Source organism: Desulfopila sp. IMCC35006 (assembly GCF_005116645.1).
Lineage (GTDB): Bacteria > Desulfobacterota > Desulfobulbia > Desulfobulbales > Desulfocapsaceae > Desulforhopalus_A.
On the sequence record NZ_SWCM01000004.1, the window covers coordinates 230686 to 288356 of the forward strand.

Annotated in this window: 52 protein-coding genes and 1 riboswitch (2 of these 53 only partly in view); of the genes, 27 read left to right on the forward strand and 25 right to left on the reverse strand. The window is 51.0% G+C overall.

Going from position 1 to position 57671, the window contains the following annotated elements:
• The 4 genes from FCL47_RS09355 to lon all read right to left on the reverse strand — a co-directional run.
• Nucleotides 1-256, reverse strand: the 5' end (the start) of a protein-coding gene (locus FCL47_RS09355; protein ID WP_136813236.1) for an amino acid ABC transporter substrate-binding protein. 1568 nt of this gene lie to the left of the window's left edge; only the first 256 of its 1824 coding nucleotides appear in the window; the start codon lies at nucleotides 254-256; its stop codon lies off the left edge, out of view.
• A gap of 18 nt (nucleotides 257-274) precedes the next feature.
• The gene (locus tag FCL47_RS09360) at nucleotides 275-1921 is read right to left on the reverse strand and encodes an NAD+ synthase (protein ID WP_136813237.1); all 1647 of its coding nucleotides are present in this window, start codon (nucleotides 1919-1921) and stop codon (nucleotides 275-277) included.
• A gap of 140 nt (nucleotides 1922-2061) precedes the next feature.
• On the reverse strand, nucleotides 2062-3123 hold the full coding sequence (gene mltG / locus FCL47_RS09365; RefSeq protein WP_240744185.1) for an endolytic transglycosylase MltG: 1062 nt from the start codon (nucleotides 3121-3123) through the stop codon (nucleotides 2062-2064).
• The gene (gene lon / locus FCL47_RS09370) at nucleotides 3110-5545 is read right to left on the reverse strand and encodes an endopeptidase La (RefSeq protein WP_136813238.1); all 2436 of its coding nucleotides are present in this window, start codon (nucleotides 5543-5545) and stop codon (nucleotides 3110-3112) included. The genes mltG and lon overlap by 14 nt, the downstream gene beginning before the upstream one ends.
• 295 nt (nucleotides 5546-5840) lie before the next feature.
• Between lon and FCL47_RS09375 the strand changes: the two genes are divergently transcribed.
• Complete coding sequence (locus tag FCL47_RS09375; protein WP_136813239.1) at nucleotides 5841-6641, forward strand: hypothetical protein; 801 nt, start codon at nucleotides 5841-5843, stop codon at nucleotides 6639-6641.
• A gap of 35 nt (nucleotides 6642-6676) precedes the next feature.
• Here the strand turns inward: FCL47_RS09375 and cobI are convergent, their stop codons facing one another.
• Nucleotides 6677-7408, reverse strand: a complete 732-nt coding sequence (gene cobI / locus FCL47_RS09380; RefSeq protein ID WP_240744186.1) for a precorrin-2 C(20)-methyltransferase — start codon at nucleotides 7406-7408, stop codon at nucleotides 6677-6679.
• A 235-nt stretch (nucleotides 7409-7643) separates the two neighbouring features.
• Nucleotides 7644-7828: riboswitch (cobalamin riboswitch) on the reverse strand.
• Nucleotides 7829-8046: 218 nt separating this feature from the next.
• Between cobI and FCL47_RS09385 the strand changes: the two genes are divergently transcribed.
• The 10 genes from FCL47_RS09385 (at nucleotide 8047) to cobJ (ending at nucleotide 17847) form a co-directional block, all read left to right on the forward strand.
• On the forward strand, nucleotides 8047-9003 hold the full coding sequence (locus tag FCL47_RS09385) for a hypothetical protein (protein WP_136813240.1): 957 nt from the start codon (nucleotides 8047-8049) through the stop codon (nucleotides 9001-9003).
• Between the two features lie 164 nt (nucleotides 9004-9167).
• On the forward strand, nucleotides 9168-10208 hold the full coding sequence (locus FCL47_RS09390) for an iron ABC transporter permease (RefSeq protein WP_136813241.1): 1041 nt from the start codon (nucleotides 9168-9170) through the stop codon (nucleotides 10206-10208).
• The gene (locus FCL47_RS09395; protein ID WP_136813242.1) at nucleotides 10201-10995 is read left to right on the forward strand and encodes an ABC transporter ATP-binding protein; all 795 of its coding nucleotides are present in this window, start codon (nucleotides 10201-10203) and stop codon (nucleotides 10993-10995) included. Before FCL47_RS09390 ends, FCL47_RS09395 begins: the two co-directional genes overlap by 8 nt.
• A 68-nt stretch (nucleotides 10996-11063) precedes the next feature.
• Nucleotides 11064-12419 carry a cobyrinate a,c-diamide synthase gene (locus FCL47_RS09400; protein ID WP_136813243.1) on the forward strand — a complete coding sequence of 452 codons (1356 nt, stop codon included), beginning with the start codon at nucleotides 11064-11066 and terminating at the stop codon, nucleotides 12417-12419.
• Nucleotides 12382-13056 (forward strand): precorrin-8X methylmutase, encoded by a 675-nt coding sequence (locus FCL47_RS09405; protein ID WP_240744187.1) that lies wholly within the window; start codon nucleotides 12382-12384, stop codon nucleotides 13054-13056. The genes FCL47_RS09400 and FCL47_RS09405 overlap by 38 nt, the downstream gene beginning before the upstream one ends.
• Entirely contained in the window at nucleotides 13053-14141 is a 1089-nt protein-coding gene (gene cbiD, locus FCL47_RS09410) for a cobalt-precorrin-5B (C(1))-methyltransferase CbiD (RefSeq protein WP_136813244.1), read from the forward strand. The genes FCL47_RS09405 and cbiD overlap by 4 nt, the downstream gene beginning before the upstream one ends.
• A complete protein-coding gene (gene cbiE / locus FCL47_RS09415; protein WP_136813245.1) occupies nucleotides 14134-15345 on the forward strand; it encodes a precorrin-6y C5,15-methyltransferase (decarboxylating) subunit CbiE in 1212 nt (403 codons plus the stop codon). The genes cbiD and cbiE overlap by 8 nt, the downstream gene beginning before the upstream one ends.
• Nucleotides 15342-16148 carry a precorrin-4 C(11)-methyltransferase gene (gene cobM, locus FCL47_RS09420; RefSeq protein WP_240744188.1) on the forward strand — a complete coding sequence of 269 codons (807 nt, stop codon included), beginning with the start codon at nucleotides 15342-15344 and terminating at the stop codon, nucleotides 16146-16148. The genes cbiE and cobM overlap by 4 nt, the downstream gene beginning before the upstream one ends.
• Complete coding sequence (locus FCL47_RS09425) at nucleotides 16145-17155, forward strand: cobalt-precorrin 5A hydrolase (RefSeq protein WP_136813246.1); 1011 nt, start codon at nucleotides 16145-16147, stop codon at nucleotides 17153-17155. The genes cobM and FCL47_RS09425 overlap by 4 nt, the downstream gene beginning before the upstream one ends.
• On the forward strand, nucleotides 17077-17847 hold the full coding sequence (cobJ, locus tag FCL47_RS09430; RefSeq protein WP_136813247.1) for a precorrin-3B C(17)-methyltransferase: 771 nt from the start codon (nucleotides 17077-17079) through the stop codon (nucleotides 17845-17847). Before FCL47_RS09425 ends, cobJ begins: the two co-directional genes overlap by 79 nt.
• A gap of 14 nt (nucleotides 17848-17861) precedes the next feature.
• Here the strand turns inward: cobJ and FCL47_RS09435 are convergent, their stop codons facing one another.
• Nucleotides 17862-18068, reverse strand: coding sequence for a hypothetical protein (locus FCL47_RS09435; protein WP_136813248.1), 207 nt, complete (start codon nucleotides 18066-18068; stop codon nucleotides 17862-17864).
• A gap of 41 nt (nucleotides 18069-18109) precedes the next feature.
• Here FCL47_RS09435 and FCL47_RS09440 point away from each other — a divergent pair, with 41 nt between their 5' ends.
• The gene (locus FCL47_RS09440; RefSeq protein ID WP_136813249.1) at nucleotides 18110-18748 is read left to right on the forward strand and encodes a PEP-CTERM sorting domain-containing protein; all 639 of its coding nucleotides are present in this window, start codon (nucleotides 18110-18112) and stop codon (nucleotides 18746-18748) included.
• A gap of 127 nt (nucleotides 18749-18875) precedes the next feature.
• Here the strand turns inward: FCL47_RS09440 and FCL47_RS09445 are convergent, their stop codons facing one another.
• On the reverse strand, nucleotides 18876-20159 hold the full coding sequence (locus tag FCL47_RS09445; protein ID WP_136813250.1) for a citrate synthase: 1284 nt from the start codon (nucleotides 20157-20159) through the stop codon (nucleotides 18876-18878).
• Nucleotides 20160-20486: 327 nt separating this feature from the next.
• Between FCL47_RS09445 and FCL47_RS09450 the strand changes: the two genes are divergently transcribed.
• Nucleotides 20487-21260: a sugar phosphate isomerase/epimerase gene (locus tag FCL47_RS09450; RefSeq protein ID WP_136813251.1), complete on the forward strand. Its 774-nt coding sequence runs from the start codon at nucleotides 20487-20489 to the stop codon at nucleotides 21258-21260.
• Between the two features lie 64 nt (nucleotides 21261-21324).
• Here FCL47_RS09450 and FCL47_RS09455 read toward each other — a convergent pair whose 3' ends face one another.
• The 6 genes from FCL47_RS09455 to hisD form a co-directional block, all read right to left on the reverse strand.
• A complete protein-coding gene (locus FCL47_RS09455; RefSeq protein ID WP_136813252.1) occupies nucleotides 21325-22089 on the reverse strand; it encodes a VacJ family lipoprotein in 765 nt (254 codons plus the stop codon).
• 188 nt (nucleotides 22090-22277) lie between these two features.
• Nucleotides 22278-24914 (reverse strand): sigma 54-interacting transcriptional regulator, encoded by a 2637-nt coding sequence (locus tag FCL47_RS09460; protein ID WP_136813253.1) that lies wholly within the window; start codon nucleotides 24912-24914, stop codon nucleotides 22278-22280.
• A gap of 23 nt (nucleotides 24915-24937) precedes the next feature.
• Nucleotides 24938-25855 carry a ribose-phosphate diphosphokinase gene (prs, locus tag FCL47_RS09465; RefSeq protein WP_136813254.1) on the reverse strand — a complete coding sequence of 306 codons (918 nt, stop codon included), beginning with the start codon at nucleotides 25853-25855 and terminating at the stop codon, nucleotides 24938-24940.
• Between the two features lie 31 nt (nucleotides 25856-25886).
• Nucleotides 25887-26966: a 3-isopropylmalate dehydrogenase gene (gene leuB / locus FCL47_RS09470; protein WP_136813255.1), complete on the reverse strand. Its 1080-nt coding sequence runs from the start codon at nucleotides 26964-26966 to the stop codon at nucleotides 25887-25889.
• 103 nt (nucleotides 26967-27069) lie between these two features.
• A complete protein-coding gene (gene rsmG / locus FCL47_RS09475) occupies nucleotides 27070-27750 on the reverse strand; it encodes a 16S rRNA (guanine(527)-N(7))-methyltransferase RsmG (protein ID WP_136813256.1) in 681 nt (226 codons plus the stop codon).
• Nucleotides 27750-29057 (reverse strand): histidinol dehydrogenase, encoded by a 1308-nt coding sequence (hisD, locus tag FCL47_RS09480; protein ID WP_136813257.1) that lies wholly within the window; start codon nucleotides 29055-29057, stop codon nucleotides 27750-27752. The genes rsmG and hisD overlap by 1 nt, the downstream gene beginning before the upstream one ends.
• A 409-nt stretch (nucleotides 29058-29466) precedes the next feature.
• Between hisD and FCL47_RS09485 the strand changes: the two genes are divergently transcribed.
• The 8 genes from FCL47_RS09485 (at nucleotide 29467) to FCL47_RS09520 (ending at nucleotide 37487) form a co-directional block, all read left to right on the forward strand.
• On the forward strand, nucleotides 29467-30543 hold the full coding sequence (locus FCL47_RS09485; RefSeq protein WP_136813258.1) for a radical SAM/SPASM domain-containing protein: 1077 nt from the start codon (nucleotides 29467-29469) through the stop codon (nucleotides 30541-30543).
• A gap of 169 nt (nucleotides 30544-30712) precedes the next feature.
• A complete protein-coding gene (gene hemE, locus FCL47_RS09490) occupies nucleotides 30713-31732 on the forward strand; it encodes a uroporphyrinogen decarboxylase (RefSeq protein ID WP_136813259.1) in 1020 nt (339 codons plus the stop codon).
• Between the two features lie 54 nt (nucleotides 31733-31786).
• Nucleotides 31787-32386, forward strand: a complete 600-nt coding sequence (locus tag FCL47_RS09495; RefSeq protein ID WP_240744189.1) for an HDIG domain-containing metalloprotein — start codon at nucleotides 31787-31789, stop codon at nucleotides 32384-32386.
• 259 nt (nucleotides 32387-32645) lie between these two features.
• Entirely contained in the window at nucleotides 32646-33665 is a 1020-nt protein-coding gene (locus FCL47_RS09500) for an amino acid ABC transporter substrate-binding protein (protein ID WP_136813260.1), read from the forward strand.
• 69 nt (nucleotides 33666-33734) lie between these two features.
• The gene (locus FCL47_RS09505) at nucleotides 33735-34907 is read left to right on the forward strand and encodes an amino acid ABC transporter permease (protein ID WP_136813261.1); all 1173 of its coding nucleotides are present in this window, start codon (nucleotides 33735-33737) and stop codon (nucleotides 34905-34907) included.
• 8 nt (nucleotides 34908-34915) lie between these two features.
• Nucleotides 34916-36010 carry an amino acid ABC transporter permease gene (locus tag FCL47_RS09510; protein WP_136813262.1) on the forward strand — a complete coding sequence of 365 codons (1095 nt, stop codon included), beginning with the start codon at nucleotides 34916-34918 and terminating at the stop codon, nucleotides 36008-36010.
• A 45-nt stretch (nucleotides 36011-36055) separates the two neighbouring features.
• Complete coding sequence (locus tag FCL47_RS09515) at nucleotides 36056-36823, forward strand: amino acid ABC transporter ATP-binding protein (RefSeq protein WP_136813263.1); 768 nt, start codon at nucleotides 36056-36058, stop codon at nucleotides 36821-36823.
• Between the two features lie 40 nt (nucleotides 36824-36863).
• The gene (locus tag FCL47_RS09520) at nucleotides 36864-37487 is read left to right on the forward strand and encodes a LysE family translocator (protein ID WP_136813264.1); all 624 of its coding nucleotides are present in this window, start codon (nucleotides 36864-36866) and stop codon (nucleotides 37485-37487) included.
• 1 nt (nucleotide 37488) lies between these two features.
• Here FCL47_RS09520 and FCL47_RS09525 read toward each other — a convergent pair whose 3' ends face one another.
• The 6 genes from FCL47_RS09525 to FCL47_RS09550 form a co-directional block, all read right to left on the reverse strand.
• The gene (locus tag FCL47_RS09525) at nucleotides 37489-39339 is read right to left on the reverse strand and encodes an SLC13 family permease (protein WP_205747267.1); all 1851 of its coding nucleotides are present in this window, start codon (nucleotides 39337-39339) and stop codon (nucleotides 37489-37491) included.
• Between the two features lie 187 nt (nucleotides 39340-39526).
• The gene (locus tag FCL47_RS09530; RefSeq protein WP_136813265.1) at nucleotides 39527-40252 is read right to left on the reverse strand and encodes an ABC transporter ATP-binding protein; all 726 of its coding nucleotides are present in this window, start codon (nucleotides 40250-40252) and stop codon (nucleotides 39527-39529) included.
• Complete coding sequence (locus FCL47_RS09535) at nucleotides 40242-41018, reverse strand: ABC transporter ATP-binding protein (protein ID WP_136813266.1); 777 nt, start codon at nucleotides 41016-41018, stop codon at nucleotides 40242-40244. The genes FCL47_RS09530 and FCL47_RS09535 overlap by 11 nt, the downstream gene beginning before the upstream one ends.
• Before the next feature lie 5 nt (nucleotides 41019-41023).
• Nucleotides 41024-41971, reverse strand: a complete 948-nt coding sequence (locus FCL47_RS09540) for a branched-chain amino acid ABC transporter permease (RefSeq protein WP_136813267.1) — start codon at nucleotides 41969-41971, stop codon at nucleotides 41024-41026.
• A complete protein-coding gene (locus FCL47_RS09545) occupies nucleotides 41968-42864 on the reverse strand; it encodes a branched-chain amino acid ABC transporter permease (protein WP_136813268.1) in 897 nt (298 codons plus the stop codon). The genes FCL47_RS09540 and FCL47_RS09545 overlap by 4 nt, the downstream gene beginning before the upstream one ends.
• Before the next feature lie 70 nt (nucleotides 42865-42934).
• On the reverse strand, nucleotides 42935-44059 hold the full coding sequence (locus tag FCL47_RS09550) for a branched-chain amino acid ABC transporter substrate-binding protein (RefSeq protein ID WP_136813269.1): 1125 nt from the start codon (nucleotides 44057-44059) through the stop codon (nucleotides 42935-42937).
• Between the two features lie 382 nt (nucleotides 44060-44441).
• On the opposite strand from FCL47_RS09550, the gene FCL47_RS09555 reads away from it, so the two are divergent.
• A complete protein-coding gene (locus FCL47_RS09555; protein WP_136813270.1) occupies nucleotides 44442-45041 on the forward strand; it encodes a DUF3786 domain-containing protein in 600 nt (199 codons plus the stop codon).
• A gap of 115 nt (nucleotides 45042-45156) precedes the next feature.
• On the opposite strand, the gene FCL47_RS09560 is transcribed toward FCL47_RS09555, so the two are convergent.
• Nucleotides 45157-45531 (reverse strand): hypothetical protein, encoded by a 375-nt coding sequence (locus FCL47_RS09560; RefSeq protein WP_136813271.1) that lies wholly within the window; start codon nucleotides 45529-45531, stop codon nucleotides 45157-45159.
• 548 nt (nucleotides 45532-46079) lie between these two features.
• Nucleotides 46080-46424: a PilZ domain-containing protein gene (locus FCL47_RS09565; RefSeq protein WP_136813272.1), complete on the reverse strand. Its 345-nt coding sequence runs from the start codon at nucleotides 46422-46424 to the stop codon at nucleotides 46080-46082.
• Between the two features lie 645 nt (nucleotides 46425-47069).
• Between FCL47_RS09565 and FCL47_RS09570 the strand changes: the two genes are divergently transcribed.
• On the forward strand, nucleotides 47070-47402 hold the full coding sequence (locus FCL47_RS09570) for a hypothetical protein (protein WP_205747268.1): 333 nt from the start codon (nucleotides 47070-47072) through the stop codon (nucleotides 47400-47402).
• A gap of 33 nt (nucleotides 47403-47435) precedes the next feature.
• Here the strand turns inward: FCL47_RS09570 and FCL47_RS09575 are convergent, their stop codons facing one another.
• Nucleotides 47436-48242, reverse strand: coding sequence for an NRDE family protein (locus FCL47_RS09575; protein WP_136813273.1), 807 nt, complete (start codon nucleotides 48240-48242; stop codon nucleotides 47436-47438).
• Complete coding sequence (locus tag FCL47_RS09580; RefSeq protein WP_136813274.1) at nucleotides 48224-48442, reverse strand: hypothetical protein; 219 nt, start codon at nucleotides 48440-48442, stop codon at nucleotides 48224-48226. The genes FCL47_RS09575 and FCL47_RS09580 overlap by 19 nt, the downstream gene beginning before the upstream one ends.
• Before the next feature lie 404 nt (nucleotides 48443-48846).
• On the opposite strand from FCL47_RS09580, the gene FCL47_RS09585 reads away from it, so the two are divergent.
• From FCL47_RS09585 to FCL47_RS09595, 3 genes are all read left to right on the forward strand, one after another.
• Nucleotides 48847-49365 carry a CoA pyrophosphatase gene (locus FCL47_RS09585; protein WP_136813275.1) on the forward strand — a complete coding sequence of 173 codons (519 nt, stop codon included), beginning with the start codon at nucleotides 48847-48849 and terminating at the stop codon, nucleotides 49363-49365.
• Nucleotides 49366-49467: 102 nt separating this feature from the next.
• Nucleotides 49468-49845 carry a DUF2237 family protein gene (locus tag FCL47_RS09590; RefSeq protein WP_136813276.1) on the forward strand — a complete coding sequence of 126 codons (378 nt, stop codon included), beginning with the start codon at nucleotides 49468-49470 and terminating at the stop codon, nucleotides 49843-49845.
• Between the two features lie 41 nt (nucleotides 49846-49886).
• Nucleotides 49887-50579, forward strand: a complete 693-nt coding sequence (locus tag FCL47_RS09595; RefSeq protein ID WP_205747269.1) for an arginine N-succinyltransferase — start codon at nucleotides 49887-49889, stop codon at nucleotides 50577-50579.
• 26 nt (nucleotides 50580-50605) lie between these two features.
• On the opposite strand, the gene FCL47_RS09600 is transcribed toward FCL47_RS09595, so the two are convergent.
• Nucleotides 50606-52453 (reverse strand): lipopolysaccharide assembly protein LapB, encoded by a 1848-nt coding sequence (locus FCL47_RS09600; RefSeq protein ID WP_136813277.1) that lies wholly within the window; start codon nucleotides 52451-52453, stop codon nucleotides 50606-50608.
• Nucleotides 52454-52570: 117 nt separating this feature from the next.
• On the reverse strand, nucleotides 52571-55894 hold the full coding sequence (locus FCL47_RS09605) for a transglycosylase domain-containing protein (RefSeq protein ID WP_136813278.1): 3324 nt from the start codon (nucleotides 55892-55894) through the stop codon (nucleotides 52571-52573).
• A gap of 429 nt (nucleotides 55895-56323) precedes the next feature.
• Between FCL47_RS09605 and FCL47_RS09610 the strand changes: the two genes are divergently transcribed.
• Nucleotides 56324-57671 carry the 5' portion of a LysM peptidoglycan-binding domain-containing protein gene (locus tag FCL47_RS09610; RefSeq protein WP_167496438.1) on the forward strand. The gene runs 185 nt beyond the window's last position, so only the first 1348 of its 1533 coding nucleotides appear in the window; the start codon lies at nucleotides 56324-56326; the stop codon falls past the right edge of the window.

Genomic DNA, 57671 nt, shown 5'->3' on the forward strand with positions numbered 1-57671 from the left:
TTTCTTTGGTTACCGCCAGAGGATTGCCGAGATGGCAGGGAGAACAGCCGATAACTGAGACATCGTGAGCCGGGTCGAGTTTTTCGTCCTTATGACAGCTAAGACACATGTCGACACTGCCGGAGGTGGTCACATAAAGTTTCTCAGGACGATCAATCAGTTGCTCACGGACAATGAGCCAGATCACCGCACAGAGAAATCCCCCAAGAACAAGATACTTGAGAATGGATTGTAAGGAGTAGCGGCTATCTTTCAATTTGCAAAGCCATTAAAGTTATTCCTGAAAGTTTTGCACATTGGGATATCTGCGCCCAAAACCAAATGCCTTGGTGGTCACCTTCAGCCCCATCGGAGCCTGTTTTCGTTTGTATTCATTGACCCGAACCCGTCGCAGGATGTCGCGGACTGTCTGTTCATCAAAACCAAGAGCGATAATTTCACGAGCACCTTTTCCCTCTTCGAGATGCAGCTCGAGAATCTGATCAAGAATTTCGTAGGGCGGCAGATCATCCTGATCGGTTTGGTCCGGTTTAAGTTCCGCAGTCGGTGCTTTGGAAATGATTCGGGCCGGAATGATTTCTCTTGCCCTGTTGATGTACGCCGCCAGTTCATAGACCAGCTGCTTCGGTACATCGGAGATCACCGCCAATCCACCGCTCATATCGCCATACAGGGTGCAATAGCCCACGGCCATCTCGCTCTTGTTGCCGGTTGTCAAAAGTAAATGACCAAATTTATTCGACAATGCCATCAGAAGATTACCCCGTATACGGGCCTGCAGATTCTGCTCGGTTATATCTTCATCCAGTCCTGCAAAAAATGAATTGAGGCTGCGCCGAAAACCGTCGAAGAGTCCGGATATCGGCAGGACCTCGAACCGACAGCCCAGGTTTTCGGCCAGTTTTTTGGCGTCATCAAGCGAATCCTGGGAACTGTAAGGAGAAGGTAACGCAACACCAAGCACATTTTCCGCACCCAGGGCGTCAACTGCAATGGCTGCGGTGAGTGCCGAATCTATCCCCCCGGACAAGCCAAGCACCACGGAGGAGAAATGGCATTTCTGCACATAATCACGCACCCCCATGACCAGCCCCGCATACACCGCCGCATGCTCGGAGAGCTGCGGTACGCCATGCATATCACCCTGCCAGGTCCGGCTGTCGATGACAATCATATCTTCGGCAAAGCCGAGGGCCTGGGCGACCACCGTACCTTTCTTATCCATGACCAGACTACGTCCGTCAAAAAGCAGTGAATCCTGTCCGCCAACCTGGTTACAGTAAAGAAAAGGGGTACCGGAGCGACGACAGATCTTTTGAAAGATCTGTTTTCGGATGCGTTCTTTATTACGCTGAAAAGGAGAGGCGGAGATATTGATGATTGCATGAACCTTATCCCGATTCTTTGCCGCAAGAGACAGAATCTCACTTACAGGGTCAGTGTCATACTCCTTCACCTCTTCACTCCAGACGTCCTCGCAAACGGTGACCCCGAACTGCAGATTTTTGAGTGTATACAATTCTGACGGCGGACCCGGTTCAAAATAGCGGGTCTCATCAAAGACATCATAGGACGGCAGCAGCTGTTTGTGTGCCCGAAAGACAATCCTGCCCTGTCGGGCAACCACAGCGGAATTATAAAGCTTTTTCCCTTGTTGCCCCTCCCGCTGTTCAAAACAGCCAAACATGACATCAAGGTCGGGCAGTTCACCCAGTAAGCCTGATACCGCCTCCTCATGGGCGACGAGAAATGATGTTCTTTCAAGAAGATCCTGCGGAGGATAGCCGGACACTGCGAGTTCAGGAAATATCACCAGTTCACAGCCACAAGCCTTGGCTTTTTCCGACCAGAATTTGATTTTCCCGCAATTTTTTGTAAAATCACCGATAACCGGATTAATCTGCACCAGGGCAATTTTCACCGTTTTCTCCCGTCTAATCCCCACTAGGGGATACGTACCTTGGAAATTCATTCCTGAAAACACGCAGCGAATTTCCACGGTAATAAAGTCTATCTTGTCAACCCAACCATTGTTGCCCCGACTACGCCCAGCTTCCTTATCTACTTACCTTTTTTATCCGAATTTTTCCTCTGATATTTTTCTACGGCACGATTATGCTCAATCAGTGATTTTGAAAAGTGGTGGGTGCCGTCATTTTTCGAGACAAAATAGAGCGTATCGGTGGGGGTCGGATGTAAAACGGCCAGCAGTGCATCCTTGCCCGGACTGCAGATCGGACCAACCGGGAGGCCGGGGAGCGTGTAGGTATTATAGGGGGTTTCGGTGAGCAGGTCGCTCTTGGATATGGGAGCTGAAAATTTCTTTGTGCCGTAAATGACGGTGGGATCGGACTGCAGGCGCATGCCACTTTGCAGCCGGTTCTGAAATACCGCAGCAATCAATGGTCTTTCTTCTGGTGTTCCGGTTTCTTTTTCAACAATTGAGGCGAGGATAACGGTTTTCTCCAGATCGACCGGCCCGGGAACTCCAGCAGTCACTTCACTCCAGACCTCGTTGAACCGTTTGACCATGATGGGAATAATCTTCTCCGCACCCGTAATATCTCTGGTGAAGAGGTAGGTATCCGGATAAAGATAGCCTTCAAGGCTGTCAAGGTGAGGAAATCCTAATTTTGCCAGAAAAGCCTTATCGTTCACAAGGTTGAGGAAACTTTTCGGATTACACCAGCCATAATCGCCAAAAATCTGGGCAATTTCAGCCGCGCGAAGTCCTTCCGGAATCGTGATAGGATATTCGATCGATCTGGCGGATGCCAGTTCCCGCAACACCTCCAGGGGCTTTATTCCGGTGCGCAGCCTGAACTCACCGGCTTGGAGTCTGCTGCTATACCCGGACAATTTTGCCAGCAGAAGAAACCTGACATCGGGGTTGATGATGCCTTCCCGGGCAAGAATTTCACTTATTCCACGAACAGAGGTGCCCCGTGGAATGGAGACGATTGCCGTTTCATTCGGGCTTTCCGGACCGGGGGATAAAACATAGCTCGTATACCAGCCGCCACTCAGTATCAAGGCCAGAAAAACCAGGAGGATACCCCAGGGGCCACCTCTTTTTTTCGGGCGATCAGGTGTTGAGCTATGTTCCAGATCAGGCGACGTCACTGCTCCCGCTCAGCTTAGCGGTGGCCTTTGCGGTCTTCACTGCAGAAACTTTTGGAAACGCAATCTTGACCACCTCATCCATGTCCTTGACCGGGAAAAACTCCATCTTGTTTCTTATATCTATTGGTATTTCCTGAAGATCTTTCTCATTCTGCGCGGGGATAATCACCGTGGTAATATCGGCACGTAGCGCTGCGAGGGCCTTTTCTTTCAAGCCGCCAATGGGCAGTACGCGACCACGCAGGGTCACTTCACCGGTCATTGCCAGATTGCTGATAACGGTTCGACCAGTAATCGCCGAGTACAGAGCTGTCGCCATGGTGATACCGGCTGACGGGCCGTCTTTGGGGATAGCACCTGCCGGAACATGAATGTGCAGATCTATCTTGTCAAAATAGTCTTCGGCAACCTTGAGTTCTTCTGACCGGCTTCGGCAATAGGTCAAGGCCGCCTGGGCGGACTCTTTCATGACATCGCCCAACTGGCCAGTCATAAGCAGTTTCCCTTTGCCCGGCATGATGTTCACCTCGATCTGCAGGATTTCGCCGCCAACCTCGGTCCAGGCAAGGCCGGTCACCAGACCGGGCTGTTCCAGTTTTTCCAGCTCCGACTCGGGTATGTTTTTCGGCGGGCCCAGGTATCGATCAAGATTGCGGTTCGAAACCGTGTACGGCCCTTTGCCGCCTTCAGCCACCTTCCGGGCGATTTTCCGGCATACCTTGCCTATTTCCCGCTCAAGATTACGCAGCCCCGCCTCATAGGTGTAATGGGTGACAATATATTGCAGGGTTTCATCATCTATTCTTACCTGCCGTGCCTTGAGACCATTTTGTTTAATCTGTCGGGGCAGAAGGTAGCGTCTGGCAATAACAACTTTTTCTTCCTGGGTGTAGCCGGACAGACGAATGACCTCCATCCTGTCGAGCAGCGGTCCGGGGATGGTATCGCTCATATTGGCGGTGGTGATAAACATCACCTTCGACAGATCGATGGGCAGATTCATGTAATGATCGGAAAATTCGAAATTCTGTTCCGGATCGAGCACTTCGAGAAGAGCTGAGGAAGGATCGCCACGATAATCGGAGCCCAGTTTATCAATTTCGTCCATCATGAAAACCGGATTATTGGTCGCGACTGTTTTCAGCCCCTGGACAATGCGTCCCGGCATGGCGCCGATATAGGTTCGACGATGCCCGCGGATCTCCGCTTCATCGCGCATCCCGCCGAGGGAAATGCGGTGGAATTTTCGCCCCATGGCCCGGGCGACCGATTTCCCGAGAGAGGTCTTGCCAACCCCGGGAGGGCCGACAAAACAGAGAATGGGTCCTTTGGTCGTCTGGTTCAATTTCCGTACTGCCAGATATTCCAGAATACGCTCCTTCACCTTGTCAAGGCCGTGGTGATCCTCATCCAGGATGATTTTAGCCTGGACCAGATCGAGCATGTCCTTGGTACTCTTTTTCCAAGGGATATCAAGAATCCAGTCGATGTAGGTGCGAATAATCGTTGCCTCAGAGGAATCCGGATGCATCATATCCATCCGGCTCAACTGCTTTTTCGCCTCCTTACGGATACTCTTGGGCATTTTGGTTTTCTTGATTTTCCGTTCGAGCTCATCGATTTCCTGCGACCGCTCGTCGGTGTCGCCCAATTCCTTTTGCAGCGCGTGCATCTGCTCACGCAGAAAATATTCACGCTGCGACTTGCTCATTTCCTCTTTGGCATCGTTTTGAATCTTGGCCTGCACGGTCGAGACTTCGAGCTCTTTGGTCAGCAGCTGGCTCACCAGTCGCAGCCGTTCAACGGGATCACTTTCCTCGAGGATTTTCTGCGATTCGGAAATTTTCAGGCGCAGATTTGAGCCGACCAGGTCGGCAAGCCGGCCCGGATCTTCGATGTTGTTGATGATCATCATGAGATCGGCTGAAAGAATGCCGCGCAGCGACATTATCTTCTCGGTCTGCTCCCGGACCGCCCGCATCAAGGCCTCTACCTCAACAGTAACCTCTTCCGCTTCAACGTCTTCGATAACTTCCACCGATACCTGGTAGGAAGGTTCGGTCCGCACAAATTCTTTTATCCTCGCCTTGGACATGGCCTGAACAAGCACCTTGAGACGCCCATCGGGCAGCTTCAGCGTCCGCATGACCACACAGACCATGCCAACCTCATAAAGATCTTCAACCTTCGGATTGTCCTTGGTGGCATCTTTCTGAGTGACAAGCATCAGCAATTTATTTGTCCCAAGAGCCTCATTAACGGCTTCGACGGACCCCGGACGACCGACAAAAAGAGGGATAATCATATAGTTGAAGACAACGACATCCCGTACCGCCATCATGGGCAATACTTCAGGGATTTCCATCTCTTCATTGTTTGAAAAATCGTCCATTCCGATGCTCAATGAATCATTAAATTCCACTCATTCCTCCTGCATAACGCTAAACGAGAACTCTAAATTGAGATCATCGCCATATATACCGATCATCTTAAAATACAATATTTGTGCCTTTTTTCAACAAGATAGCTGCCAGAAAAAAACGCTGCCACAGAAGCCTCGGAAATACTAAACATCCGGTTTAATTAAGTCAAGAACAGCTTTCACCCCCTAATCGCCACATTGCCCGGTTTTTCCTTGATCTCTCACACTATTTTACTCATAGTGATAAATACAAGTCCGGATACTTCGATCCATCCATAATCACTGAGACAAGACAATGCTTACAATCAAATCTTTTTTTGATACAGCCGATTTCCCCGATCAGCGACTTTTTGCACCGGAAGCTCACCTCTGGCAGCCGCTGCATGATCTGAAGAACTATATGGACACCTACACATATCCGAAATATGACAATGTGTACATCAGAAACGGTATCCCGCTCACCGAGCATATTGTCATTCATAAAGGCCAGACCCTGGATTTCAATGACCTGGAAATCACCTACGGCGCCACGACTAAAGGGGAATTACAGGTCAAGCGGGCAGGGATGGTTTTAGAAGGGGCCTCGGTAATTATGGCTGGAGCCGTGTTGCTGGGGAAACAGATCGCCCTGGGCAGAGGAGTCCTCATTGAATCAGGGGCAATGATCAAATCTCCTGCAATTATCGGTGATATGAGTGAAGTCCGGCAGGGAGCCTACCTCAGGGGATATTGTCTGGCCGGGAAAAGATGTGTTCTCGGCCACGCGACTGAGATAAAACACTCCATTATGTTAAATGACGCCAAAGCCGGCCACTTTGCTTATCTGGGCGATTCAATCCTCGGCAACGATGTCAACCTGGGGGCCGGAACAAAACTGGCCAATCTCAAGTTTTTACCCGGTACCATCACAGTTTTCTTTCAAGGTGAGCGTATCGACACCAACCGGCGCAAACTCGGGGCAATCCTGGCTGACGGCTGCCAGACCGGATGCAATTCGGTGACCAGTCCGGCAACCCTGATGGCCAAGGGTGCTGTCCTCATGCCAAACGCTACGGCTCGATCCGGGTATCACGAAGAAAAAGCGCTGCTTCGATGAGAACACTACAGCACAGGACAAAATTTCCCTGTGCTTTAGTGTGTTTTTCGCACCACCATTGTTGAAAAATAATGGATATCCTGACCAACAGCCTCCCGGATATCGTGCCAGATTTTCTGATCCCCAAGGCTGCAGCGTTCAATCAGGACTGCATTGTCGATGAGATCAAGCTCTTCGAGCAACCCCACCAGCCGTTCCATCACCTTATGGACTTTCATAAAAACGACCACATCGCTGAGCTGGAGCAAGTCCCGGATACGGTCATTCGGGAAGGTGGCGGGAATGACCACCAGTCGTTCATCGCCGAGACAAAGCGGTACGGCGGCCGCGGCAGAAGAGGCACCAATCGCAGACACGCCGGGGACGATTTCAACCGGAAACGGCGAACCGTATTCCTGCAGGGTTTCGCACACATAAAATCCGGTAGAATATATTGCCGGATCACCGAGCGTTGGAAAAACGACATCATGTCCGTCGGAAAGTGCCGCCATTATGGTTTTTGCCGCCTCTTGCCAGGCACTTTTCACCTCCGGATCGGGTGATTCCCCGCGGGGTATCTGTTTCATCGGGAAGCGATGACTGAGAATGGTTTTCCCTTCGCTGCAGACTGCACCCGAGGCGATTTTAAGGGCCATGCTGCCACCGTTTTCAAAGGCGGAGGGCACAAACCAGACAGCACAGTTTTCCAGAATCTTTGCCGCTTTCAAAGTCATCAACTGCGGATCTCCCGGCCCCACCCCAACCACATAGAATGTCCCTTGCATCATCTTCCCTTTCATTAAACGTACAGCCCGATTATCATCAGTTGCCTGCAGTTATTGCAGTTCGATGCCTCGATCCCTGGTCGCATCAGCCTATGCTGAAAAAGGGTATCGGCAAAGGCGTTCTCTGCCGGTAAATTTCAGCCCCGGAGAGCATAAAAAAATCCCCGAATCATACTAGCTGATCCGGGGATTCCCTGTTGTTCCTCGTATCGATGAAAGCATCCTTTTCCACGGGATGACAAAAACCTTCATTTCAGGCAGGTCTTCTGACTTCCGGATCAGTCATCTTTCACACCTTCCCGGGATATGCGCCCAGTGGCAAAACGTGAAATCTGTCCCCGGTTACAGCGGCGGGTCCGTCCTCGATTCACACGAGGTTCCCTCTTCAGCTTTTTGCAAAGCACCTGAAACTCCATCACATTTAAGCAACAGCGCAGCAGAAAGTCAACTACTATTCGTCGGTGAAAACGTGCTCCCCCGCCATCGCGCAAAAGCCTGCCCCACCAAAGCGTCCAAAAAATAATAATTATTTTCTTTCCGCTCCATGAGGTGTACTATCGCGCGTTGGAAACCTGCAGAGCGCCCTTGCTCACTATCTGGGATATTCTGTAAAGATCTCTTTTCAACCGTAGCGACTTTCCATGGAACACAGCCTCCTTTCCGCAATATGGCCACAGGTGATTCTGCCGATCATCAGAATCAGCATCTCCATTGCCATCGGGCTTTTTATCGCCAATTTTATTGAAAGCCTCAACTGGACCAACCGACTGGCAACCTTTGCCCGCCCGCTCATTCGCATGGGTAGACTGTCGGCAGTCACCGGTGCCAGTTTTTCCATGGCATTTGTCTCCGGCGTCTCGGCCAACACGATGCTGGCCGAGGCCTTCGACAAGGGACAGATGAGTAAAAGAGAACTGGTCCTCGCCAACCTGTTTAACTCCCTGCCCCGATTTTTTCTCCACCTGCCGACGACCTTTTTTCTCACCGTACCGCTTATCAAGGCAGCCGCGCTGCTCTATGTCGGCCTCACCTTTACAGCCGCAATCCTCCAGACAATCCTGGTGGTCCTGAGCGGCAGACTGCTGCTTCCCGAAAACCAGGACACCCTCCTTATGCCTGAGAAAAAAGAACGAACCGGCTGGAAGACGGCATTTGTCACCAGCGCCAGGAGGCTGAAAAAACGGATGGGCAAGGTCATGATATTTATGGTTCCGGTCTATCTGCTCTTTTTTCTTTTCAGCAGGTATGGTCTATTTACCAGGATAGAAGACTTTATTTCCGCCAAGGCGTGGTTTCTTTCATGGCTGAACCCGCAGAGTCTCGGTATTGTCGTCCTGCATGTAACCACCGAATTCTCGGCCGGCTTGACCGCAGCCAGTGTGCTGCTGGCCCAGAACAGTCTCACCGTCAAGGAGGTGGTGCTGGCCCTGCTGGTGGGCAACATTTTATCAACTCCGATCAGGGCGGTTCGTCATCAGCTGCCCTATTACAGTGGAATTTTTTCGCCGCAACTCGCGCTGGAACTCGTCGGCTTCAGTCAGGTGACCCGGGCACTCTGTGTTGTGCTGGTTGCCGTAATTTATTATTATCTGACCTGATTCACGCTGCTGTTTCAAATTACAATTCCGGCAAATGGAAAATGAGCCGGAACTTTTTAATGCCCCGTGGGAAACCAGAACCCCTGGTGGGATGATCAAGTTATTACTGTTAAAAATGCTTTCCATGTGTTTTTTTTTGACAGACTTTCAGGGATAAGGCAGTAATGTATCGCCATTCGGAAAAAAAATATTACCTGCTTGTCTCCGCCCTGTTTCTCTGTGCCGTTCTCGTGATCATTGTATCGACCGGGATGGGCTACATGGAGATCGCCCCGGAAGAGATACTTCGGGTCATCGGAGCAAGGATATTCGGCGATTCTTCCCTGACCGCCGGTATAGAAACAACCATCCCCTATGTCGTCATGGATGTCCGGCTGCCGCGGATTCTCACCGCCGCTCTGGTAGGCGGAGGTTTGGCTCTTTCCGGAGTTATCTATCAGGGGATTCTCCTCAACCCCCTTGCCGACCCGTACACGCTCGGCATTTCCAGCGGTGCCGCCTTTGGTGCCTCCCTGGCGCTCCTGGCCAACCTGAGCATGCTCGGCCATTTCTCAACCCCCATTTTTGCTTTTGCCGGTGCGACGCTTACCCTGTTGATAGTGATGCGTCTTTCCACCTTCAACGGCCAGATATCTGCCCAGACCCTTATTCTCTCTGGAGTCATTGTCGGTGCAATTCTGTCCGCCGGCATCAGTTTCATGAAATATCTTGCCGATGAACAGGTGGCCGTCATTATATTCTGGCTGATGGGCAGTTTTGCCTCGAGCACCTGGAACGGCGTGTTGCTGATCGGTGGAACCTTCATCTTCAGCATCGGGGTAACATTATATTACGGCCGGGATCTGAATATTATGAGTCTTGGCCGGCGATCCTCGGACACCCTGGGCGTAGAAACGGCCAAGGTAAGAAAGATCCTGCTGCTGACCGCTTCACTGGTGGCAGCTGTCTGCGTCGCCATTACCGGCATAATCGGCTTTATCGGACTGATCGTGCCGCACCTGATGCGTTATCTGGTCGGTCCGGACAACCGCAAACTGCTGCCGGTTTCCGCACTGGCAGGTGCCATTCTGCTCCTGCTGGCCGATACCATGACCCGTGCGGTTTTACCTGTCGAGGTGCCTATCGGGGTATTGACTGCGCTGATCGGCGGACCATTTTTCTGTGTCATCTTCCGACAGAAACAAAGAGGCAAGAGCTATGAGTGACAATTCTCTCTTTACGCTCACCGATGTCTCTTTTGCCTACGGCACTGATCCGGTCCTGCAGGAAATCAATCTCTGCCTTCCCCCCGGCAAATTTTACGGCGTCGTCGGGCCCAACGGCTGCGGTAAAACGACCTTTCTCGACCTGCTTATCGGGGCCAGAAAACAGCTGACCGGCACTATCGTTTTTAACGGAAAACAAATCCATGCCTATGCCAAACGCGAACTGGCCCGACAGCTTGCCCTTGTCCCGCAGGAGTTTGACACCGGCTTTGGTTTTACCGTGGAGGAAATCGTCCTGATGGGACGACATCCGCACATCGACCGCTTTTCGTCACCTTCTCAGGAAGACTGGCTGGCTGTCGATCAGGCTATGGAATGTATCGGCATCAGCAAACTGAAAGACCGATACACCAATAATCTGTCCGGCGGTCAGAAGCAGCGCGCGGTTGTGGCGCGGGCTCTAGCCCAGAACGCACCGGTGCTTCTTTTTGATGAAGCGACCGCAAGCCTTGATGTAAAATATACGCTGCAGATTTTTAATATTGCCCGCCAGCTGGTCCGGGCTGAAGGCAGGACAGTCATCGCCGTGATCCATAATCTCAACCTGGCGGCAGCCTATTGCGACCAGCTCCTCTTTATGAAGGACGGCCGGATCCTCTGCCATGGCCCGACCGATCAGACCTTGACGGCGGAGACGATTGCCGAGGTATTCGATGTGCAGGCTCAGGTGGTTTTCGACCCTTTCAATAAGACCCGGCAGGTAAGTTTTCAATATTGGCAGCAATAATGACGTCGTAAAAAAAAGCTGGTTGCCATGCAGTGCATGGAAACCAGTCAAACTTGACGAAAAAAACAATGAGCGACAAAACATCCAGCAGATTTATTGTTTCAGGCACCTCCAGCGGGTCGGGTAAAACGACGGTTGCGCTGGGACTGATGGCAGCGTTCAGGGAAAAGGGCTGCTCGGTGCAGCCCTTCAAATGCGGGCCGGATTTCATCGACCCGGGTCTGCACCGGCTGGTTACCGGCCAGGTTTCACGTAATCTCGACCTGTGGATGTGTGGCGAAAATTTCACCAGGGACACGCTTGCGAAAAACAGCCGGAACGCCGATGTTACCATTATTGAAGGGGTAATGGGCATGTTTGACGGCGGGATCTCGTCCAGCGGCTCTTTAGCCGAAACACTTGATATTCCCGGCATCCTGGTGCTCGATGTACGGTCAATGGCCGAAAGCGCTGCAGCTATCGTCAAAGGATTTGAAATGCTGCGGCCCAAAGCCGCCCCCAAAGGAATTATCCTCAACCGGGTGGCCAGCAAGAGGCACCTGCAACTGGTAAGCGATGCCATAGAGGAACACTGCCAGGCCGAAATCCTCGGCCACCTGCCGAGAACACTGGCATTTGAAATCCCCAGCCGTCATCTCGGCCTGCTGACCAGCGACGAGGCCCCTCTTGACAATGCCGCAATCCAGCTGCTTGCCCGCACCGTTGCCGAACATGTCGATCTGGACCGAATTGAACACCTGTTTCAAGTTGCCAAAGAGTCCCAACCCGATATATTGTCTCCGTCCCCGGCAAAGAAAGAACGCTGCCGGATCGGCGTTGCCCGCGACAAAGCGTTCTGTTTTTATTATGAAGATAATTTTGATATTTTGCGCAACGCCGGATGTGAGCTGATTTTTTTCAGTCCGCTTGCCGACCCGGAGCTGCCGGTCGGGCTGGACGCCCTCTATCTCGGCGGCGGGTATCCTGAACTCTATGCAGAAATGTTAAGCAATAACCACTCGATGATCAGCGCGATCCGGCAGTGGATTGAGTGCGACCGGCCGGTCTATGCCGAATGCGGCGGGTTCATGTATCTTACCGAAGGCATCACCGACCAGCAAAATGTTTTTCACTGCATGATCGGCGCCTTCCCGGTCAAGGCGCATATGCAGAAGACCAGGGCGAGTCTCGGCTACCGGGAGATCCAGACCCTATCTGCCAGCTGTTTTGGTCCGGCTGGCACTGTTTTACGCGGCCATGAATTCCATTATTCCAGTATTGACCGGATGCCGGACCATATCGCACGGCTATATTCCGTAAATAACGGCACAAGCGAAGGCTACACCTACAAAAATGTCCTTGGCGGCTATATGCATCTGCACTTCGGTTTTACCCCGCAGACAGCAGATGAATTTATTAATTTTATCAACACTTGCCGAGAGTAAAATTATGACGGTACATCTACAGAAAATCCTTCCCGGAGATATTGAGAAGGAAAGTTTTAGAATAATCAAAGAAGAGTTTGGCCCCATCGACATGGACGAAAAAAGTTTTAAAATTATCCAGCGGGTCATTCACGCTACCGGTGATTTTTCTTTTAAGGATACCATGCGTTTTGCCCCTGGCGCCATTGACGCCGGTATCAAAGCCATTCGCGAAGGAAAAGATATTCTGACCGATGTCACCATGGTCGCATCGGGGATCAGCAAGACCATGCTTGCCGCATGGGGCGGCAAAGTCATCTGCCGGGTTGCCGATCCGGAGGTTGCCGCCCGCGCCAAAGCGGAAAACAAGACCCGTTCGGAAATGGCCATCGAGATGTCCCTGAACGCCAATATCGGTATTGTCGCCATGGGCAATGCCCCTACCGCGCTGGTCCAGACCATCAGAAGTCTTGCTGGCGTTCCCCCGGCCGACGCCCCCCTGGTTGTTGGTGTGCCGGTAGGGTTCGTCAATGCCGCCGAATCAAAAGATCTGCTGGTGGAACAGAACAGCCGCTATATCACCAACCTGGGCCGCAAAGGCGGCAGTCCCGTGGCGGCGGCAATTGTCAATGCTCTTTTGCGCCTGGCGGCTGAATGACCATGGCAGTCAAGCGTCTCAGAAGCGGTTTTACCACCGGTACCTGTGCCGCGGCGGCGGCAAAAGCGGCAGCTTTTGCCTTGATGCAGGGGGTTTGTCCGGAGAACATCGAAATCCCTTTTCCGGACGGCAGCCGGAAAAGTTTTGCAGTCCATCGATGCACGAGGAGTGATGGCTCGGCAACCGCTTCAATCATAAAAGATGCCGGTGACGATCCCGATGTGACGAATGGGGCAGAAATAGAGGCAACTGTCTATGCAGATCACCAACCGGCTGACCCGGTGCGATCCGTCCTGCTGGGCAACATTTTATTATGCGGCGGCAAGGGTATCGGCACGGTCACTAAGCCCGGATTGGCCATTGCAGTCGGCCAGCCGGCTATCAACCCGGTTCCCCGGCAGATGATTGTTGCCGCCGTTAAGGAAATAGCCGTCGATCAAAAAATCACCGTCACCATCTCGGTTCCCAATGGTGCAGAGCTGGCCGAAAAAACGCTCAATAAACGACTTGGTATTCTCGACGGGATATCCATTCTGGGCACCACCGGCATTGTCCGCCCCATCTCGGCCGACGCCTGGACAGCCACCATCAAAGCATCACTGGATGTAGCCCGGGAAGCCGGTCTCTTAGACGTAGTGCTCTCCACCGGCAGAACTTCTGAAAAGGGGGCCCAACAGCTCCTGGATCTCCCGGAGGAGGCCTATGCCATGATGGGCGACTACCTGGAATTTTCCTTGAAAGAGGCGGCTATAAGAAACTTTAAGACGATCCACCTGTCCGGGATGTGGGCAAAAATCATGAAGGCGGCCCTCCGCGTACCGCAGACCCATGTGCGCAATGGCGCCCTGGAGGTCGCCGAGGGCGCTCAGCTGCTCGCCCAGCTTGGCGCCGAGGGGGATCTTTTACAAAAAATTGAAACCTCCAATACCGCGCGGGAAATGTACAGCCATATTGAGGCAGCAGGGCAGAACCAGCTGGTTACCGCAGTCTGCCTTAAAGCCCGGCAATACTGCCAGGATGTCACCGGCACCGAGGTGAAGGTTTACCTTGTCAACCATAAGGCGGAAATCATCACCCATGTATAAAATCTTTGTCCTTGGCGTAGCCGATGCTTTGTTTTCTGCCGCACAGGAAAAAATACTGGCCCGGTGCAGTCTGGTGGTCGGTACGAAAAGGTTTCTTGCCCTGACCACCCATCTGCCGGGCAGGCGTCTGCCAATCACTCCCCTGCCCGCAGCGCTTGACGCAAGCCGAACCGCATTGCAGCAAGGAAACGTTGCGGTACTGGCCAGCGGCGATCCGCTCTTTTACGGCATCGGTCGTCGCCTGCTGGCTGAATTTCCAGCAGACATCATCGAGTTTTATCCGGCGCTCTCCTCGATTCAAAGGGCTTGCGCCCTCTTTAAGATTCCCTGGGACGATGCCGTAATCACCAGTCTGCATGGCCGGACATCGAGTCATATCCCGGGATTATTATTGCGTAATCCTAAAAATCTTATTCTCACCGATAAGGACAACAGCCCCGAGCTGATAGCCGGCCGGCTCCTTGACTACCTGCAGCTCATCGGGGAGCCGGTTTTACCGGATGCAATCACTATGCTGGTCGCCGAAGACCTGGGCTCAGAGAATGAAAGGATATTTCGCGGAACTCTTTTGGAGGTGAGCAAGCAAAATTTTTCCCCTCTCAATGTTACCTGTCTACTGGTACCAGACACCGCAGATATGTCTTCCTCCCCTTTTGGCCTGAGCGAGGATGCCATCCGGCACAGTCGTGGCTTGATCACCAAAAACGAGGTGCGGGCCGCAACCCTGCATCAGCTGCAATTGCCTCGTCAGGGGGTTTTCTGGGATGTCGGTGCCGGCAGCGGCTCTCTCTCGATTGAGGCGGCGAGAATGAATCAGGAACTGACCGTCTTTGCTGTCGAGCACAAGCAGGAAGAACTGGAAAATATAAAAAATAATATTGTCAAATTTGGCTGTTACAATATAGTGCCGGTTTTCGGCAGAGCTCCTGAGGTGCTTGGCTCCCTGCCGGATCCAGATCGGATTTTTGTCGGCGGCAGCAGCGGCTCTCTGCCGGCTATTGCAGAACTTGCGGCCAAACGATTATCGGGCGATGGCCGGCTGGTCATCAACGGGGTGATCGAAAAAACTGTCCGGGAGGCACCAGCTCTGATGATCAGGTTTGGCTTTGCCGTTGCCTCTTCGGTTATCAACGTTACCCGAACCGAGCCCGACGGCAGGATTTTTGACTTCAATCCGATAACCATTATGACAGGAACACGATGAACGGAGCAGCAACCATGAAAGAAACCGGCAGCGGAAGACACGACGTCCATTTCGTCGGGGCCGGTCCGGGCGACCCGGAACTCATTACCGTCAAAGGCCAGAGACTGCTGCGGGAAGCCGACGTGGTCATCTACACCGGCAGTCTTGTCCCTGAAGCATTGATCACCGGGCTGCAAGCCGAGGTGCACAATTCGGCCGGCCTGAATCTTGACCAGGTTTTCGCCATCATCCTGCAATCATGGCAGGCGGGGAAAAAGGTGGTCAGACTGCATACCGGCGACCCGTCGATATACGGCGCCATCAATGAACAGATTGCCCTGTTAAACGACAATGCTATCCCCTTCAGGGTGATTCCCGGTGTGAGCTCCGGACTGGCAACTGCCGCCGCCCTGAGGACGGAGCTGACCCTCCCTGAGGTTTCGCAGACTGTCATTTTCACCCGACGCGGCGGCCGGACCCCGGTACCTGAGAAAGAAGAACTGGCCCTGCTGGCAACGCACCAGGCGACCATGATGATTTTTCTCAGTGTCGGGATGATACAAGAGGTGGTTGCCGAGCTCCTTGCCGGGGGGTATCCGCCTGATACCCCGGTTGCCATCGTTGAAAAAGTCAGCTGGCCGGATGAGACACAGCTCAGGGGTACGCTGACGACCATCGCCGACCAGGTCAAAAACGCAGGTATCACCAAAACCGCCATCATCGCTGTCGGCAAAGTCCTGGCCGAGGGGCCGCCTCCGGTTCTGTCCAAATTGTACGATGAAGCCTTTACTCACGGCTACAGAAAGGGAAGCCGTCGTCCATGAAAATAGGCATTGTTGCCATAACCAGCGGCGGGCGAAACCTTGCCGGCAGGCTTGGCACCCTGCTGGATGATGCCACTGTCCTTCTCACACAACCGGGAGCAAAAGTCGCGGATACAATTGGTGCCAATTGGCACTACTATGACGGTTTTATCTGTATTATGGCTGCCGGCATCGTCGTGCGGGCCATCGCCCCCCTGCTTGGCGATAAATTGACTGACCCCTGCGTTGTTGTGCTGGACGAAAAAGGGAGTCATGCGATCAGCCTGCTTGCCGGACATGTTGGCGGCGGCAACACTCTTGCCGAAAAGGTGGCTGCTCTTACCGGCGGGACAGCGGTGATAACAACCGCCTCCGACACCCTGGGACTGGTTGCCCTCGATCTCTGGGCCAAGGAGCAACAGCTTGCCGTTCCGGACAGGAAGGTCTTAACAAGCTTATCCACTCTTCTTGTCAACCAGGGCCACCTCTCCCTTTACACGGAGATGGAGGTATCGTCCCTGCCGAAAGGATTACGACGAGTCGATGATGCGCTTCACGCGGATTTCATCGTATCCCGCGCAACCACTATTACTCACCTCCGCCCGGTGTTCAGGCCCCGCGACCTCGTTGTCGGCATCGGCTGTAATCGCGGCACGCCGGGGCACGAATTTGAAGACGCCTTAACCGAACTCTTCAACGACTTGCATTTGAGCAGAGCAAGTATCCGCAATCTTGCCTCGATCGATAAGAAAAATGACGAAACCGGTCTTTTGCAGTTTGCCGAAAATAACTGCTGGCCGATTGATTTCTACGACAGCGACACAATCAACAGACAGACGAATCTGGAAATTTCCTTTGCGGCACTGGGAGCCGTCGGCGCCATCGGCGTTGCCGAACCGACAGCGCTTCTCAGTGCACAAAGTAATCACTTACTCAGCAGGAAAAGAAAATGGAAAAATGTAACCATGGCAGTGGCTCAGGCACCCTTTACGTTGTCGGCACAGGTCCCGGCTCAGTCAAAAACATGACCCTTGCCGCAAGCGAGGTGCTTGCGAAAGCTGAAGTTATCATTGGCTACAAGACCTACCTTGAACTGATCCCCGAGTTTCTTGCGGGCAAAGAGGTTATTTCCTCGGAGATGATGAAAGAAGTGGATCGGTGTCGAACAGCGCTTGAGACCGCCGCCTCCGGGAAACAGGTCGCCCTCGTCTCCGGTGGCGACCCGGGCATTTACGCCATGGCGGGCCTCGTTTTTGAGATGGCCAGGGAAGCTGCATATGATTGCCCAATCGAAATCATTCCCGGCCTGGCCGCCATCAACAGCTGCGCGGCACGACTGGGTGCGCCCCTGATGCACGACTTTGCCGCGATCAGCCTGTCCGATTTACTTACCCCCTGGGAGGTGATCGAAAAACGGCTGGAGGCGGTTGCCCAGGCCGATTTCGTCACCGCCATCTACAACCCCAGATCAAAACGGCGTACCGAACAGATCGTCCGGGCGCAACAGATATTTCTCACCTGCCGCGATCCCAAAACCCCGGTTGGCATCGTCACTGCAGCCACCCGGGACAATGAAAAAATTGTTATCACCACCCTTGATCACATGTGCGACCAGGAAATCGGCATGCAGTCCACCGTCATTATCGGCAACAGCCAGACTTTCACCTGGAAGGATCTGATGATCACCCCCAGAGGATACGATAAAAAATATCAATTGTAACAGGTGGCAGGCAATCAGTCGGATTGGTCAAAGAAATGACGGGTCAGACCTGTTATGATACAATACGCACCGAGAATCATGACAAACCCTCCAGTTAGGGCATCGGCTTCCCGATAGGCAAAGGGGCCGGTGCCTCGGGCAAAATCAAAGCCTGTTTTTATGATCACCAGGCCAAGCCCAATTCTGCACAGGGTCATGAGCCACACGATTATGCGCTTCAAGGTAATATCATCCTGAACTGATTACGAAAATTATTTTTTCGATGTATTTCATAGTCATCCTGTGTGCAATTAACGCCTTTGCAACTACTTACGATTACACAGTTGCTGGACAGTTCTCCGTCGAGAATGTACAACAAAACGTCTTTGGCACAATGCAAATATCGGATGAATTCATCGTGGATCTACAAGGGAAACCTGACAGTCGCTACTTCGAAATTAAGAATTTTAACTTAACCGTTTCCGGAGGCAATACCTCCTACGACTTCTCCGGAGGTCCTGGTGACAATGGGTATGCCGGCATCATTGATTATACAGACGAAAAAATAAATCCCGAGACGGGACAAAAAGCGTACTTCGAGCAGTGGGGCATCTGGAATTCTACGTATAATTGGGCTGATAGTTTTATCGGCATGGATTTTTTCACAGCGGACATGATACCGTACGAACCCACCTCCAGTCAATATTATGGCGTCCTGGCACCTATCATTGCCTTAAATCGACCATACTATGCTACACAATATTCCAACCCTACCGCCATCGATCCGGGAGGACAAATCTGGTTAACCAGAGCACCTGTCCCGGAACCGGCCACAATGCTTCTCTTAGGTGCTGGCTTAATTGGTCTTACGGCCATGAGATTGAAACAGAAGAAGCAACAAGGGCCCCCTTCCAATCTGTAGATTGTCCTTGGTCTAAAGATTAAAACCGCAAGAGCGGGCCAAAGTTCATTCCCCAGCCAGGATCCGTCATCATCCTCCCGCGTCCAATAAAGATCCCCCGGGCCATAACGGCCCGGGAGGTCATATGTTACTGCCGGGCATGAATAGGAACATAATCATATTGCAGACTACCGGTATAGATCTGGCGGGGTCGGGCAATCCTCCAATTGGGATCATCCTTGCTTTCCTTCCACTGGGCAATCCACCCGGGGAGTCGGCCCAGGGCAAACATCACAGTAAACATATTGGTGGGGATGCCTATGGCCCTTAAGACAATACCACTGTAAAAATCAATGTTGGGGTAAAGATTATGGTCGATAAAATAAGAATCTTTTAAAGCAATTTCCTCAAGCTCTCTTGCCGTATCCAGGAGGGGATCGGTATATTGCATTGATTCCAACAGCTCATCGCACATTTTTTTCATTATCTTGGCCCGCGGATCATAGGTTTTATATACCCGGTGACCAAATCCCATAAGCCGGAAGGGATCATTTTTATCTCTGGCCCGGGCAATGGCTTTTTCACAATTGCCACCGTCATTTTGAATAGCCGTGAGCATTTCAATGACCGCCTGGTTGGCTCCTCCGTGCAACGGCCCCCAGAGAGCGGCAATGCCGGCAGAAATGGCGGCATAAAGGTTGACCCTGGCACTGCCTACCATGCGGACAGATGATGTTGAACAATTCTGTTCGTGATCGGCGTGGAGTATCCAGAATACCCTCAGGGCACTTACCACCTCCCGTTTTATCTCATAAGGTCGCACCGGGGTATCAAACATCATGTTGAGAAAATTTTCGCAATATGTCAGGTCCGGTCTGGGTAACACCAGTTCATGCCCCCTGGAAATTTTATAGGACATGGCGGCCATGGTCCGCACCTTGGCCAGCAAGCGGGTCATGGTGATGTTGATCTCCTCCTCCAGCGTATCCAGGGTCGGGTAAAAACTTTTCAAGGCATTGACCATGGAGGATAAAATCCCCATGGGGTGGGACGCCCTCGGATAGTTCTGGTAAAAAGCCTTCAGATCGGTATGAACCAGACTGTTATCATTGAGCATCACCGAAAATTTCGTCAGCTCGGCCCTGTTAGGCAGCTTGCCGTTTATGAGGAGATAGGCGGTCTCCTTGAAAGTAGCATGTTCGGCCAGCTGTTCCACGGGAATCCCCCGGTAGCGCAGAATACCTTTTTCTCCATCCATGAAGGTAATGGCACTCAGGCAGCTGCCGGTATTGGCATAACCGGGATCCAGGGTAATAAGTCCGGTCTCGGCCCGCAAACTGGATATATCGATGGCCTTTTCCCCTTCACTTCCGGTAACCAGGGGTAGCAAGATGTCTTCTCCATTGTAAATCAGAGTTACGTATTCGTCCAAAATATCTCCTTTCTTCTATGAAGCTTCGATGCAACCCAAATCAGGGGTTGGCAGTTCTCAATTTGAATAGCATGCAAGAAACAGTTAAGGACCTCTGCAACACGTGTCCCGCCTCGCGCCAAAACAACTATTTTACAATTAGTTACAAATAATTACCGTAGAATAACGTGTTTGTCTAGAGTAGAATTACGACCAAACAGCGTTTTCAAATCCACTGGATACTGGTCCCCGGCAAAACACAATAATCAAGAAGATGGCATCAAGCTGACAGGATATGTGCCACCTGGCCGGAAAATGCAACATTTCTAACAAAAACAGGGAGGTCCCATGAAAATCGGCAGGATGAACAACCCGTCAAAATCTCTCTATGATGAGACGCAAAACTGCGGCAGGGCCGGTTTCGATTTTCTGGATCTGACCATCGAAGGACCTCATGCCGCCGTTGTTGATATTGCCAGACTGCAGTCGATTCTAGATTCTTATGATCTTGCAATCGTTGGCCATACCGATCCCTGCCTGCCCTATGCATATCCAATCCAGACGGTCCGGGAGGGATGCCTGATTGAACTGGAGCGATGTGCGAAAATCTTTGCCGCCCTGGGGGCAGACGTAATGAACATTCATCCCTGTTATTTCTGTCCGCCGGCGATGAAAAAAGATGTTGTTACGTTCAATGCCGACGCATTGCAGCCCATCGTCGCCATGGCCGCATCCCATGGCCTGCAGGTCGTGCTGGAAAATTTCAGAACCCCTTTCGACCGGGTTTCCACCTTTACGACGCTGCTCGCCGCAGTGCCGGGTTTACAACTGCATCTTGATTTCGGACACGCCCATTTCGGCCGCGATGATTATGAACTTTTTTGCCTGGAGCTCGGAGAACATATCCGGCATGTACACTTTTCAGACAACCGTGGCCGATCAGATGATCATATGCCGCTGGGGGTCGGAAGTATTGATTGGAAAAAGGCAGTTAAGACATTAAAGACAGCCGGTTATGACAGCACCATTACCCTCGAGGTATTTTGCAGCGATCCCGCTATGCAGGACCAGTACCTTAAGATAAACCGGCACCTGGTCCTGGAGCTTTGGGAGGAGTTGTAAAATTACCAACGCCCTGACGACAGCGAATGAAAATAAAGCCGCACAACCGGTAGATTAGCAGCTTTTACGGGCGATCGATCAAGGCCTTGCGATATTCGTAATAGGCTTGTCGGGAGGCAACATACGGGTCAAGGGAATACCTCTTTAATTCGTCATACGCATCGGGATGCAGCGACACCTTGTTAACCATGTTTGTCGAGTAGTAAGAAATGGTCACAGTGCTGCTGCTTGGATCAATGTAAGGTATAACAGAGGCATAGCTATCAGCAACGAAACCGGCGGTATCTCGTGCACTTGAAGGCCCGATTATCGGCCAGCATAAATAGATTCCTTCTCCCATTCCCCATTTCCCCAGGGTCTGACCGAAATCTGCATGCCTTGGCTCGATATCGAATTCTTCATCCGCTATATCGGCAAAACCATAGACGCCGAGGGTCGTATTAATCAAGAATCGCTCCAGAACCACCCCGGATGCCTCTAAGTTTCCCTGCAGAAGCGTGTTGACGAGCCTTACGGGCATGGCCAGATTCAGAAAAAAATTATTGATGGAATCACGTAACTCGAACGGTAAAACCCACATATAAACATCTGTTACGGGTTTCAGGAGCCATTCGTAAAATTTATCGTTGAACTGGAAAAACGCCCGGTTCATCGGCTCCAGCGGATCGTTAATATTCACCACGGCAGGCTGATCCAGAAAATCAGTTGCCGTCTGATCGTTATCAAGCAAATTTGGATAGTTCTGCGGTGCCGCAATACTGCCACTGGCCGAAAACAGAAAGAGCAGCAGGAACATTGAGAATACGTTGAAATTCCGGTATTTTTTCATAGATGTGCGCCAAGTAAGGTTAAATTTTTTAAAAAGAGCGTTTTGTCGATCTGACCATGACAGATACTTAACGTATATTTTGCCAATTCAACAGCAAATAATCAAACTGTTCCTTATAAACTATCCAGTTCTCCGAGGTTCTCCTGTTGCTGAAACGCCTTCGGCTTTGCAAGACACCCTTGTGCCTGTCAGATAATAAATGAGAAAAGCCCGGCGAGAATGATCTGAAATGTAAAGGGAATAACCAGCGATTTCGAAGTCACGGTATCGCCCGCCATGGCCCGTTCAATCACCCGGTAGGTTGCATAAAGAGATGCCAGCAGACCACCGACTACCGTTAGAAACTGCAGCACAAAGGTAGAATCTTCGCTGATCAGGCGAATATTGTCATAGGAAAAGTGGTACCCCAGCGCCTCTTGCAGGTTGGGAACAAGACGGCCTGCTCCCCGCACAAAGGCATCAAGATGAATCGCCATGTAGCCACCGAGGATAAGTGGAATGCATCCGTAGCCAAACAACGGCAGAAGGAGGTTTTTGTCGATTTTGGCGTAACGCGACTGGACGACAACCATGCAGTAGTATCCCACCTGGAAAATAAGAAGCCATAGAAAAAAGAGTATGCTGCCAACAACAGATTCCGGCAGAATAAGACCCGTCCGGCCAATTACCAAGACCATCCAGCTCACCAGCTGAGCAAACTCGTGCTGTAGAGCAAATGGAAAAAAAATCGCCCCCATCGATACAATCAGGAAACTATCTGCCCGCCTCGGGGACTCCAGGGCCCACAGTTCCTGAGGCGCCAACCGGAGATTGAGCTGGATGGAACTGTTGCCACAGTTTTTGATACATTTTGCACACATGATGCAATCCTTGTTGTTGTCCACCAGGTACGGATGTCGGAACATAGGACATCCGGAGACATCGGCGTCTCCGGTAAAACAGGCGTGGCTCTGACATCTGTTGAGACAGACATGCCTGTTCGAACGAAGCTCAACCACGGCCGGCATGGCAAAAATAGCGTTTACTGCACCTAATGGACAGAGGTATCGACACCAGCTGCGCCTGGAAAAAAGGACACTGAACAGAATCGACCCGAGAGTGATGATCAAGACAATGCCGCCTGTCAGATAGGGATTGTTGTAAGCGTCCCATATTATCTCGACCCAGAACACCAGAATGCAGAGTGCCGCCATAATCCAGCCGGAATATGTCTTAATGAACTCGGGGGTTTTGCGGGTCGGCTTGACAATGTTTTGCAGCAAAGTCCCCGGTACCGCGAAAGAACAGACGCTGCACCATGTCCTGGCCAGAAAAAAGAACGAGAAAAATAACAGCGGCCAGCCGATATACCAGCCGAGAGTGAGACCAAGATTCGACTCTGCTCTGGTCGGTCCAAAAAAAAGAAACAGCACCGTGAGCACAAATACGCAGCCAATTATCACCTGCGGGACCCGTGGAAAAATACGGCTCGCCAGAAATTTTCGTATCCAGTCAATACGCAGGATATTATATTCCCACTTCCCCTCCGTTTTCGGAAGACCAAGCAGGATCTGCTCCGGAACGATTTCATCTTTTTCGGCCAGCATGACCGCCCGCCGTATGACACTCGACAACTCCGTCAGGTTGCCAGGCCAGTCATAGTTTAAAAATATCCCCAGGGTTTCCGAACTCATATTGAGAATATTTTTCCCGTATTCTTTATTATACCGGCCAAGGTAATGCGAGACGAGCCGGGGCAGATCTTCTTTGTGGTTGCGCAGCGGCGGAACATCGAAATGCTGCGTTTCGAAGAGAGCCAGGAGTTCAGGGAGTAATTTGCCGGTGCTTTTCAGGTGATCTATGGAAAAATTGCTGACAAAGGCGATCCTTGACTGCATGACCAGCGGACGACCACCATCGATATGACTGTAGCTGTTGCCTTCAACGATGGCGATTAATTTTTCCTGCATTTCCTTGTGCATGAGATGAACATGGGTAAAGACGATGGTGCCTCCGGAGGTCTGTTCAAAAAAACCTGTCTGGCCCGCCTGGACAAAAGGAAATCCGTTCTGTTCCAAACCAAACAACTTTTTCTCCAGCCATCCCTGTTCAAATTCCCGGAGATCGACTTCCCGATACTGCCCTCCGGAACGGCTGCTTTCCAGATGTATCTGCCGGGCAATTATCGATTTGCCCGTCCCTGCTTCACCAGTCAGCATAAAAGGGGCGCTGTTGCCGGCGAATTGGTCGATTACCGACTGGGTTTTTTTGGCTGTTTTTGACGTACGAAGGTCTTCGTCTTTTCGTTTTGCCAGACGGCGCAGTTGAATAGCAGACGCGAATTTATCCTTGAATAAAATGACATCATCAGCCCCAGAGGCCTCTTCGGCCGGAGATTCTTCACCAACACCGTCGGCCTGATCGATAAAGGCTACACGCAGCCTTTCGGCCAGGGCTGCATCAAGCAATTGATGAATCCTGCTGTTGGCAAGAAATGCAGTACGGAAATATCTTTTATCAAAACAGATAACCTCCATGTCGGACAGCGCCCGCACGGAGAGCGAGCGGGGTTTTCCGGTGAGGATACCGGTTTCGCCGAAATGTCCGCCAGGGCTGATTCTCCCGACGACTCTGGCCCTCCCGTCGCTGCGGCCGAGAACGAGTTCCGCCTCACCGGTAGCGATGACAAAGAAGACCTCACTGGCATCCCCCTGCTGATACACATATTGCCCTTCTACGACCGTTTGCACCCGGGCTACGGCCGAAAAGGAATCGAGTTCAGCAGGTGTGGCATCTCGAAAAAGAAGTGCATGCTGAAGATGCTGGGAGATCAGTTCACGTTTCATACCGGGGTTGGCTTAAGTCGAGATCATATCTGCAGATGCTTTTCGATAACATCTGCTAACAGCGGTGCCACAGAATACACATCCAGCAGATCGTTAGTACTCCTGCCGGGGTATGTATCCGACCCAATTATTTTAGAGATAGGCCCCTGACGAAATTTTTCCATCGCATCGCCCGCCATCACCAAATGGGTTGCGTGGGCAAAGACCTCCCTTGCCCCCGCCTGCAGACATCTCTCGGCCGTCTGTAGAATGGAGCCGCCGGTACGAATCATATCATCACAAATTATCGCCGTTTTGCCTCTGACCACGCTGGAAACCTGACTGACGATAGTTTTATCGGTATCGTATCGGTCCTTGTCCGCTGCCGTATGCGGACAATCGAGCAATCTTGCGAGCCTCGCCACCCTCTTGGAAAAGCCATAATCGGGGGAAACCAGAACATAATCAGTCAGGCCACTCTTTTTAATTTTATCGACCACCAGATCATCCGTCCAGACATGTTTGGTGCGAACCTCCCCGGCATGCGCGTGCAGGACAGCTTCTGAATGCAGATCGACAAAGGCTACATAATTGGGTCTCGCCCGAAATATCTGTCTGGTACGGGTAATTCCCTTGGGGATTTCCAGGGTGTTATGTTTTGCCCGTTCCATGGTGGAGTAACCGAGAAAGGGGATGATGACATTCACCGATGCGGCGTTCCAATACCTGGCGCCGGAAATCAGATCGATCAGCTCCTGATGCGAACTGTCATCATGGGTCACCCCAAGGATAATTAAATGCTTGCCGTCGATAGATTGCGGGAAGACATGGAGACATTCGCCATCAGCAAATTTTTTTCGCTCCATTGTGCTGAACGGCATCCACAGACGCTCCGCCAGTTTATAGCCCAAATCCGTTGAGGCCTGGTTGGCAACCAGAATAACATCGTCCTTTTTGGTCATCGTTGTCTTCCCTGTTTTTTCAACCCCGGGTTCAGCCCCGCAACGCCTTAACGATTGCATCACCCATGGCGGCAGTACCCACGGCTTTCGACTTATCAATGGTCAGGTCGGCGGTCAGAATTCCTTTATCCAGCGTTGCAGCTACGGCAGAATCGATGGCCGCTGCGGCATCGTCGAGGCCAAAACTATAGCGCAGCATCATCGCCGCGGAAAGAATTTGCGCGATGGGATTGGCGATCCCTTTGCCGGCAATATCCGGCGCCGACCCGCCGGCAGGTTCATAGAGACCGAATCGGTCGCTATTCAACGATGCGGAAGCCAGAAGCCCCATGGAACCGGTCAGCATGGCCGCCTCATCGGAGATAATATCGCCGAACATGTTGCCGCACAGCATAACATCAAACTGATGCGGGTCACGGACCAGCTGCATGGTGGCATTATCGACATAGATATGATTCAACTGCACATCCGGATATTCTTTGGCAATTTCAATCACCACCTCACGCCAGAGCACCATGGTCGTCAATACATTGGCCTTATCAACGGAAGTAACCCTGCCCTTTCTAAGGCGCGCCGCATCAAAGGCCATCCTGGCGATCCGCTCTATTTCCGATCGTTTATAGGCCATGGTATCAAAGGCCCGTTCGTCCGGGCCACTGCCTTCTCTGCCTTTCGGAGTGCCGAAATAGATGCCGGAAGTCAGTTCGCGCACACAGAGAATATCAAACCCGCCACCGATGATATCCGGTCGCAGGGGGCAGGCCGCAGTCAAAGAGGCAAACACCTTGGCCGGGCGAAAATTGCAAAACAGATCAAAATGTTTTCTCAGGGGCAAAAGAGCCGCCCGTTCCGGTTGTTGTGCCGGAGGCAGGCTTTCCCACTTCGGGCCACCGACGGAACCAAACAGGATAGCGTCGCTTTTTTCGCACAGGGCAAGCGTTGCCGGCGGCAGCGCCTCGCCATGATTATCAATAGCAATCCCACCGACATCAGCATAATCATAGGACAGCTCGAAGGTAAATTTTTTTTGCGCGACATCAAGGACCTTGACTGCCTCCTGCATCACCTCGGGACCGATGCCGTCACCGGCCAACACTGCAATTTTTTTCATTATTTCACCTAAATCGTATTTTTTACTAAAGAAACTTACCCCGCGCAAGGGGTACTGAAAAGAGTACCCGACAAGCGAGTATTAAAAAAATCCCGCATAGCTTTTAGGCGGGAAAGGTTTTGCGATCTCTAATTTTCAAGACTAAAAGACTGCGTTCGGCACCGGTAAAAGGGAGAATGCAGTGTTGGACGTGGTCCAGCGTATACGCCGATCGGGCCAGAATCTCTGCAGCAGCGGCTAATTCTTCCTGCCATTTTGGCCCCTTCATGCAGATGAGCTGCGGTCCTGACGGCGAAAACCGCTCAACCATCTGCAGCAAAAAACCCAGCTCAGTCAGCGCTCTGGCAGTTATATGAGTAAACGTATGCATGGCGGGAAGCTGCTCTTCATCTTCTACCCGGCAGGCGAGTATCTTTACATTCTGTAAACCAAGAGTTCTGACAACATGACTGAGAAAGCTCACTCTTTTCAACCGGGGTTCCACCAGGGTGACCTCCAGTTCGGGACATGCCGCTTTGCAGACAAGAGCAGGAAAACCAGCGCCGGTTCCGATATCCAGCAAATGGGTCCGAGCTCCTTGCAGAAGCGGTAAAATGGTCAGGGAATCGAGAAAATGGTTTTCGATTATCTGCTCGTCACTCGTTGATTTGGCAATCAGGTTGACTTTCCTGCTCCATTTTTTCAACTCACTGAAATACACCGACAGCCTCTCGCAACCATCAGCAGAAACGTCGATCTTTAGAATACGCAGTCCTGTCTCCAGCCGCTGCCTGAAATCGACCATTATTCACCCAGCCGAACGGCAACGGAATTGGCATGGGCGCCCAGCCCCTCCAGCCTGGCCAGCCGCATGATATGCTCCCCGTCTGCGGCAAGCGCTGCTGCTGAATAACTGATGATGGAGCTCTTCTTTAAAAAAGTTTCAACGCCGAGGGCCGAGGCAAACTTCGCCGTTCCCATGGTCGGCAGAACATGGTTTGGTCCGGCAAAATAATCACCTGCGGCTTCCGGGCTGTTGTTGCCGAGAAAAATAGCCCCGGCATGGCGAATATGCGGCAGCTGGCTCCAGGGGTCTTGAATCATCAGTTCAAGATGTTCGATGGCGATACTGTTTGCCGCCTCGATGGCTTCTTCGATATCGCTTGCAATAAGTATCACTCCACGATCAACAAGAGCAGTCCGGGCTATCTGCTGGCGGGAAAGAAGGGGCAGTTGCCGCTCAAGCTCGACCGGCACATCTTTGGCCAGGCGCTCATCGGTTGTGATGAGAATTGCCAAAGCGAGCGGATCATGCTCCGCCTGGGCGAGCATGTCGGCGGCCACATTCGCCGCTTTTGCCGTCTCATCGGCGACGATCAGGACCTCGGACGGCCCGGCGATCATATCGATGCGCACCATGCCGGAGACCTGTCTTTTCGCTTCGGTAACGTACTGATTGCCGGGGCCGACTATAACATCTACCCGGGGAATGGTTTCGGTGCCATAGGCCAGGGCTGCTATAGCCCAGGCCGAACCAGCCTTATAAATTTCGGTTATGCCGATTTCCTGGGCGGCGACCAGCAGATGCGGGCTGACAGAACCGTCCTCGCCAGGCGGAGTAACCATCACCCGCTGACTGACTCCGGCTATCCCGGCCGGAATACCGTTCATCAAAACAGAGGAAACCAGAGGGGTAGAGCCGCCTTTGCCGCCGGGGACATACAGTCCCGCCGAATCGACAGGACGAACCAATCGGCCAACAATCGTTCCGTCTTCTCTGGTCTGCAGCCAGGAATCCTCCATTTCCCGTTCATGAAAGCTCTGGATACGCTCTATGGCTTTGCCCAGGGTATCCAGAAACTCGGCATCGACCTGTTCATACGCCTGCTGCAGTTCCCTGCTGCTTACCTGCAACTGCGCGGCGGTAAGATTGGGGGCATCGAATGTACGGCCATAAGCCACCACTGCCTCATTTTTCCTGTTCTTGACCGCCTCTAAAATTTCCGCAACCGACTGACGGCAGGAATCATCCGCCGCCTGGAAACGATCAAGCAAATGATTAAAAACACTCTCGCCTTCGGGACTGGCAAAAAAAATCGGTGAAAGTAACATTTTTTCCTTTAAAATAATAAGCCAGTTGACATAGACACATGCCAAGCATGGTCTTTGCTGTTATTTTACCCAATACGCACAATGCCTTTCATTGATTCTGAGACCAGATGAAAGAGCATCCACTATAAGGCATTTGACCTGAATTATAAAGTTCAACAATACCTTTAATGTTTCAATATCTCTCAAACAAAGAATTTTCATGGGGCAACGAACAGAACGGGAGCCAGAAAACGCCAGGAAACATGATTCTGGTGTTCCTGTCCGCCGGCCACGACACTGTCTCTTTATTTTCACAGGAAAAATACTTACAATTAAAAGCCCTGATGGTATAGTTTTTTCTTATTTCTTTTTATTCTTACAACATTTCAGGCTGTTGTCGAATATTCGCAACGCCTCCCGGAGCAAATAAATGAATTTTGAACCCAAATGGATCGCATGGGAAATCACTCGACGCTGTAATCTTAAATGCGTACATTGCCGATCTTCCTCGGAACTGGAAGCGACAGGTCATCCGGATTTCTCCTTCGGGCAAGCCAAAGCAATCATGGATGACATCGCCAGCTACGCAAGTCCGGTTCTGGTCCTCTCCGGCGGCGAACCGCTTCTGCGTCCGGATGTGTTCGATATTGCAAAATACGGGACCGGCAAAGGATTTCGTATGTGCCTGGCCACCAACGGCACCCTGGTAACCGACACGGTCTGCAAAAACATAGTAGATGCCCAGATCAAGATGGTATCCCTCAGTCTGGACGGGGCTAAAGCCGAGACCCATGATAATTTTCGCAACCAGAAAGGGGCTTTTGATGGCACGATGAATGCCATCAGGCTCTTTAATAAATACCATATCCCGTTTCTGGTGAATTCCTCTTTTACTATCCGCAACCGCAAAGAAATTCCCGACATCTATCGGCTGGTTAAAAGTCTTGGCGCCACCGCCTGGTATATGTTTATGATCGTCCCCACCGGACGCGGCGAAGACATCATGGAAGAACTGATCCCCGAAGATGTCTATGATGAGATTCTGGAGTGGCATTACGAGGTGGAAAAACAGGAAAACGAGCTGCTCATGCGACCAACCTGCGCACCCCACTACTACCGTATTGTCCGCCAGAAAGACAAAGAACAGGGAGAAAAAAACAAACGCCGGACCCTGCAGTTTTCCACAGGAGGCTCAAAAGGCTGCCTGGCCGGCCAGCTCATCTGTCTCATTGACGTCGACGGAGAAGTGCAGCCTTGCAGCTACTTTGCCAAATCAGCCGGCAACGTTACCAAGACCCCCTTTAAGACAATCTGGGAAGAATCGAAACTTTTCCTTCAACTTCGTGATTTTAAAGGGTATAAAGACAATTGCGGCAAATGTGAATATGTTGGCGTGTGCGGAGGATGTCGGGCCAGGGCCTACGCCATGACCGGCGATTATCTCGCCCAGGAACCTTTTTGCAGCTACGTGCCCCGACAAATTATTCTCCAGGACAAAATAGAATAATACCTGACCTGGAACTCTTGATATTTCAGCTTTGATGAAATCGTAAACACTTACCCCCGGCAAATAACCAATACACCGGGATAAGTACCTTGAGACGAAATATTTTCTTGCCAAAAACAAGAAAACACACGCCAAGGTACTCAAAACCTCAGCGGAGACGACAAGCCCTATGAACGATACCTTTCTCAAAGCATGCCGCGGTGAAAAGACCGACTACACGCCCATATGGATGATGCGCCAGGCTGGTCGCTATCTGCCCGAGTACCAGAAAATCAGGGGTAATGTCACTTTTCTGGAGTTGTGTAAATCACCGGATCTCTGTGTTGAAGTAACTCTGCAACCTGTTGACCTGCTCGGTATGGATGCGGCAATTCTCTTCTCGGACATCCTGGTACTCATGGAAGCCATGGGGGCGCCGCTTGAATTTCATGAGGGCCGCGGGCCGATCTTCAAAGAGCCGATTCGCAACCAGGCCGCACTAGATGCCTTAATGATCCCGGATGCCGATGAAGCAACTGCCTTTGTCATGGAGACCATCAGACTGCTGCGCCGGGAACTCAAAGTTCCACTTATTGGTTTTGCCGGCGCGCCTTTCACCTGTGCGACCTACCTTATAGAGGGAGGCTCCTCCAAGGTGTTCTGGGAGACCAAAAAAATGATGTTCACCGAGCCCCTGCTGTTTCATAGGCTGATGGACAAGATTACCGAAAGCACCATCCTTTACCTTAAAGCCCAGGCAAGAGCAGGAGCACAGGCCTTGCAGCTCTTTGACAGCTGGGCGGGAGTGCTGGCGCCATGCGATTTCAGCAACTTCGCCCTGCCCTATGTGCAAAAGATATTTGCCGCCCTGCAGGGTTACGAAATCCCTCTGATCTATTTTGCCAATAACGGCGCTACCTTGCTGGACCTTTCCGTAAGTTCGGGCGCTGATGTCATCGGCCTCGACTGGCGAATCAATATCGGTGAAGCCATTAAAAAGGTAGGAAAAAGAGCAGTCCAGGGCAATCTTGACCCGTTTGCCCTGCTCCTGCCCAAAGATCAGCTGCGACAACGAATAGGGGATCTGCTTGACGGTGCCAAGAATGCCCATGGTCATATTTTCAATCTCGGTCATGGCATTCACCAGTTCACCCCGCCGGAACAGGCCAAAATTGCCGTCGATGCGGTTCATGAACTGAGCAGCAGATAGAAAGGCCTGTAGAAACTGTATTGAGGAGAAACTCGTGAAAAACTTAAATTTGCGATGATGAAAAATATTCCATCTGTTGATCAATGCCTTGAGTTGCACGACAGGTTTGCAATGCTTGACAATATCCGGGCCCACTCTTCTGTTGTCGCCCGGGTGGCCGAATCGCTGGTCGACAGCCTGGAGAGGGTCGGTAAGACCTCCGGTTCTCTGCCGGAGAAAGAGGTCGTCGTTGCCGGGGCGCTGCTGCATGATATTGCCAAAACCCTGTGCATAAAAACCGGGTGCCGACATGCAGACATCGGTCAGCAGATCTGCCTTGAACTCGGATATCCGGAAATAAGCGACATCGTTGCCGAACACGTTGTATTAAAAAGTTTCCGGGCAGATCTGTACCGCAAAGGTGTTTTTGGCGCCAAAGAGATTGTCTTCTATGCCGACAAGCGGGTGTGCCACGACGAGATTGTTTCCCTTGAAGGCCGACTCGAATACATCCTCGGCCGCTACGGGGACAACAACCCGGCCAAGGAACATCTTATTCAGCAGAATTTCCGGCAAACCATCGAGTTCGAAAAGTATCTGTTCGGGTTTCTTGATTTTCAACCTGAAGAAATCGCCAGGCATATCTCCAGCAGGCGATGCAGCATAAGCCGATAATACTGGGCGGCTGCGCCGAAACGGTTCTTCTGATTTCCCCCGCACACACGATGTGGTTCCCATCGCATGCCTGACGCAGCATTAAATCTCTGCCAGACAGGCCTTTGGAGCAAAACGCATTAAGCTTTTCTAGCCTTATCTATGAATTTCGCTTATACTGTGGCCTCAGTGTTTTCAGACTGTAAGACAGCCGGAAGACAAAGGTTTTAATCAGTCTTGAAACAATAACTCAATTATATTTCACAAGGAGGCATGTTTTATGAGCGATTTAAAACGAGTTGTTCCAGCAGTGATAGCCGCATTTTGCCTGACAGCAGGTGTTGCCATGGCCGGCACCCTCGCCGATGTCAAGGGCAAGGGATTCGTCCAGGCCGGGGTCAACGGCGACCTTTTCGGTTTTGGCAAACCCGATGAGAAAGGCGTATGGAAAGGACTCGATGTCGACACGGCCCGGGCGGTTGCCGCTGCAATCTTTGGCGATGCCAACAAAGTTAAATTTACTCCTCTCACTGCCAAGACCCGTTTTACCGCTCTGCAATCAGGCGAAGTTGATGTCCTCACCCGGAATGCCACCAAGACACTGAGTCGCGACACCGACCTCGGCCTGAACTTTGTGCAGGTCAATTATTACGACGGCCAGGGGTTTCTGATCCCCAAAAAACTCGGGGTGAAAAGTGCCAAAGAGCTGGATGGGGCAACGGTCTGTGTTCTCCCCGGCACGACTACTGAACAGAACGTGGCTGATTATTTCCGTGTCAACAAGATGAAGATGAAACCGGTTGTCATCGAGAATACAGCGGAACTGTCCAAGGCCTTCTTTGCCGGTCGCTGCGACTGCCTGACCTCCGATGCCTCCCAGCTTGCCGGTATCCGCGCTGTCGCGCCCAACCCTTCCGACTATGTAATCCTGCCGCAGATTATTTCCAAGGAACCACTGGCCCCAGCGGTTCGTCATGGCGACGACCAGTGGATGGATATCGTCAATTATTCTGTGCTGGCGATGATTGAAGCGGAAGAGCTGGGCATTACCTCCAAAAATGTCGACGAGATGATGAAGAGCACCGACCCCCAGGTGCAGCGCTTCCTCGGTGTGACTCCCGGCAACGGCAAAGCTCTCGGCCTGGATGAAAACTGGGCATACAATATTATCAAACAGGTCGGTAACTACGGCGAAGTATTTGAGAGAAATGTCGGCGTCAACACGCCGCTGATGATCGAGCGAGGCCTGAACGGACTCTGGACTAATGGTGGCTTGATGTATTCTCCTCCTTTCAAGTAACAGGCAGGCACACTTCAGAATAAATAACAGAGCTGCCCGGGAAGCATCCGGGCAGCTCCGCAGGTGAATATGAGCACGTCAGCATCAGAGAAAATCCCATTTCTGCGTGATCCGGCGAAACTGGCCATCCTGTATCAGTTTCTCACCTTGACCGGGGTCGGACTGCTCAGCTATTATCTGGTCCACAACACCCTTATTAACCTGGAAAGACAGTCTATCTCAACCGGTTTCGGCTTTCTGGACCGGGAGGCGAGCTTTGAAATCGGGGAGACCCTTTTTCGCTATACCGCGGCGGACTCCTATGGCCGGGCCCTCGCAGTGGGTTTCTGCAATACCCTGCTCGTTTCGTTTATCGGGGTTACGCTCACGGTTATCCTCGGGACCTTTCTCGGTATAGCCAGACTCTCTTCCAACTGGCTGGTGGCAAAGCTATCGGCTATCTATATCGAAGTGTTTCAGGATATTCCCATCCTGCTGCAGCTCTTTTTCTGGTACGCCTTTTTTTATGAGATTCTGCCCTCTCCACGCCAGGCGCTTGCTCCCATTCCTGGGATTTTTCTGTGCAACCGAGGCTTGATCTTTGGTATCCCTTATTGGCATGAAGCCTATAAATTCGCTTTTCTGGCCTTCGTCATCGGCATTGTCGTCGTTTTTTTTATGCGAAAATGGGCGAGCAAGCGTCAGGCGGCAACCGGACAGATATTTCCCGTGGTCAAGGTTTCCCTCGCCATCCTGGCAGGGTTGCCGCTTCTTGCCTGGTGGTTGACCGGAGCTCCTACCAAAATGAACGTACCGGAGCTTGCCGGCTTCAACTTCAAGGGCGGGATAACCGTCAGCCCGGAATTTACCGCCCTGCTCCTCGGCCTTGTTCTCTATACGGCAGCCTTTGTTGCCGAAGTTGTCCGGGCCGGGATTCAATCAGTCAGTAAAGGACAGACAGAGGCAGCTATATCAATAGGCTTAAAACCAGGCCAGGTTCTGAACCTGGTCATCCTGCCCCAGGCGCTGCGCGTTATCGTGCCGCCGCTGACCAGTCAGATGCTGAACCTGATCAAAAACAGTTCACTGGCGGTGGCCATCGGCTATCCCGATTTTGTTTCCGTGGCCGGAACGACGATAAACCAGACCGGCCAGGCCATCGAAGGCGTGGCGATGATCATGATTGTCTATCTGATCTTCAGCCTGTCCACATCCGCCTTCATGAACTGGTACAATAAAAAAATTGCCCTCGTGGAAAGATAGTCACGCCTATGGAAAAGAGTCTTCCCAAACATACGGCTGAAAATTTAAGGCCGCCATTGACGAATATCGGCATTATCGGCTGGATGAAAGCCAACCTGTTTAACGGTTGGTTCAATTCGGCTTTAACCTTGCTGGTTACTTATATGCTCTGGTTGCTGGTGCCGCCTCTGATCTCCTGGGCCTTTATCAACAGCAGCTGGCTGCCGTCCGGGGACCAGTGCCAAGCCGGTGGAGGCGCGTGCTGGTCGGTGGTAACCGCCAATATACGTTTTATTATTTTTGGCTTTTACCCCCACGAGCTGCAATGGCGCCCGCTGGTTGCAATGATTATCCTGATCGCCTTGCTTTTCTATAGTCAGAACCGCAGTCATTGGCGAAAATCACTGTTCTATGCCTGGACGCTTGGCCTCTTTGTCATGGGTGTGTTGCTGCGAGGCGGTGTTCTCGGCTTTAGAGGTGTCGAAAGCAACCTCTGGGGTGGCCTTCCCCTGACCTTGCTGCTGTCGGTCTTCGGTTTGACTGCAGCCTATCCGGTAGGAGTACTGCTGGCCCTTGGCCGCCAGTCCAAGCTGCCCATTATAAAATCGTTTAGTGTTGTCTATATTGAGCTTATCCGCGGTGTACCGCTGATCAGTCTGCTGTTCATGTCATCGGTGGTCTTTCCCCTTTTTCTGCCGGAGGGGCTGGTCATCAACAAGATCCTGCGCGCGCAGATAGCAATCATCTTATTCACTGCTGCCTATATTGCCGAGGTGGTTCGCGGCGGTCTGCAGGGCGTAGGCAAAGGTCAGTATGAAGCGGCGGATTCACTCGGGCTGAACTACTTTCAGACCATGCGGTTAATCATCCTGCCCCAGGCATTGAAAATTGTCATCCCGCCTTCCGTCAGCATACTGATCTCAGCATTCAAAGACACATCGCTGGTGGTCATCATCGCACTGTACGATCTGCTTAAAACAACCCAGACCACTCTTTCCGATCCGAAATGGATGGGGTATTCTGCCGAGGCATATATTTTTGTCGCTCTTATCTATTTTGTCTGCTGCTTTGCCATGTCCAACTACAGCAGGCGACTGGAAAGAGAACTTGATACCAGCCTGTAATGCTGCTGAGCAATCAATTTTGACCAGGAACCGTAAAGAGAATCGATGAACTCAAAACAAACCGAAAAGACGAACGACGAAGCCCCGATCATCATCATTGAAAACATGCACAAATGGTACGGTGATTTTCATGTCTTAAAAGATATCAACCTGACGGTCAAAAAAGGCGAACGGATTGTTATCTGCGGTCCATCCGGATCTGGAAAATCGACCCTTATCCGCTGCATTAATCGCCTTGAAGAGCATCAGCGTGGAAAAATAATCGTCGATGGGATTGAGCTGACCAACGATCTGAAAAATATCGAGAAAATTCGCACCGAAGTCGGCATGGTCTTTCAGCATTTCAATCTGTTTCCCCATCTGACTATCTTGGAGAACCTGACGCTTGGCCCTATCTGGGTGAGAAAAACGCCGAAGAGGGAAGCGGAAGAAACAGCCATGTACTACCTGGAAAAGGTGCGGATTGCCGAGCAGGCACAAAAATTCCCCGGCCAGCTGTCAGGCGGACAGCAGCAGCGGGTGGCCATTGCCCGGAGCCTGTGTATGAAGCCAAATGCCATGCTCTTTGACGAACCGACCTCCGCTCTTGACCCGGAGATGGTCAAGGAAGTCCTCGATGTCATGATCAGTCTCGCCAGAGACGGGATGACAATGATCGTTGTCAGCCACGAGATGGGTTTTGCCAAGAGCGTAGCCCACCGGGTTCTCTTTATGGACGGTGGGGAAATCCTCGAACAAAACAATCCGGAGGACTTTTTCAATAATCCGCAGCATGAGAGAACCCAGCTGTTTTTAAGCCAGATTCTGGATTGATGGTGTCGTCCATGACCACCTGCTTCCGCCGGCAATCATCATGATTAACTTTTCACTGCTGGCAGTGTTTATTCCAACCTGTTTTATGATTTCCCTTACTCCCGGCATGTGCATGACCCTGTCCCTTACCCTGGGGATGTCCATCGGCGTTCGTCGCACGTTCTGGATGATGTGGGGCGAACTGGCGGGTGTGGCCCTGGTATCCATTGCTGCGGTGGCCGGGGTAGCAACGGTCATGCTGCACCACCCAACCCTGTTTATAACGTTGAAATATATCGGCGGCGGGTACCTGCTCTTCCTCGGCATTCGACTTTTTCGGGCAAGCGGCAAACCATCTGTCGCTGAAAACCTCAAATCAACACGACCAATGGGCCCCAGAGCACTCGCCGGTCAGGGATTTTTGACCGCCGTGTCCAATCCCAAGGGGTGGGCTTTTATGATTTCGTTGTTACCGCCCTTCATTGACCGGGCGTATCCGATGGTCCCGCAACTGTCCATCCTGCTGCTCATTCTTCTCCTGGTTGAATTGAGCTGCCTGATTATTTATGCCAGCGGGGGACGTCGCCTCGGAACCTTTCTCGATCAGCAAGGAGGAACCGAACTGCTCAATAAAATAGCGGGAATCCTGATGATCGGCATCAGTGGCTGGCTGGTAATAAGTTGACTTAAATGGCAAAAACGAACTTGAGACACAGCATCAGCACCCCGGCATACAAGACGGTCATACCAAGCCCTGCCCGCATGTAATCCATGGTTCGATATCCTCCCGGACGCATAATCAATGCATTAACCTGATGTGTCGGCAGGATAAAAGTATTGGAAGCGGAAACAGCAACAACAAGGGCGGCAACCAGCGGATCGGATCCTATCGAAAAAGCCATATTCATGGCCAGAGGTACCATCAGCACAGTGGCCCCCACATTGGAGGCGACCAGAGAAAAAAACGATGTCAAAAGCGAGATTACCAGCATCAACAGCAGAGGACTGGGAGTACCGATTGTCGCGAGCACTTTTTCCGCGATATATGCTGCAGTTCCTGTTATTTCAAAGGCCTTTCCGAGAGGGATAAGGCCGGAGAGTAGAAAAACCGTCCGCCAGTCAACCGCCTCATAGGCTCGATCTGCCGGTATAATGCGCGTGAGTATCATGCCCAGGGCACCGGTGAGCAGAGCGATAGAGAGTTTCACCTCAAACACCAGGGCCAGGGTTAAGGCCAAAATAAGAAAAAAAACAGCGCAGCGTGTTCGCTCAGGTTTGAGCTCTTCCCCCCTTATGTCATCTATTAAGGCAATGTCCATCTGATCGGTCAGCAGGCGAAACTGCTTCCAGCGCCCCTGCATCAGGATCGTGTCCCCCTGTTGGAGTTCGGTAACATTGATTTCATCCATGATGATTTTATCACCGCGAACAATCGCCAGCGGATTTATTTGGAAAAGACGGCGAAACTGCAGTTCTTCCATGGTATGCTGACTGAGATTGGAGTGCGGAATGACAACGCCCTCAACCACCCCAGATTCGTCGGGAAAATTTTCGTCGGCAAACACCTCATGTTCGGGTTTGACGAGCCAGCCCTGTTCATCGACCAGACGCTGGATATTCTTCTCGCTGCTCATCACCCACAAGGAGTCTCCCGCCTCGACCACCGAATCTTTGGTCGGCGCGAATTCTTTCTGATACCCATCATTTTTAGCAATACCGACCACAGTAATATGATAGCGGGGGCGAATCTGCAACTCACCCAAGGTCTGGCTGGGATAAAAAGCCGGGACGGCCAGCTCGTAACTCCGCCCGACCTCATCGCCGTAAATCTCCTGCAGCCGCCGGTCCATGCACCCTTCATCATCCAGGCAGCAGAGTCCGGCGGGAAGGATCTTTCTGCCGAACAGGGCAAAATAGACGACTGCCGCAAGAAGAAGGGCAACGCCTATGGGGGTTACGGTAAAAAGTCCGTATGGTTTGAACGGGTGGCTGGCCATTGCTTCAGAATTATTCTGCCACCACCCCTGCATCAGGTCGTTGAGCATGATAAGCGGACTTGAACCGACCAGGGTCAGACAACCGCCGATGATCGCACAAAAGCCCATGGGCATCAGGATTCTGCCGGGGGAAAAATTGAGCTGTCGGCTGATCCGCATGGTGGCCGGCATAAAGAGGGCTGCGGCACCAATATTCTGCATGAAGCTGGAAATGAAGGCAACGGTCAGGGAGATAACTGCCATGATCCGGACTTCACTGCGACCGACAATTTTAATGATCTGGCCGGCAATAGAGTTCATAACCCCGGTTTTGTTCAGGCCGGCTCCGATAATCATCACCGCAATTATGGACACCACCGCATTCGAACTGAGGCCGGAAATCGCCTGCTCCGCTGACAACACACCGGTCAGAGGGAGCAAGACCATCATCAGCAGGCCGACGAGATCGACCCGCAAGAGATCTGTAACAAAAAGAAAAATTGCCAGTCCGAGTAAACAGAAGACAATTATCATGTCCTTGGTGATCACGGTCATCTCCATGCCATTTCTCCTGGGATAGCAAAGGAAGAAATGCCTGAAACTGATGCAGGCACATAAAAGTTATTGATAGCAATCATAACGTCGATCGTTGCAAACTTCAAGGACGTTTTATTATTTAATTAATTTCTTACGCACCGAGGGTACCTTCACAACAGCGACCGGCAACATGCAAATAGCGCTGAAAGAACTACTTCTTCTGCTTGCCGAGATACGCTTCCTGAATGCGTGGCGAATTGAGCAGTTCTTCGGACTGTCCAGAAAAGACAATCTTGCCAACCTCAAGAACATAACCGCGATCAGCCAGCTTTAAGGCAGCCCGGGCATTTTGCTCGACCAGCAGTACGGTCACCCCTTTGGCGGCAATTTTTTTAATCTGGGCAAATATCGCTTTCACCAGAATAGGGGCTATGCCCAGGCTCGGTTCGTCAAGCAGCAGCAATTCCGGCTGACTCATCAGCGCCCGGCCAATGGCCAGCATCTGCTGTTCTCCGCCGGACAGGGTACCTGCCAGCTGCGATTTACGTTCCTTCAACCGCGGGAAAAGGTCGTACACCCAGGACAGGATCTCCTGGTCGACCTTACTCTTGGTGTAGGCACCGAGCAGGAGGTTTTCTTCTACGGAAAGAATGTTAAAAACCCGCCGCCCTTCGGGAGAATGGCTGATGCCCAGAGACACCACCTTATGGGCGGGCAGCCGGGTGAGTTCATGCCCTTTAAACATAATCGAACCGCTCTCAGCTTTGATCAGACGGCTGATTGCCCGCATGGTGGTAGTCTTTCCCGCGCCGTTTGAGCCGAGGATCGTGACAATTTCACCTTTTCGAACCTGCAGCGAGATCCCCTTAATGGCGGCAATACTGCCGTAGGAAACCTCAAGGTCGGAAATTTTAAAGAGTATTTCTTCAGAAGTCATCGTCATCGCTCCCCAAATAGGCTTCTATCACTGCAGGATTTTCCTGAATTTCCGCCGGTGTCCCTTCAGCAATCTTGCTGCCAAAATTGATAACAGTGAGGTATTCCGTCACTTCCATAACCAGATCCATATCATGTTCTATCAGCAAAATGGTTATGCCTTTTTCCCGAATCCGGTAAATTGTTTCAATAAGTTTCAGAGTCTCATTATCATTGAGCCCGGCGGCGGGTTCATCAAGAATAAGCAGCTGTGGATTAACTGCCAGGGCTCTGGCCATCTCCACGCGACGCTGAATACCATATGCCAGAGAACCAACCGTATGGGCTGCGTATTTCTGCAGATCGAAAAATTGGAGAAGGTCGTACACCGCCTGCCAGTTTTCTCTTTCGTCCCGTCGGGATGCTGGGGTATGAATAATTCCATGCCACAATTTCTGACTGCTTTTGATGTGCCTGCCGCTCATGACATTTTCCGCCACACTCATCTGGCTGAATAACCGGATCGTCTGGAAAGTCCGGACAATGCCCAAACGGACAATTTTATGTGTCGGCAGTTGACTTATTTCTTTTCCCTGCCAGGTAATGGACCCTTCTTCACAGGGGTGAATACCGGTGATACAGTTGAATACCGTCGTCTTACCAGCGCCATTGGGCCCGATCAAGCCATAGATCTGCCCCTCCTGGACATGAAGGCTTAAGTCATCGACGGCGACAAGGCCGCCAAAGCGTTTCGTCACATGGGTCAAAATCAAATCGTTTGCCGCCATATCCCTCACCCTTTCTCAGTAAATATTTTCGGGATTCTGCCGAATTTGGCAGGCCATAGGCCACGAGGACGCAGAATCATGGTGAAGATCATGGCAAAACCGAAAATAAAATATCGCCAGGTGGAAAATTCGCGAAAGATCTCCGGCAGCACAAACATGACAAACACACCAAGGAGAATACCAGGAACCGAGGAACCACCGACAATGACAATGCTGAAAAACAGCACTGACTGCAGGAAGTCAAAGGCCTCTGGACTTACCGCCGAATACTGGTTGGCATAGACAGTTCCGGCCATCCCGGCTATGCCGGCGCCAAGGGCAAAGGAATAAATCTTGTACACCCGGGTGTTGATCCCGACACTCCCGGCAGCGAGGTCATCCTCACGCAGGTAATGCAGGGCGCGGCCGACCTTGCTCGATTCCAGATTCCGTAATATAAAAAGCGTAAGAATAAGGGCTGCCAGCGCCACATAATAGGGAGTAAACTGCTGATATGCCGCAAGACCAGGTATGCCGAGCATCTCCAGACCGAAGATGCCATTAGGCCCGCCGGTAACGCCGCCAAGGTTGTTCTGCAGGGCCTGGACGAAGACAATATTGAAACCAATGGTCGTAACTAAAAGATAATCGCCGCGTAAATGGATGATCGGCCCGGCCAGCAGCACTCCGAAAATTGCCGGAATAATTATAGCCAGCGGCAGAGTGGCGAGCAGCGGCCAGCCAAACACGGCATTGCATATCGCCGTGGTATAGGCACCAAGGCCAAAAAAAAGTGCCTGTCCCATATTAAACATCCCAGCCTTCCCAAGGACAATATCCTGACTCAAGGCGACAATAGTAAATATCACAAAGGTCGTCGCCACAGCCAGCCAGCGCGAATCAAGCAAAGCGGGGAGCAGGGCCATTACGACAAAAAACAATGGGTATCCGAGTTGTTGTATTTTTTTCATCATACTTTTTCCGCTACCCTCTCGCCTAAGATTCCAGTCGGACGGACTATGAGAATGACAATAAGAAGAATGAAGGTAAAGGCGTCCGCCCAGGTGCTTGAAATATAGCCGGCAATGAAAGCGTTAAACAGACCGAGCAGAATACCACCAAGCATTGCTCCCGGGATGTTGCCAATACCACCTATAATTGCCGCAACAAAGGCATACAAACCATATTGCCAGCCCATATTGAAGGTGATGCCCCGGTAGTAGAGACCGATAAAGAGTCCGCCGACCGCACCAAGCGATGAACCGATCAAAAATATCGTGACGATAATGTTATTGACGTTTATGCCCATCAATCGGGCAGCATCCTGATCAATGGCACTGGCCCGAATGGCGGTACCGATTTTGGTCTTTTCCACAAAAAGATAGAGCCCGACCATGAGAATCATGGAAAGAGCCATGATGAGTACCTGGATCAGACTGACGACCACCCCGCCTATATCCCAGATAATTGTTGGCAGAAGCTCTGGAAAGATGTGCATTTGCGGTCCCCAGAGCAGCATGATGCCATTCTGAATGACCATGCTCGCGCCAAGGGCCGAAACCACTGCAGATAAGCGCGGAGCACTCCGCAGGGGTCGGTAGGCAAGCCTCTCGATGGTAAAACCGAGCAGGGCGATGGTGATGATAGTCAGGATAAATACGCCGACGACGACCAGCACCGACACTTGGCCGCCAAGGAGCTGGGTAAAGACAAACAGACCGACAAACGCCGACCCAGCGACAAGATCGCCATGGGCAAAGTTAATCAGTTTCATTACCCCGTAGACCATCGTGTAGCCAAGGGCGATCAGCGCAAACATGGAACCAATGGTGAGCCCGTTTACCAGCTGCTGTAAAAAAATATCCATAGGATCTTGTTCTCAGCTTTAAGGGGATACGAGCAACGGAGCGAAGGTCCGTTGCTCGTTATATGGCTTGTTATTTATGGACTATTTTATAGCTTCCGTCTTGTTGAATTTCGTACGCCATATAGCCACTGCCAACGCGATTGCCATCAGGAGCAAACGAGATAGGCCCGGTTATCCCCGGATAATCTTTGAGAGTGTGGAGATAATCCGCCGCTTTTTTGGTATCGAAACTTTTGTTTGTTTCCATGGCATGGATAAATGCACGCATCCCATCCACATTCAAAATGGTCCAGATCGACGGGGGCATCATGTTATATTTAGCTTTATATGCCTTCAGGAAATCCTTGGCGAGATCGTACGGCAGAATCTCGGGACTGGGGACATTGATTATGTAGGTACCTGCAGCGGCATTACCGGCCAGTTTAAGAAAGTCCACATTGTCGTTGGCGTCGCCACCGATGAAATCTGCAGTGATGCCCAACCCTTTCTGCTGTGAACGGATAAGACCACCATCAGAATAGTACCCCGCGTAAAAAATAACATCAGGATTCTTCGACTTGATCTGGGTCAGAACAGGCGTAAAATTCTGCGAACCGGCTTTGACCTTTTCACGGGAAACGATATTGCCGCCTAGCCCTTTGACCGAATCGGCAACGGCTGTAGCCAGGCCGTCTGCATAGCTGGAAAAGTCAGAGAGGATAGCAATCCTCTGATATTTTTTCACTTTGACCATATAATCGGCGGCAAAGGTAGCTTCGGCACTATTCGGGAAGGAGTTCCTGAAAAATGTCCAGTAACCATGCTCGGTCAGCGTATCGCTGGTACCATCGCTGGTCTGCAATACCCCTGCTCTGAAATACGTAGTCTGGGCGGCTTCGGCACAAGTTGAGGTGTACGAGCCGATAACCATGGAAACCCCCTTGTTGACCAGATCTTTGGCACAGATGGCGGCTTTCATCGCGGTGCCTTCGTCATCACAGGAGATAACTTCTATCTGTCGCCCCATGACGCCGCCTTTGGCGTTGATCTGCTCGGCCAGCAACCGGACCGATTGATCTATTCCCTGCCCTTCATTGGCATATGCACCGGTTATGGGGGCCTGGACACCAACTTTCAGGGTCTCTGCGGCAAATACAGGAGTGACCAGAAAAACTGAGGCCACTAAGGACAGTACTAATGCTTTGGATTGCAACATTTTTTCCTCCAACTAAGTGTTATGGTTGGTCTACGGAAACAAAGAATGCAGGAATTGCCAAGGCCAGTTCTCCGTAGACTAAGTTATGGATTCTTCATTTGTATGGGTCTCGATCAAGCCGAGCCAAATGAAACTCCCATTGAGCACTTCAATACCAGGAAAATGATGATGTTCAATTTTGCTGACAATTGCATACCATGAAAGTATACAATCATCAACTATGTTTTTTATGTATTCCGGAAGCCGAATTCATGGCACGACCCGCCCGATACCAGCAATTACTGTTGCGCGTTCCATCCTGAGCCGATACACTTTTGTCAACCTCAATACAATCGACATAGGAACAACAATAATCATATACTCCTCAATTTCACGGTAGCCCATGACAGAAATAATTGACAAAAGCTATTTTCACGAACTGAACAATGCCAGCCCGGAAACTCTCTGCAGAAATGGGAGATGCCTTTACAATAGCGATACGCACCAATACAATCTTGAAATATGGGGCGGTCAGTACGACATTGACCCGGCTAATCAAACGATCAGCCAGGCTCCAGGAGACAGTCCACCCCTCCATGAATACTTTGCTATTTTTGCGATGTACTACCTGCTCCGGGTGCAGGATATTCCTGTGCAGGGACAATGGGTTTCCGAAAAAGATCTTCCCGGTGGGACCACCTTCTTCAGAGGCCCGCACCTCATACCAACCGATCTCATAAGCAACACATTCGGCAACGATCTGCAAAATTTCAAGAACCGGTGTATAGCGCTGGGTGGTGCACAGATCGATATGGCCGATGCAGCCTACAGTTTTCACATTACGGCGGATATTCCGGTAGCGGTTCTCTTCTGGACAGGAGATGAGGATTTTCCTGCGGAGGCAAAAATTCTTTATGATCAATCAATAGCGGAACAACTTTCGCTGGATATCGTCTGGGCCCTTGCGGTTGGGGTGTGTGCTCGAATCAGCTCGTTTGCTTAGGGGAAAAGACTGATGACGGGCTAGTGGCAAAACAGCTACCGCGGCGGGGAAAATGAACCAGATAAACGATGCGGGAGATTATCTGGTTCCCATGCGCTCTAAAGTCAACAGGAGATCAATATCCACTGCCGACGATGAGGTTGCTCTTGGTTCTTTTGGCATAGGTATTTTTTTCCTTGCCCTTCCACTCGTATTTTACCCAGGTCCCTTCAGGAGTTGCCTGAACGACAGCCTCATAGGCTGGAGGTGCTTTTTCTTTCAAATTACTTCCGGCAAGCGTGGGGTGAACAAGCAGCATGCCGCCATCTTCCATGATAAAAATATAAGGTTCATACGCCTCGGCTTTGAAATCCATGGCATCCTTGCCGCTATCAATTCCAGCAACAATTGCATCGACATTGTGAATGATGGCAGCTTTATCTGCAGCCCAGGCACCTGCCACAACAAAGAGTACTGCTAAGAAAGACAGAACTTGCGTTAACCGTTTCATTATTTCCTCCATTTTGAAAGTAACAGCTGACGATCCAATAAAATCAAGCCGATCGGTCGTTTGCACCGGGCTTTTGTTTATCGGACTTCATTTCAGAGAAGAACTTCCCTGAAATCCTCTGACTGACCTCTTTCTGCAATGTGTGCTCTATGTCGTGCGCCTCACCTCCCTGTATACAGTTAAAATATGTTACCGGTTCAAAAAACCAAGCCTCCTCGACATGTTCCTGCAACAATAAATTGTAGCATTTTCCATGCCAATTTAACCCGTCACTCAATCGTATTACCGGAGCCCTGCCTCCGGTAATACGAGGAAATTGCCTTCCAGCCTAAATGCAATTTTTGCACACTGCTGTGCAAATTTGAGTACATCCCGCCACCCAAGGGGTACTCAACTGAGCACCTGACAAGCAGGTGTTACCACGAATTCCGGCATATTTCTCATTTACCGGGGGTGGTTACATTGTCCACTGCTGGACTCCTGGTTGATGAAACTCTGCAGGACACCAGGCTCCTTTTCCTGAAACGGCTCAACACAGGGACGTGATATCATTCCGGCTGGGACTGATCGCGTATTTTTCGATAATACAGGGGAATCAAAATAAACCATTCCAACCGGTTGTCAAAACGTACCGCTGCTCCATCTTTCTCAATTCGCATTATGCTTCCAGCAACGTTTTCAATCTTCAAACGGCTGTGCTCCCCTGCAAACACAATGTCAATAGTACATTGCTGCCCGACAGTCAGGCGGTCGCTCATTTCCATGAACAAGCCGGTTATACTGATATCACGCAACATCCCACTATATGTGTTACCGGTCTCCGGTACAGAACAAATGCCCTCTGAAACAAAGGGCATTCGTACCGAGACACGACGCTCATCAATTTTATCCATTTCAAACCTATCACAAAGAGATTGCTCGCTTTCACTTATCAATCAAGTACGTCGTGGTGCCGAAATGTTGGTCTCACCAGAAATACACTGTGAAAGAAATTTTTGATTCCCCCTCGAATGCAGCCTACCAGAAAGAAATTTGACTGATATGGATGATAAACAAATGCAACGAGAAAATCGACCTTCAAATGTCTTCAAGATACGCCGGCAACGAAAAGCACCTTCGTGCCATCCGGCACCTTCAATGGATTGTGTAAATCTCCACAAGGCATGATCGCAACAGGATGACACCGAGGCGGCTTGCCCCAAAGATTACCGGGAGACCTCTACTGCCACAAATATTTTTTATCTTCAGTACGTTAGCAGCACAGACCTGGAACTGGTTCGGAAACAGCAGGTATCTGTACATCCGGGTTCAGGCCGAATCGGGACCACCATTAACAGTGAAGCCGCCTTCGTTGATCAACCGCCTGCTCTTCTGGCAAGATCAGGCAACGGCTACCTGTTGCGATAAACAGTGGTGTTATGTATAGTTCTTGACAATTCATTGCTGTTTTATTCAAATCTAAAAGAGCTGGCTGCCACACTCCATTAGGTAATGTGGCAAGCAAACAGATATGAAACGCTCTACTTAAAGGAGTTTCAATGCTCGATTCTAGAAAGATGCTCGTGACATGTCTCGTGCTGCTCACATTGCTCATGTCCTCACAGGCTGCTATGGCGGCATCGGTTGATCAGAATGCAGACGTAAAGATCAATAGCCCTGAGGCTATGGCTGTCGATCTCCTCGCCGCACGACCACTCGGCCTCGTGGCTATGTTAGGCGGCACCGTGGTTTTCGTGGTATCATTGCCTTTTTCAGCCCTCGGCGGGAATACAGAAGATGCCTGGAACACACTGGTGGTGACACCTGCGGAATATACCTTTCATCGACCACTCGGCGATTTTAATCAACAGCCCGCTGCCCCAGGCAATTAATGCCTTGCGGGGCAGCGTTTCTTGTCGGCACTATTAGCTCTGCATAGAGAGATGGTGGATTTTTGCTGAAACGCCTGTTCCGGGTGATCTGAGAATCGTTTTTTCAAAAAACGCAATCCTTCCCGTATCCGCCACGGTAATCACGGCAGAAGAACGCGTCCCATAATCGACCCCGTTAATAAAGATGGAACCCAGCAGCCGCTCCCAGTCAAGTCCCACCTTTGTATCCGGAAGCTGGTCATCCGGTGGACAAAAATCATCTTCCAGCAAATCGAGCAGCTGGGCGGCATCGATATGATCGGTGGCAACCATATGCGGATGCAGCAGGTCTTTGCCTCGTGCCACTTTGGGCCAGGGGACGTCAAGCAGATTATTGCTAAGCCCGTAAAACCCCGGGCCAAGCCTCCGTATCCCTGTTGATCTATTGGAATAATAATAGAGCCCCTCCCTATCGCCCAGAACCAGATTAAAACCGTTATATCTTTCACTCTTTCCTGCAAGTCCCAGCAGATACTGCCCGGCATCCTTTGCCCCGGTAAGATAGTCCATCAGGATCTCACCGCGGGACGGAGCCTCAGGCTTATTGGCCTGTGGGTCACGATAATTCGTAATGGCCGCAAACTTCAACTGCGCGGTAATCCCCAGCCAGGTGCCTCCGCCCTGCAAGTCCCGCCCGGCCAGGATCGTTTTTTCCTCATTTAAAAAAGCAAGAGGCGCGGTCGGGCGACCCAGGAACTCATCACGGTTTGCGGCAACTACCAGCCGATAGCCGGGCGTAGATCGATAGGAGAAAAACAGCAGACACATAGTTGCAACCGGCGCTATGATTTCTGGGGCCACTCGACCCCTTTTTCTTCCTCGACCAGATAGCAAAATCTGGCCCACTCAAACTCTTTTCCGGAAACAGGGCACCTGAGTGTTATCGTGTTTTCACCGATGGCCGCGATCTCCCAATCCCCTTTCCTGCGTGAATCTTCAATACGGATTTTCTGGCCTACCTGAAATGGATACGACCTGAAGACGGTGACGTCATAATGCATATTTTTCTCCTCATAGTTACGCTGTCCACAAATTTTCCTTCCATCTGCCAACTTACTGCAATACGATAATAATTCTGCAGGGTGATTACCACTAAAGTTCCGCGCAGAAGCTCCAGAGGGATATGAGGTGCCCTACGCCCGGGTGTTCCGCAGCCTGGATGGCTGCGGTCAAGCCCCCAGGGATGAGTTTGTGGCGCCCCGCGCAAAGGGCACCTCATATCCCCACATAGCTGAACTTTAAGGGTAATCACCTTCAGCAATTGAATTTTATCCTCCCCATGAAACCGTATCACAGTTGCATATCCAAAGAAAAAGGGTACTTTATAAGAAGTACCCTTTAAGTGAACATTTGAAAACAAGCTTTAGCAACCACCTGCTGGTCTGCAACCTTTTGGGTGAGCCCCATGTCGATTTCTATAAAAACAGCCAGTGCCGCCGTTGCCATCATCAGGAGCCTTGTCCCCAGCGAGAGTTTTCTGGTCCTGAGAAGAGTTATCCACCCGGAAGATCCGTGGTCCGGGCACTTTTCCTTTCCCGGTGGCAGAAAAGATGCAATCGATCGGGACCTTTTAGCCACCTGCCTGCGAGAAACCCGGGAAGAAACCGGTATTCTTCTGCATACAGACCAGCTTCAGCAACGTCTCCCAACTGAGACTGCGGGGCAGAGATCGCAGAACCATGTTCTCGTCGAACCTTTTCTGTTCACCATAGAAGACAGGCCGAATCTGACTCTTTGTCCGGAAGAAATACAGAGTGCCTGTTGGCTCCAGGTAGAGAAATTTCAAAACCCTGCTCTGCACAGAAGCGTGGAAATGCTGCCAGGACGGCTCTTCCCCGCTTATCCGCTCGAGGATTACTATCTTTGGGGCTTCACGTACCGGCTGCTGCTGACAATTCTGCAGATGGACAAGGGCCTCAGATAGTTTACCATTGACATCCAGTCACGTACTGCTATATGAAAATCTGTGCCTACAGTATGCATCATAGCTGCTCACTACCAACAAGTCTGACCTGGAGATATTATTATGCCTGAATATAAAAACGTTCTCGGTACCCCTTTAGAAATATGCAGTATCGACCCAATGACCGGTTTTACCCGCGACGGAAGCTGTAAGGTCACGGCTGATGACTACGGCGTTCACGGCGTCTGCGTCCAGGTGACACAAGAGTTTCTCGAATTCTCCAAGCGCCATGGCAATGATCTCTCCACCCCCATGCCGATGGCCGGATTTGCGGGGCTGCAGCCGGGAGACCGGTGGTGCCTCTGTGCATCCCGATGGAAGGAAGCTCTCGATCATGGTGCAGCGCCACTGGTCAACCTGGCGGCAACCCATGAAATTACACTGAATTTTGTCTCTTTAGTCGACCTTCTTTCCCATTCACTGGAAAATGGCCATAGCTGAGACAGCGGGCGTCAGGACAGACACTGACCGGAGAATCAAATATGACAGAAGAACTGTTCAACCAGCCGTCACCGCAGCATAAGTCGAGTTTTTCGGCAATGCAGGTCCTGGGGATGGTATTTATTTCAACGTGCATCGCCGTTGTTACCACCCTCCTGGTAATTAAAGTTTATCTCTTCCCATCTGCCTTCTCACCTGTTGAACTGTCTCCCGGGGAGGCACGACAGCTGGCGGCAAAAATCGAGAAACTGGAAGGGTTCAATGACGCATCGGCACCGCAGAAAAATGAACATGGCAAAGACGGCTCCCTTATTCCGGAGAAGTACAGTGAAGACGGGGCGACCCGGGATATAAATTTCACCGAACGTGAACTCAACGCCCTGCTTGCAAAAAACACCGACCTTGCCAAAAAACTGGCCATTGACCTTGCTGATAACATGGTCAGCCTCAAACTGCTCGTTCCCCTTGATCCCGACCTTCCGGTGCTTGGCGGCAAGACCTTGAAAATCAAAGCCGGAGCCGAGCTCGCCTACCGGGATGGAAGGCCGGTACTGAAATTGAGAGGCATCAGCCTGATGGGGATTCCCATGCCTAATGCCTGGCTGGGCGGCATGAAAAACATCGACCTCATCAAAGAATATGGCACCCAGGAGGGATTCTGGAAAACCTTTGCCGATGGGGTCGACTCTATTCATGTGGTGGAAGGTCGCCTGAAAGTCCGATTGAAAGAATAGCGACCGGCTGACACTCCCCACGGTCCTCAGTTGGCTGGTGGCTGAATGCCTGTGTCAATGACCGGCGGCGTCTGGTTCCTGATCGTTCCTGGCAGGTTCTCGGTTTGTTCAGGTGCAGTAACCGATCGGTCCAGGCCGTTATCCTGAGCGGCAGGCGCTATGCCTTGATCTGCCGAGTACACCAGGTTGGGATCGATCGCGTTCATTTCCTGCTCTACCCGGGCAATATTGCTCTGTACTTTTGCGGCAATTTCCACATTGGGATATTTGACCAGAATATTTTTCAATAATCTACGGCTTTCCACCAGGAGCTTTTTTTTGCTCTCCAGATCAGTGGTTCTGGTAAATCGAATAAAGTAATCAGCGGCTTTTTTTCGATCAGCCTTTGCCGCCTCCAGCGACAGCTCGTCAATTTTAGCCCTGGCTTTATCGGCATACTCGGTATTGAGAAGAGTATTGAAAACAACGAGGGCCTCCTCGTATCGTCCTCCGTTCGCCAGCAGCATCCCATTGTTCCACTGGTTCTGAAGGTCCTGAATCTTGGCCATCTTGCCGGCTTCGCTGGCAACGGCCTCCGCTGTTTGGAGTTCTTCGATTTTTGCTTTAACAACCAGCTGCTTTTCAGGACTGATCATGTCGAGGGGGATATTCTCGAGCATCCTCAGAGCTTTGTTGATATCCTTTTCTTGACCGACTTTACCCACCTCGGCCATAACGCCGTTAAACCATCTGTCCGCCGCAGTCCTGACCGAATCCTTGATAAAATCCACATTGGTTGAGACGGGAGAATAGGGATAGTCGGTCTGAAATTTGTCCGCACGAGTGAGCAGTTTATATCCGTCCCGTTCCGGGAGGTATCCCAGATAATCTTTCAATAGCGCTGCAAAATCGGTCAACTCCGGGCTGCCGCCGTCCTTGAATCGAGCGAGTATCGCCAGCTGAAGTTTGGCCCACTCTTCAACTTGACCAATTTTTTCGTAGTCCGCGGAAATCTTCTGGTACTGCGTGGCCGCCGATGGGTAATTTCCTGAAGCTGTATAAAGATCTGCCAGAACCTTGCGCAAAGAGACGATATCGGTGGCCTGTTCAGTGGAGTCGGCCATCTGATCGACCACTTTCTGATATATCTCCGCAGCTTTCTCCTCCTGATGGAGATACATCAGAGCCTGCGCATAGAGCAGTTTGGTGCGAAGATGCGCCTGATCGGCCTGTGCGCCGGGAATTTTCGACCAGACCTGAATGACCTGCTGATATTCCCTGTTTCCGGCATATTTATCGATCATCGTTTCAAACTGCGTCAGATCCGCCCCTTCTGCCGGTGGGGCCCAGGCAACATCTTTGTCCTCCGATTCAGCCAGTAACCGACCACAGACACCTTCCACGAAGGCGATATCGTTTTTCTGGAGCTGGAAGAACTCATCAGTGCTGATTTTGTCAGAAGAATCCCCTCCCTGAACCTGAAGCAGCTTTGTGCGCAATTCACTGTAACCGTTTAAAATATCCTGAAGCTGAGCAAAACAGCTCACCATCTCCCTCGCTTCCTTATCGCTCACCTTCGTGATGACCGACTGATTATCGAGCTCCTTCCAACGATCCAGTTTTCGCCCATATTCATAAATTCTATCGTTCACAAAGCTGGCGGAAGGCACAGTCGCCTCCAGGTCCTGCTCGACTATCTTCTGTTGATCCGGCAGATCAGTGGTAATTGACGGCCCGAGGTTTTCAGAACTTCCGCTCTCCTGTCCGGGAACGGATGCAGGCTGACCTGCGGCAGTTGACGGACCGGAAGACACACTCGATCTTTCAGGTAAAGCACAGCCATTAAGCAGAACAGCACAAAAAACGATACACGCACTCCACAGTAGTTTCTTCATGTTATTTCGATCAAGTTAACGTTGATATTTAAATTTTTTCATACCGGCACATACCGCGCCGATTTAATGGATTATTGAAAATAATTGAGCACAGCAATCAGTGGAACTTTCTCTGGGTCACTGACCGGCCTCAGCAGAATTTTTCCAGAACGGCTGAAAATTTCTTTCCATAACAAATCGCCCTGTCTCGGTGGTACTGCCGAAAGTCTGGATGGAAGGCTGCTGGCGGGACATATCCTTTACCTGCACGACCGGTTCAATGACCCTGCCGCCATTATCCAACGCCACCCCGACATTTATCTGACCGAGATTGTCTCTTTGTATCCCGAGACCATTAAACGATACATCCACGGTATCCAGTCTCGATGCATAATGCTGCTCCTGCATCAGGTCATTGACGATCTGGCTCCAGGTGGGAAGAGCACCGGCTGCGCCGCTTATCCGACTTGAATTTCGACGCATCGATTCATTATTGTCAAAGCCGACATAAACGCCAACAGCATACCCATCCCGAAGATTCATTGCCACCCCGTTTTCGGTAATTCCGGGTAAATAGCCAAAAAACGAGGCATTGGTATAATCATTGGCGGTACCGGTCTTGCCGAGCAAAGGAACCGGGAGATTCATTTTGGCAATTTTGGCACCGGTTCCCTCGTCATCGTCGCGCAACCGGACGTTCTTTGTTGCATCTCTTCCCGTGCCGAACTTGACGACATTTTCGAGAATACTGCCAACAGCCAGGCTGGTTTTTGGATCAACCACCTGTTTTCTGTACGGTTTTGGCTGATAAAGTATTTCCCCATCGGCGGATTCAATACGATCGAGAATCGCCATTGAGTCATTGCCGCCCTCCCCCTCCTGCTCGATTTTATTACTGTCGCCGAACGTGGTGACATGCCCGGTAACCAGTCCTTCATACATTCTTGTCGCTTCCAGCAGAGTTATGACATTGGAGCCGAGCGGAAAAGAAAGGACGGGGGCAAGATTACTTTGAATTCCAAGCTGCTCTGACAATCGAATAAGGTAATACAGCCCAACCGTTATGCGAAAATCCTCAACCTGGGAAAGTACTTCAATACTGTATGGCAATTCATCGCTGAGTTTTTCATATTCTTGATCCAGCTGCTCTGCCACCTTGTCAAAGGCACCGACGCTCAGCATCCCGTTCAGTTTAATGTTTTCCCAGAAACGATAATTTTCCGCATAGTTCAGCCAGGTGAGATGATTGCGCAGTTCGGTGTGGTCCACCCGCTGCAGATTTCCCTTTTCCCCCTGCAGCCGCAAAAAAGAATATTCTCCGGATTGCCTGTCCAGATAGAGTGCTGCACCGCCGGTAGAATCGAAAAAATCGGTGGCATCGGCTCCTGCAACCGGCTCGATCAGTGACCTGTAGGTTTTTAATTCCTTTCTGAGAGGTTCCAGTGACAGATAATAATTCGACAACAGAGATTTACGTAACCAGAGTTCATTGACCTCAGAACCGGTAAGTTTCGATCCTGACAGCTTTCTTGCTCTGTCAATATCCTGCGAATAATCCGGATAGTTGAGTCCATATGGTAATTGTTTTAAGATCTCATACTCATTCATCTTTCCATCAAAGATAAAATCAGTCTCCAGATTCTCAACTGCCAGGCGGTACGCTGAAGCCCGCAGGACATCACGCGTCACCTGGATACCGTATTTGTCACGAATCCTTGCCCGGTAGCTTCGATACGATTCTTCCTCTCCCTCTGCCGTTTTGGGCCCCAGGCCGACCATGTCGGCAACCTCGGCCAACTGACTGGTCGTCAGTTTGTCGCACAGATGGGACAACAGCCACACGGAAGCAACGTTTTCGGAGAGGACTCCCGCCCAACTCATCGAAACCCAGTCATAGGGACTATTATGATCGGGGCGTGGGAAATAAGCCTGATTGTTATAGACAAAAACACTTCGACTGTTTTTCAGACTGTCAGCGCTGTTCCAGCCCAGCTGCAACGCGGCCGTGTAAACCAGTGGCTTGAGGGCAGACCCCATTTGTCTTTTGGCCTGGACGGCCCGATTGAAAAAGCGATTCTCGGTGCCGCCGGCCATGGCCTTGATGGTACCATTTTTGAGTACCAGAGCCCCGCCCTGTACCTGTGGGTATTTTTGCAAATCAAGCAGTACAGATTCGTTCTCCACAACTTCTCGTACACTCACCCACACCCTGTCCCCGACCTGCAGCTGGCTGACAAGTTTTGCCTGATCCCCTTTCCCACTCTTACTCCAGCGACTTTCCTGCCATCGCAGCCTTGCCGTGGTGAGTCCGGCTAGACCTTTTGCATCAACCACACCCTGGCCCAGTTGTTTATCGAGCGTGACGAGAATACGGATGTTTTCGCCCTTGCCTTCAATTTTTTCGATTCGACCAAAAAGAAATGCACCATTGCGCACCACGGAATCCCCGGTGTAATCAAGCTTGGCCAGCTCTGCCTGCACTTCCTGCCGTTCATAGCCCCTGAGGCGAACATCCAATCGAGAGAGTTCATCACGCAACGCAGCAAGCGTGCTTTCCTGCAGATCTCGATCAATAGTGGTGATCACGCGAAGCCCGGAGCTCGAAATATTGGTCACATCATGCGCCTCAAGACCTTCGAGGACTTCCGTTGAAGAAACCGCATCTCTTACCAGTTCCATTGCATAATCGAGGTCATAGCCGACTTTACCGTTTTTAAAATCAATTATTTTATCAATGGAATCATTATAACCAGCAGCATCGATCATGCCTAAATCGCGCATTTTATCGAGAACATATCTGGTCCGTGCCTGGGCACGCACTCGGGCGAGCTGGGCTGCCAGCTCGGTTTTTTTGATAAAAGGATTATAATAATTCGGCTGTTTGACACTCCCGGCAATAAAAGCACATTCGATCAGCGACAATTCATTCGGCGTTTTATCAAAATAATATCTGGCGGCAATACCAAGCCCATGCCCGTTGCCGCTCACATAAAATTGGTTGGCGTAGAATTCGAAAATCGTTTCCTTTGGATAATAGTATTCCAGCCGCAGCGCAAAGAGCAGTTCTTTAATCTTTGCCTCAACCGACCTGTCTGTTCTTTTAAAGAGATTCTTGGCTGTCTGCTGCGTCAAGGTACTGCCACCCTGAACCACTCTCCCAGCCTGGATATTTTTTATGATTGCCCGCCCTATGCCGACAATATCAAAGCCCATGTGGGTGAAAAACCGATTGTCCTCGGATGCCACCATGGCGTTGACAAAATTCTTGGGAATCTCACTGTAAGACACATACTGACGGTGGGCTGTATCAAAAAAAACCCCCAGTTTGGTCGTGCCGTCACTATAAAACACAGGACTTTCTTTGCCAAGAATCGCATGGATGTTTTCGATCTTTATTTCATCACCTGGTTCAAGAACAACCAACTGATAGATTTTTGCGGCCAAGGCAGCTATTCCGATCACACAAATAGCTGTTACGAATAGAAATAACTTTTTCAACGCGATACCAAAAATATATTTAATGCACAAGACACCTGACAGAGAATAACTTGCTATCCCGGTGCTGAACAAGGTATAAACCTTGCATTTAATGAGTAATTCTGTTTTAAATGCAAAATCTTACTATAATCGGACAGGTAAGAATGTACATGGTTAGCCAATATATCTCAACAGGCTAATTAGGAAATCTCCTGTCTTTTTCATAACCTTTCCTGATACGGACGACTCTCATATCGACTAATGACCTCACTATCTAAAACTCTCGTTACCTGTTTCACGCTGGCGATTTTTGCGTCTCTTCTGTCAAGTTGCGCAAATAACACGAATTTTGGTATCAATCCTGATACTTATTCCACGCAGAAAGCCGAAAATTCCTCTTCCGAAACAGACGACGTGCAGCTCGAGAATGTAGAATCCAAGTCCTGTCACGATGAAGAACTGGTCGCCCTCAGCCGCACAGGAGCATGGGACGAAAAAATGTCCTGGGACAAAAGCACCTTAACCGCCGGCTCGCGGTACAAGTTTCCTGTGGTGTTTAATAAAAAAGTCGATATGTACCTCAATCTGTTTCAGACTACTCAGCGAGATACATTTAGTCGATGGCTGGCCAAGTCGGCCATGTATCGACCTCTGATCGAAAAAGAGCTGGCCGCGGCCGGACTGCCGAAAGATCTGCTGTATCTGGCGATGATTGAAAGCGGCTACAATCAGCTGGCCTGCTCCAGCGCCAACGCCGTTGGACTCTGGCAATTCATGCAGGCCACCGGGGAAGAGTACGACCTGCAGGTAGACAAATATGTCGACGAACGGCGCGACCCTGTCAAATCAACCAAGGCCGCTGTTACATATCTCTCCGATCTGTATCAGGAATTCAATGACTGGCATCTCGCAGTCGCCGCCTATAATGGTGGACCTGGCACCATCCGCAATGGTCTTAAACTGCACAATGTGGATAATTTCTGGGATCTTGCCAGCAAAGACTATCTGGCTCTTGAGACCAAACGATATGTGCCGAAACTCATTGCCGCCCTGCTGATCGCCAAAGACCCGGCAAAATACGGCTTTACAGATATAGCCTACGCCGCGCCGGTGCACTATGATACTATTAGCGTCGGACCGGGCATGAGCCTGGAGGCCATTGCCCTGATCAGCAACAGCACAACCCAACAGATACGATCGTTGAACCAGGAACTGCGGCTTGGTAAAACACCGCTCAATACCGCGCGGTACGAAGTGAAAATTCCCGATGCGACTGCAGATCTGGCTGCCAGAAATTTGTCTCGGCTGCAAAGAGTCGTCAACGTTGACTACAAAACCTACAAAGTGGCCAAAGGGGATACTCTTTCAAAAATCAGTAATAAATATAACGTCAGCAAAACAACCCTTCTTCAGGTAAACAATTTACGCAGCAAGAAACTGGCCTATGGCCGAAGCTTACGAATTCCGTACAACACCATTAGCTACCAGCTTCTCCCCGAGGGAGCCTCCGGGGCTAAAACTGCATATAAAAATGGTCTGGTCCTGCACCGGATAAAAAAGGGTGAAACTCTTTCCGGCATAGCCGATCTCTACCATGTTCCACCGCAAATGATTGTTTCCTGGAATAAACTTAAAAGTTCCCACGCCATCCGGGCAGGCCAGCAATTGTCCCTGTACGTCAATCGTCCAGGAACAAAACAGCTGAAGTCGGTTGTAACTGTTGCATCCAATAAAACCATCAAATCGATTACCCCCAGACTGC

Coding starts and splice junctions, on each gene's coding strand:
- FCL47_RS09580 (WP_136813274.1), bottom strand. CDS start 48,442: ATGCATTATGACGTCACCGTCTTCAGGTCGTATCCATTTCAGGTAGGC.
- FCL47_RS09530 (WP_136813265.1), bottom strand. CDS start 40,252: ATGACTTCTGAAGAAATACTCTTTAAAATTTCCGACCTTGAGGTTTCC.
- FCL47_RS09450 (WP_136813251.1), top strand. CDS start 20,487: ATGAAAATCGGCAGGATGAACAACCCGTCAAAATCTCTCTATGATGAG.
- FCL47_RS09595 (WP_205747269.1), top strand. CDS start 49,887: ATGACAGAAGAACTGTTCAACCAGCCGTCACCGCAGCATAAGTCGAGT.
- FCL47_RS09585 (WP_136813275.1), top strand. CDS start 48,847: ATGTCGATTTCTATAAAAACAGCCAGTGCCGCCGTTGCCATCATCAGG.
- FCL47_RS09560 (WP_136813271.1), bottom strand. CDS start 45,531: ATGAAACGGTTAACGCAAGTTCTGTCTTTCTTAGCAGTACTCTTTGTT.
- FCL47_RS09400 (WP_136813243.1), top strand. CDS start 11,064: ATGAGCGACAAAACATCCAGCAGATTTATTGTTTCAGGCACCTCCAGC.
- cobI (WP_240744186.1), bottom strand. CDS start 7,408: ATGATGCAAGGGACATTCTATGTGGTTGGGGTGGGGCCGGGAGATCCG.
- cobJ (WP_136813247.1), top strand. CDS start 17,077: ATGGAAAAATGTAACCATGGCAGTGGCTCAGGCACCCTTTACGTTGTC.
- FCL47_RS09555 (WP_136813270.1), top strand. CDS start 44,442: ATGACAGAAATAATTGACAAAAGCTATTTTCACGAACTGAACAATGCC.
- FCL47_RS09550 (WP_136813269.1), bottom strand. CDS start 44,059: ATGTTGCAATCCAAAGCATTAGTACTGTCCTTAGTGGCCTCAGTTTTT.
- FCL47_RS09600 (WP_136813277.1), bottom strand. CDS start 52,453: ATGAAGAAACTACTGTGGAGTGCGTGTATCGTTTTTTGTGCTGTTCTG.
- FCL47_RS09390 (WP_136813241.1), top strand. CDS start 9,168: ATGTATCGCCATTCGGAAAAAAAATATTACCTGCTTGTCTCCGCCCTG.
- FCL47_RS09510 (WP_136813262.1), top strand. CDS start 34,916: ATGGAAAAGAGTCTTCCCAAACATACGGCTGAAAATTTAAGGCCGCCA.
- hemE (WP_136813259.1), top strand. CDS start 30,713: ATGAACGATACCTTTCTCAAAGCATGCCGCGGTGAAAAGACCGACTAC.
- FCL47_RS09520 (WP_136813264.1), top strand. CDS start 36,864: ATGATTAACTTTTCACTGCTGGCAGTGTTTATTCCAACCTGTTTTATG.
- FCL47_RS09395 (WP_136813242.1), top strand. CDS start 10,201: ATGAGTGACAATTCTCTCTTTACGCTCACCGATGTCTCTTTTGCCTAC.
- FCL47_RS09440 (WP_136813249.1), top strand. CDS start 18,110: ATGTATTTCATAGTCATCCTGTGTGCAATTAACGCCTTTGCAACTACT.
- FCL47_RS09590 (WP_136813276.1), top strand. CDS start 49,468: ATGCCTGAATATAAAAACGTTCTCGGTACCCCTTTAGAAATATGCAGT.
- prs (WP_136813254.1), bottom strand. CDS start 25,855: ATGACCAAAAAGGACGATGTTATTCTGGTTGCCAACCAGGCCTCAACG.
- FCL47_RS09500 (WP_136813260.1), top strand. CDS start 32,646: ATGAGCGATTTAAAACGAGTTGTTCCAGCAGTGATAGCCGCATTTTGC.
- FCL47_RS09425 (WP_136813246.1), top strand. CDS start 16,145: ATGAAAATAGGCATTGTTGCCATAACCAGCGGCGGGCGAAACCTTGCC.
- hisD (WP_136813257.1), bottom strand. CDS start 29,057: ATGTTACTTTCACCGATTTTTTTTGCCAGTCCCGAAGGCGAGAGTGTT.
- FCL47_RS09485 (WP_136813258.1), top strand. CDS start 29,467: ATGAATTTTGAACCCAAATGGATCGCATGGGAAATCACTCGACGCTGT.
- FCL47_RS09515 (WP_136813263.1), top strand. CDS start 36,056: ATGAACTCAAAACAAACCGAAAAGACGAACGACGAAGCCCCGATCATC.
- FCL47_RS09495 (WP_240744189.1), top strand. CDS start 31,787: ATGATGAAAAATATTCCATCTGTTGATCAATGCCTTGAGTTGCACGAC.
- FCL47_RS09460 (WP_136813253.1), bottom strand. CDS start 24,914: ATGAAACGTGAACTGATCTCCCAGCATCTTCAGCATGCACTTCTTTTT.
- leuB (WP_136813255.1), bottom strand. CDS start 26,966: ATGAAAAAAATTGCAGTGTTGGCCGGTGACGGCATCGGTCCCGAGGTG.
- FCL47_RS09385 (WP_136813240.1), top strand. CDS start 8,047: ATGGAACACAGCCTCCTTTCCGCAATATGGCCACAGGTGATTCTGCCG.
- cbiE (WP_136813245.1), top strand. CDS start 14,134: ATGTATAAAATCTTTGTCCTTGGCGTAGCCGATGCTTTGTTTTCTGCC.
- FCL47_RS09455 (WP_136813252.1), bottom strand. CDS start 22,089: ATGAAAAAATACCGGAATTTCAACGTATTCTCAATGTTCCTGCTGCTC.
- FCL47_RS09565 (WP_136813272.1), bottom strand. CDS start 46,424: ATGGATAAAATTGATGAGCGTCGTGTCTCGGTACGAATGCCCTTTGTT.
- FCL47_RS09505 (WP_136813261.1), top strand. CDS start 33,735: ATGAGCACGTCAGCATCAGAGAAAATCCCATTTCTGCGTGATCCGGCG.
- FCL47_RS09525 (WP_205747267.1), bottom strand. CDS start 39,339: ATGGAGATGACCGTGATCACCAAGGACATGATAATTGTCTTCTGTTTA.
- FCL47_RS09405 (WP_240744187.1), top strand. CDS start 12,382: ATGAATTTATTAATTTTATCAACACTTGCCGAGAGTAAAATTATGACG.
- FCL47_RS09375 (WP_136813239.1), top strand. CDS start 5,841: ATGCTTACAATCAAATCTTTTTTTGATACAGCCGATTTCCCCGATCAG.
- rsmG (WP_136813256.1), bottom strand. CDS start 27,750: ATGGTCGATTTCAGGCAGCGGCTGGAGACAGGACTGCGTATTCTAAAG.
- cbiD (WP_136813244.1), top strand. CDS start 13,053: ATGACCATGGCAGTCAAGCGTCTCAGAAGCGGTTTTACCACCGGTACC.
- FCL47_RS09570 (WP_205747268.1), top strand. CDS start 47,070: ATGCTCGATTCTAGAAAGATGCTCGTGACATGTCTCGTGCTGCTCACA.
- FCL47_RS09535 (WP_136813266.1), bottom strand. CDS start 41,018: ATGGCGGCAAACGATTTGATTTTGACCCATGTGACGAAACGCTTTGGC.
- FCL47_RS09545 (WP_136813268.1), bottom strand. CDS start 42,864: ATGGATATTTTTTTACAGCAGCTGGTAAACGGGCTCACCATTGGTTCC.
- FCL47_RS09540 (WP_136813267.1), bottom strand. CDS start 41,971: ATGATGAAAAAAATACAACAACTCGGATACCCATTGTTTTTTGTCGTA.
- cobM (WP_240744188.1), top strand. CDS start 15,342: ATGAACGGAGCAGCAACCATGAAAGAAACCGGCAGCGGAAGACACGAC.